The 42283-nt window shown below is 67.2% G+C and carries 42 protein-coding genes; 28 read left to right on the top strand and 14 right to left on the bottom strand.

Going from position 1 to position 42283, the window contains the following annotated elements; genetic code table 11:
* Window positions 1–136 precede the first annotated feature (136 nt).
* Window positions 137–1837: a nitroreductase family deazaflavin-dependent oxidoreductase gene (locus AB0N05_RS23800; protein WP_364698014.1), complete on the bottom strand. Its 1701-nt coding sequence runs from the start codon at window positions 1835–1837 to the stop codon at window positions 137–139.
* Window positions 1838–2033: 196 nt separating this feature from the next.
* Between AB0N05_RS23800 and AB0N05_RS23795 the strand changes: the two genes are divergently transcribed.
* Window positions 2034–2609, top strand: a complete 576-nt coding sequence (locus AB0N05_RS23795; RefSeq protein WP_364698012.1) for a TetR/AcrR family transcriptional regulator — start codon at window positions 2034–2036, stop codon at window positions 2607–2609.
* Window position 2610: 1 nt separating this feature from the next.
* Here AB0N05_RS23795 and AB0N05_RS23790 read toward each other — a convergent pair whose 3' ends face one another.
* Complete coding sequence (locus AB0N05_RS23790; protein ID WP_364698010.1) at window positions 2611–3483, bottom strand: ribokinase; 873 nt, start codon at window positions 3481–3483, stop codon at window positions 2611–2613.
* A 9-nt stretch (window positions 3484–3492) separates the two neighbouring features.
* Window positions 3493–4674 carry an MFS transporter gene (locus AB0N05_RS23785; RefSeq protein WP_364698008.1) on the bottom strand — a complete coding sequence of 394 codons (1182 nt, stop codon included), beginning with the start codon at window positions 4672–4674 and terminating at the stop codon, window positions 3493–3495.
* Between the two features lie 78 nt (window positions 4675–4752).
* Here AB0N05_RS23785 and AB0N05_RS23780 point away from each other — a divergent pair, with 78 nt between their 5' ends.
* Window positions 4753–5502: a helix-turn-helix transcriptional regulator gene (locus AB0N05_RS23780; RefSeq protein ID WP_364698006.1), complete on the top strand. Its 750-nt coding sequence runs from the start codon at window positions 4753–4755 to the stop codon at window positions 5500–5502.
* A 17-nt stretch (window positions 5503–5519) separates the two neighbouring features.
* On the opposite strand, the gene AB0N05_RS23775 is transcribed toward AB0N05_RS23780, so the two are convergent.
* Complete coding sequence (locus AB0N05_RS23775) at window positions 5520–5879, bottom strand: GNAT family N-acetyltransferase (RefSeq protein ID WP_364698004.1); 360 nt, start codon at window positions 5877–5879, stop codon at window positions 5520–5522.
* Between the two features lie 46 nt (window positions 5880–5925).
* Window positions 5926–7449 carry an MFS transporter gene (locus AB0N05_RS23770; protein ID WP_364698002.1) on the bottom strand — a complete coding sequence of 508 codons (1524 nt, stop codon included), beginning with the start codon at window positions 7447–7449 and terminating at the stop codon, window positions 5926–5928.
* A 311-nt stretch (window positions 7450–7760) separates the two neighbouring features.
* On the opposite strand from AB0N05_RS23770, the gene AB0N05_RS23765 reads away from it, so the two are divergent.
* The 3 genes from AB0N05_RS23765 to AB0N05_RS23755 all read left to right on the top strand — a co-directional run bounded on the left by AB0N05_RS23765 (window position 7761) and on the right by AB0N05_RS23755 (window position 11563).
* Window positions 7761–9029 (top strand): glutamate-5-semialdehyde dehydrogenase, encoded by a 1269-nt coding sequence (locus tag AB0N05_RS23765; protein WP_364698000.1) that lies wholly within the window; start codon window positions 7761–7763, stop codon window positions 9027–9029.
* Between the two features lie 64 nt (window positions 9030–9093).
* Window positions 9094–10053, top strand: a complete 960-nt coding sequence (locus AB0N05_RS23760) for a MoxR family ATPase (RefSeq protein ID WP_364697998.1) — start codon at window positions 9094–9096, stop codon at window positions 10051–10053.
* 1 nt (window position 10054) lies between these two features.
* On the top strand, window positions 10055–11563 hold the full coding sequence (locus tag AB0N05_RS23755) for a VWA domain-containing protein (RefSeq protein WP_364697996.1): 1509 nt from the start codon (window positions 10055–10057) through the stop codon (window positions 11561–11563).
* A gap of 75 nt (window positions 11564–11638) precedes the next feature.
* On the opposite strand, the gene AB0N05_RS23750 is transcribed toward AB0N05_RS23755, so the two are convergent.
* Entirely contained in the window at window positions 11639–12091 is a 453-nt protein-coding gene (locus AB0N05_RS23750) for a VOC family protein (RefSeq protein WP_364697994.1), read from the bottom strand.
* A gap of 225 nt (window positions 12092–12316) precedes the next feature.
* On the opposite strand from AB0N05_RS23750, the gene AB0N05_RS23745 reads away from it, so the two are divergent.
* The 6 genes from AB0N05_RS23745 to AB0N05_RS23720 are packed head-to-tail and all read left to right on the top strand — an operon-like array spanning window position 12317 to window position 16120.
* A complete protein-coding gene (locus AB0N05_RS23745) occupies window positions 12317–12562 on the top strand; it encodes a hypothetical protein (protein WP_364697992.1) in 246 nt (81 codons plus the stop codon).
* Window positions 12563–12613: 51 nt separating this feature from the next.
* Entirely contained in the window at window positions 12614–13246 is a 633-nt protein-coding gene (nadD, locus tag AB0N05_RS23740) for a nicotinate-nucleotide adenylyltransferase (protein ID WP_364697991.1), read from the top strand.
* Window positions 13247–13271: 25 nt separating this feature from the next.
* Window positions 13272–13703: a ribosome silencing factor gene (rsfS, locus tag AB0N05_RS23735; RefSeq protein WP_364697989.1), complete on the top strand. Its 432-nt coding sequence runs from the start codon at window positions 13272–13274 to the stop codon at window positions 13701–13703.
* A 5-nt stretch (window positions 13704–13708) separates the two neighbouring features.
* On the top strand, window positions 13709–14359 hold the full coding sequence (locus AB0N05_RS23730; protein WP_364698392.1) for a histidine phosphatase family protein: 651 nt from the start codon (window positions 13709–13711) through the stop codon (window positions 14357–14359).
* Window positions 14349–15245, top strand: coding sequence for a diglucosylglycerate octanoyltransferase (octT, locus tag AB0N05_RS23725; RefSeq protein WP_364697987.1), 897 nt, complete (start codon window positions 14349–14351; stop codon window positions 15243–15245). Before AB0N05_RS23730 ends, octT begins: the two co-directional genes overlap by 11 nt.
* Window positions 15246–15277: 32 nt before the next feature.
* The gene (locus AB0N05_RS23720) at window positions 15278–16120 is read left to right on the top strand and encodes a DegV family protein (protein WP_364697985.1); all 843 of its coding nucleotides are present in this window, start codon (window positions 15278–15280) and stop codon (window positions 16118–16120) included.
* A 12-nt stretch (window positions 16121–16132) separates the two neighbouring features.
* Here AB0N05_RS23720 and AB0N05_RS23715 read toward each other — a convergent pair whose 3' ends face one another.
* Together AB0N05_RS23715 and AB0N05_RS23710 are read right to left on the bottom strand one after the other, a co-directional pair.
* On the bottom strand, window positions 16133–16546 hold the full coding sequence (locus AB0N05_RS23715; protein ID WP_364697983.1) for a hypothetical protein: 414 nt from the start codon (window positions 16544–16546) through the stop codon (window positions 16133–16135).
* Complete coding sequence (locus AB0N05_RS23710; RefSeq protein WP_364697981.1) at window positions 16509–16769, bottom strand: hypothetical protein; 261 nt, start codon at window positions 16767–16769, stop codon at window positions 16509–16511. Before AB0N05_RS23710 ends, AB0N05_RS23715 begins: the two co-directional genes overlap by 38 nt.
* Before the next feature lie 172 nt (window positions 16770–16941).
* On the opposite strand from AB0N05_RS23710, the gene AB0N05_RS23705 reads away from it, so the two are divergent.
* The 3 genes from AB0N05_RS23705 (at window position 16942) to holA (ending at window position 20616) form a co-directional block, all read left to right on the top strand.
* The gene (locus AB0N05_RS23705) at window positions 16942–17973 is read left to right on the top strand and encodes a helix-hairpin-helix domain-containing protein (protein ID WP_364697979.1); all 1032 of its coding nucleotides are present in this window, start codon (window positions 16942–16944) and stop codon (window positions 17971–17973) included.
* Window positions 17974–18217: 244 nt separating this feature from the next.
* On the top strand, window positions 18218–19561 hold the full coding sequence (locus AB0N05_RS23700; RefSeq protein WP_364697977.1) for a ComEC/Rec2 family competence protein: 1344 nt from the start codon (window positions 18218–18220) through the stop codon (window positions 19559–19561).
* Between the two features lie 83 nt (window positions 19562–19644).
* Window positions 19645–20616 carry a DNA polymerase III subunit delta gene (holA, locus tag AB0N05_RS23695; RefSeq protein ID WP_364697976.1) on the top strand — a complete coding sequence of 324 codons (972 nt, stop codon included), beginning with the start codon at window positions 19645–19647 and terminating at the stop codon, window positions 20614–20616.
* A 26-nt stretch (window positions 20617–20642) separates the two neighbouring features.
* Here holA and AB0N05_RS23690 read toward each other — a convergent pair whose 3' ends face one another.
* The 3 genes from AB0N05_RS23690 to rpsT all read right to left on the bottom strand — a co-directional run bounded on the left by AB0N05_RS23690 (window position 20643) and on the right by rpsT (window position 22398).
* Entirely contained in the window at window positions 20643–21017 is a 375-nt protein-coding gene (locus tag AB0N05_RS23690; protein ID WP_364697974.1) for a DUF427 domain-containing protein, read from the bottom strand.
* A 170-nt stretch (window positions 21018–21187) separates the two neighbouring features.
* Window positions 21188–21937 carry a hypothetical protein gene (locus tag AB0N05_RS23685; protein ID WP_364697973.1) on the bottom strand — a complete coding sequence of 250 codons (750 nt, stop codon included), beginning with the start codon at window positions 21935–21937 and terminating at the stop codon, window positions 21188–21190.
* A 197-nt stretch (window positions 21938–22134) separates the two neighbouring features.
* Window positions 22135–22398, bottom strand: a complete 264-nt coding sequence (rpsT, locus tag AB0N05_RS23680; protein ID WP_364697971.1) for a 30S ribosomal protein S20 — start codon at window positions 22396–22398, stop codon at window positions 22135–22137.
* Between the two features lie 392 nt (window positions 22399–22790).
* Between rpsT and AB0N05_RS23675 the strand changes: the two genes are divergently transcribed.
* From AB0N05_RS23675 to AB0N05_RS23660, 4 genes are all read left to right on the top strand, one after another.
* Window positions 22791–24293, top strand: a complete 1503-nt coding sequence (locus tag AB0N05_RS23675) for a circularly permuted type 2 ATP-grasp protein (protein WP_364698391.1) — start codon at window positions 22791–22793, stop codon at window positions 24291–24293.
* A gap of 62 nt (window positions 24294–24355) precedes the next feature.
* Window positions 24356–25324, top strand: a complete 969-nt coding sequence (locus AB0N05_RS23670; RefSeq protein ID WP_364697969.1) for an alpha-E domain-containing protein — start codon at window positions 24356–24358, stop codon at window positions 25322–25324.
* Window positions 25321–26163, top strand: a complete 843-nt coding sequence (locus AB0N05_RS23665) for a transglutaminase family protein (protein ID WP_364697967.1) — start codon at window positions 25321–25323, stop codon at window positions 26161–26163. The genes AB0N05_RS23670 and AB0N05_RS23665 overlap by 4 nt, the downstream gene beginning before the upstream one ends.
* 63 nt (window positions 26164–26226) lie before the next feature.
* Window positions 26227–27006: an aquaporin gene (locus AB0N05_RS23660; protein WP_364697965.1), complete on the top strand. Its 780-nt coding sequence runs from the start codon at window positions 26227–26229 to the stop codon at window positions 27004–27006.
* 60 nt (window positions 27007–27066) lie between these two features.
* Here the strand turns inward: AB0N05_RS23660 and AB0N05_RS23655 are convergent, their stop codons facing one another.
* The gene (locus AB0N05_RS23655; protein WP_364697963.1) at window positions 27067–27624 is read right to left on the bottom strand and encodes a type II toxin-antitoxin system PemK/MazF family toxin; all 558 of its coding nucleotides are present in this window, start codon (window positions 27622–27624) and stop codon (window positions 27067–27069) included.
* 157 nt (window positions 27625–27781) lie between these two features.
* Between AB0N05_RS23655 and lepA the strand changes: the two genes are divergently transcribed.
* The 3 genes from lepA to AB0N05_RS23640 all read left to right on the top strand — a co-directional run bounded on the left by lepA (window position 27782) and on the right by AB0N05_RS23640 (window position 34047).
* Window positions 27782–29632, top strand: a complete 1851-nt coding sequence (gene lepA / locus AB0N05_RS23650; protein ID WP_364697961.1) for a translation elongation factor 4 — start codon at window positions 27782–27784, stop codon at window positions 29630–29632.
* A 351-nt stretch (window positions 29633–29983) separates the two neighbouring features.
* Complete coding sequence (locus AB0N05_RS23645; protein WP_364697959.1) at window positions 29984–32248, top strand: hypothetical protein; 2265 nt, start codon at window positions 29984–29986, stop codon at window positions 32246–32248.
* On the top strand, window positions 32245–34047 hold the full coding sequence (locus AB0N05_RS23640) for a hypothetical protein (protein WP_364697957.1): 1803 nt from the start codon (window positions 32245–32247) through the stop codon (window positions 34045–34047). The genes AB0N05_RS23645 and AB0N05_RS23640 overlap by 4 nt, the downstream gene beginning before the upstream one ends.
* 55 nt (window positions 34048–34102) lie before the next feature.
* Here AB0N05_RS23640 and AB0N05_RS23635 read toward each other — a convergent pair whose 3' ends face one another.
* Window positions 34103–36037, bottom strand: a complete 1935-nt coding sequence (locus AB0N05_RS23635; protein WP_364698390.1) for a glycoside hydrolase family 15 protein — start codon at window positions 36035–36037, stop codon at window positions 34103–34105.
* Between the two features lie 182 nt (window positions 36038–36219).
* On the opposite strand from AB0N05_RS23635, the gene AB0N05_RS23630 reads away from it, so the two are divergent.
* Together AB0N05_RS23630 and AB0N05_RS23625 are read left to right on the top strand one after the other, a co-directional pair.
* Window positions 36220–36456: a hypothetical protein gene (locus tag AB0N05_RS23630; protein WP_364697955.1), complete on the top strand. Its 237-nt coding sequence runs from the start codon at window positions 36220–36222 to the stop codon at window positions 36454–36456.
* 126 nt (window positions 36457–36582) lie between these two features.
* Complete coding sequence (locus AB0N05_RS23625) at window positions 36583–36840, top strand: hypothetical protein (RefSeq protein ID WP_364697953.1); 258 nt, start codon at window positions 36583–36585, stop codon at window positions 36838–36840.
* A 51-nt stretch (window positions 36841–36891) separates the two neighbouring features.
* Here the strand turns inward: AB0N05_RS23625 and AB0N05_RS23620 are convergent, their stop codons facing one another.
* Window positions 36892–37959, bottom strand: a complete 1068-nt coding sequence (locus tag AB0N05_RS23620; RefSeq protein ID WP_364697951.1) for a M48 family metallopeptidase — start codon at window positions 37957–37959, stop codon at window positions 36892–36894.
* Between the two features lie 66 nt (window positions 37960–38025).
* On the opposite strand from AB0N05_RS23620, the gene AB0N05_RS23615 reads away from it, so the two are divergent.
* From AB0N05_RS23615 to AB0N05_RS23595, 5 genes are all read left to right on the top strand, one after another.
* Entirely contained in the window at window positions 38026–38115 is a 90-nt protein-coding gene (locus AB0N05_RS23615) for an Ms4533A family Cys-rich leader peptide (RefSeq protein WP_364697949.1), read from the top strand.
* Window positions 38116–38304: 189 nt separating this feature from the next.
* A complete protein-coding gene (locus AB0N05_RS23610) occupies window positions 38305–39345 on the top strand; it encodes a sulfate ABC transporter substrate-binding protein (RefSeq protein WP_364697947.1) in 1041 nt (346 codons plus the stop codon).
* A gap of 134 nt (window positions 39346–39479) precedes the next feature.
* Window positions 39480–40280, top strand: coding sequence for a sulfate ABC transporter permease subunit CysT (cysT, locus tag AB0N05_RS23605; RefSeq protein WP_364698389.1), 801 nt, complete (start codon window positions 39480–39482; stop codon window positions 40278–40280).
* Window positions 40277–41083, top strand: a complete 807-nt coding sequence (gene cysW / locus AB0N05_RS23600) for a sulfate ABC transporter permease subunit CysW (RefSeq protein WP_364697945.1) — start codon at window positions 40277–40279, stop codon at window positions 41081–41083. The genes cysT and cysW overlap by 4 nt, the downstream gene beginning before the upstream one ends.
* Window positions 41080–42075, top strand: coding sequence for a sulfate ABC transporter ATP-binding protein (locus AB0N05_RS23595; protein ID WP_364697943.1), 996 nt, complete (start codon window positions 41080–41082; stop codon window positions 42073–42075). Before cysW ends, AB0N05_RS23595 begins: the two co-directional genes overlap by 4 nt.
* The last annotated feature ends 208 nt before the right edge of the window (window positions 42076–42283 follow it).

Below are 42283 nucleotides of genomic sequence, written 5' to 3'. Positions count from 1 at the left end.
AACCGGCGGGGGGCCCCCCCCTAGCTCCCCCCCCCCCCGGGGGGGGGGCCCGTGGGGGGGGGGGCGTGCCCGGGGGGGGCCGGGGGGGGGGCCGGGCCCCGCCCCCCCCCCCCCACGTCTATTCCCCTGCCCGGATTCAGTTGTCGGTGAAGGTGATTCGCACCGTCACCGGCGCGGACTCCAATGCGGCGAACATGCCGCGGGCGACCGGTGCGAGCAGCGGATGCGGGGCGAAGGTCTTGGCGCGGGCCACCACATCGTCCTCGGGAAGCAGGACGGCGGTGGCGGTGCGCCACCGATCGCCCTGGCGGACACGGATATTCGGGTCGGCGGAAATATTGAGACCCCAGCCCGAGCGCAGGCCGTGCTGGCAGATGCCCCATGCGCCGTCCTGATCGAACAGCAGCGAGATCGGCACGCTGCGTGGCTGACCCGTCTTGCGGCCGATGGTCTCGATCTCGGTGGCCAGCGCCGTGCGAATGCCGACGCGGTCGAGCCCGCGAATGGCCGGATTCATGACGTATCGTCCGAAAGTGCGTTCCGCCTTGAACTTGCGGGCGGCACGCTGAGCGGCCGAGCGCGGCGCGGCGGTGCGCTTGCTGCGGAAGGCATCCGGGCCATTGCGGCGCAGCATGAGCGCGGCCGTGCGCCACGGGGAGCGCTGCGGATCCGGATCACCGCCCGCGCCGAGCAGATGCAGCTGATCGGTGTGCCATTGCAAGTCGAGCGCGCCATTGAAGGACTTCACAGCGCTGGCCGCCGCCAGACGCGACGGCAGGTCGACCGAGATGCGCGGGGGACGCAGCACCTCCGTGCGTTCGGTGAGCAGATCGGCTGCGGCGGTGGGGATCACGGCGGTCGGACGGCCGATGCCGACCACATCGCAGATGTCACCGGCGACCGCCTCGGACATGGCTGTGCGGGAACGGAATCCGCCGGTGACGGCGATCGGCACCTCGCCCGCGGCCTTGCGCGCGGTCTCGGCATAGTCGAGGAAGTAGGCCTCGCGTGCGCGGGTACTCGCCGACGCGGTGCGGGGACGGCCCAGCATGGCGGGGGATTCGTAACTGCCGCCGCTGATTTCGAACAGATCGACGCTCTCCGCCGAGAGCTGCTCGATGACGGACCGGGACTCGTCCTCGGTGAAGCCGCCGCGCTGGAAGTCGGCCGAGTTCAGCTTGATGCCCAAGCCGAATCCGGGGCTCACCGCCGTGCGAATGCTGCGCACCACCTCGAGCACGAAACGCCTGCGCCGCTCCGGATCGCCACCCCAGGCGTCGGTGCGCTGGTTGGACAACGGAGACAGGAACTGCGACACCAGGTATCCGTGCGCTCCGTGAATCTGCACGCCGTCGAATCCGGCGGCCTCCGCCACCTGCGCGGCCGTGCCGAAACGGCGGATGATGTCGAGGATCTCGTCCTCGGTCAGCGCACGCGGCGTGGGCACGCCGGGAATGCCGAGCGCAATGGCCGACGGCGCGACCGAGCGATTGCGGGTGACGATCGGATTGGCCTGCCGCCCAGGGTGATTCAGCTGCACCCAGACCTTGCTGCCGCCGTTCTTCCCGGCCTTGGCCCAGCGGGTGAGCGCGTCCAGGTCCCGCTCATCCTCCATGGCCACATTCCCCGGCTCGCCGCAGTGCCGCCGATCCACCATCACATTGCCGGTGACGATGAGCCCGTACCCGCCGTCGCTCCACCGCGCGTACAGGCGTTCCAGCCGCTGATCGGGGGCGTTGTCGACGGTGCCGAGGCCCTCGCTCAGGGCCGACTTCATGATTCGATTCGGGATTACCTGGCCCGAGGGCAAAGGCAGTGGATCGTGCAAAGTGGGCATCGCGTGACCTCGATTAGTCGTCGGGGTTAGTGGCGGCGGCCTGCCCGAGGGGTAGACCGATCGGTTCCATAAAACGCTAGTACACCGATCGGTATACGACAACCTGCGCCGGTCGGAGTCGGTCCTCCTCCCCTGGTCGGAGATATCCTGAGCTACACTGGCTAGACCGATCGGTGTACAGAAAGAGGTGCGTGTCATGGCTGCCCGTGATCGGCTGGTCGACAGCGCCATCGACCTCATGCGCCGCTACGGCATCGCCGGCACCGGAATCTCGCAACTCCTCGAGCAAAGCGGCATCTCCCGACGGTCCATCTACCTCAACTTCCCCGGCGGGAAATCCGAACTCGTCGCCGAGGCCACCCGCACCGCGGGCCAAGCCTCCAGCGCCCTCATTCGAACGATCACCGCGGGCGCGGACGTCGCCTCCTGCGTGGCCGCCTTCCCCGCCATGTGGCGCGAAGTCCTCGTCTCCAGCGACTTCGCCGCCGGATGCCCCATTGTCGCCGCCGCCCTCGGCCGCTCCGAATCCGCCGCGGCCGCCGACGTGGCAGGGGAGACCTTCACCGAATGGGAAGAAATCCTCGCCACCCGCCTCCAAGCCGAAAAAGTAGCCCCCGAAACCGCCCGCTCGCTCGCCACCACCATCGTCGCGGCAGTCGAAGGCGCAGTGGTCATGTCCCTCGCCACCCGCTCCACCGCCCCCCTCGAGCGCACCGGCAAACAACTCTCCGACCTCGTGGCCACCCACACGGGCAAAACCCCCGCCGCCTGACCTAGGCGGTCTCGCCGTTCTTTCGCAGCGCTGCCTCGATCTCCTCCCGCATCGGAATCGACGCGCTGGCACCGAGTTTCGTCGTAGCCAGTGCCCCGGCCGTGCACGCCCAGGCAAGCGCGATCTTCGGCCCCTCGTGCCAGTGCGCGGCAAGCGCACCGGTGAAACTGTCCCCAGCGCCGGTGGTGTCCACGACGGTGACCGCGACGCCCGGGTGAAAGAGCGTGTGCCCGTCACGATCGCGGTAGATCGCGCCCGCGCCGCCGAGTGTGGTGATCACGTGGGGGACTGGGTCGAGTGCCGCACCGAACTGCGCGGCCTCGCCCTCATTGACCACGGCCACATCGATCTCGGCCCACAGGTCCGCCGGAAGTTCCCGCACCGGTGAGGGATTGAGCAATACCGTCGTCCCGTTCGCGCGTGCATGGCGGGCAGCCGCGAGCACCGTTGGTAGCGGAATCTCCAACTGGCACATGAGGACATCGGCGGCCGCGATCGCATTCAGGTCCGCGGCATCGAGTTCCGTCATCCGCGAATTCGCGCCGCCCACGACGATGATGGTGTTCTCGCCGCCGCCGTCTACCACGATGGTGGCGATCCCGCTGGGTCCGTCAACGTGCCGCAATCGCGAAACCCCCACCGCCGCATCGCTCAACACCCCGCGCAGCGCGTCGGCGAACACATCGTCCCCCACCGCGCCGACGAACTCGACGTCCGCCCCGGCTCGGCGTGCCGCGATCGCTTGGTTCGACCCCTTCCCGCCGGGCACCAGGGCAAACCCGTCGCCACTCACGGTCTCCCCGGGCTCCGGCCGCCGTCCGACGGTCGTCACCAGATCCATATTGATGCTGCCCACCACCACAATCCGCGCCATACCCGGACCCTAAACGACAGACCCCCGTGGTTCCGGCAAGAACATCGCCAAGGCCACGGCCGCGACGGGGGCGACGCAGAGCGCGGTCAGCGCGGCCTGCGGTCCGTGGGCGTCGGCGATCGCACCAAGAATTGGCACGAATAGGCCGCCTGCACTGACCGCCAGGCCGAGGGTCACCCCTGCCGCGGTGCCGGGACGGCTGGGCAGGTAGTCCTGGCCCAGCTTCACCAGCACGGCGAACGGGATATTGGCGGTGAAGCCCGCCAGCGAGGCCAGCGCCAAGCCCCAGTGCGGATCCGGTGCGGCGCGAAGCGCGATCAATGCGGGAATGACTGCGAGACTGCCGATTTGGATGGTTCGCACCATGCCGAACCGATCGGCCAGTCGCCCGCCCGAGAGGGTTCCGGCCACGCCACCGACCAGGAAGGCGGTCAGCGCCGCACCGCCCAGGGCCCGGGATGCGCCGAGATGATTGATCCAGTACAGCGCGATGAAGGTGTTCACTCCGAAGAAGACGGTGGATCGGACGACCTCGACCAAGGTCAGGATGGCGAATGGCAGCCAGCGATCCCGGCCCGTGGCCACGGGCGCGGCCGCATTGCTCCGAGTGGATCGTTGCTGATGCCGCCACAGCACGAATCCCATCAGCACGGCGGGCGGCAGGAAGATCGCCGTCGCGCCGACCCCGAACGCATCGAGGGCGGGTGTGGCCAGTGCTGGTGCGAGGAAGAATCCGACGCTGCCGCCTGCGGCGAACCAGCTCATGGCTCCCGCACTGGCCCCGGCCGCCTGGCGGGCATCACGGCCGGCGGCGGGATGGAATGCGGCCACGCCGATTCCGGACAGCAGGAGCAGGATCCAGACGAGTGGATAGGTCGGTGCGAGACCGGCGGCTCCCGCGCCGATGCCCGCTAGCGCCAAACCCGCGGGCGCGAGCCACGGGAGTCGCCATCGATCCGCGATCACGCCCAGGATCGGTTGCGGTAGTGAGCTTCCCAGGGTGGCCGCGAGCGCGAGGCCGGAGGCGGCGACATAGCTGTAGTGCCGCTCCAGTACGAAGAACGGAATGCTCGCGGGCACCAGGCCTTGATAGAAATCGTCGACCGCGTGCGCGATCGCCCAGTGCCGCATGCGATTCCATGTGGAGCGGGTATCCGCTGCGGGTGTCGTGATCGCGTGTGTACTCACCATGGCGGGTCCGTCCTCTCTCCCTGTGAGATGAGAGTAGGGACCGGAGCCCGCGGCGGACTTCCGATAAAATGCCAATCCATGTCGGGAATCCGCCAAGATGAGGAAACCACGGCATCGCAGCAATTATCCGGCGGTGCCCGCATAGATCGGCATCGGCACGACCAGGATCAGATCGTGTATCCGAGTTCCGGTGCGGCGGAAGTGCGTACCGAGGCGGGGTGCTGGATCGCACCGGCCGACCGGGCCATTTGGATTCCGGCCGGGAGTTGGCACGAGCACAGCTTCTACGGGCCCACTCGATTCCACTGCGTCGGGTTCGCACCCGAGCAGTCGCCTCGTCGCCGGGTACCGGCCGTGATCGCGGTGGGTCCGCTCTTGCGGGAGCTGATCATCACCTGCTCGGAACCCGGTGACCTGCCTGGGGAAGAGTCGGATCGGATGCGCCGGGTGCTACTCGATCAGATCGGGCGTAGCCCGGATCAGCAGCTCTTGCTGCCTGCCGCACAAGATGATCGGCTGCGCACGGCCTGCCGACTGGTCGAACAGGACCTCACGGTGAATTGGGCGATCGCCGATCTCGGCCGCGCGGCGGGTGCGGGGGAACGGACGCTTACGCGGTTGTTCCGGACCGAATTCGCCATGACCTATCCGCAGTGGCGCACACAGCTTCGACTACATCGCGCGGTCCAGCTGCTTGCGGCGGGGGAGAACGTGACGGCTGTTGCGCACCAATGCGGTTGGGCTTCGGCGAGTGCGTTCATCGACGTGTATCGCCGGGTTCTCGGTCATACGCCGGGTGATCGTCGGGGCGGCGTTCGCGGCGGGTGATGTGCGCCGGAATGGGTTCAGCCCAGGGCGGATTCGACGGCGGCCTTGGACTCCGGGGTGACCGGGTCGAGGATGTCGTCGAAGTCGTGGTGCTTCTGGACGTAGGCGGCGACGAAGGGGCAGATGGGGACGATGCGCTTGCCTGCCGCGCGGGTTTCGGTCAGGGCGGCGGCGATGAGGCGACCGGCCAGGCCTCGGCCGGCGAAGCGGTCGTCGATTTCGGTGTGGAAGAAGATGCGCTGGTTGTTGTGGTCCACGTAGGAGGTGAGGCCCGCCCGTTCGCCGTCCACGCTGATCCGGAAGAAGCGGGGGACGGTGTCGGTCACCTCGGTGATGACCGGGTCCGATTGGGTGGCTGAGGGGTTCGCGTCGGTCATGGCTGCTCGCTTTCGGTCGTCACACTTTGTGGATATGGCAACCAAGCTAACTGGCGGTGCGTGAGCCGTATTCCCCGGCCCGACGGACCGGTTCCAGCGGAGGCGCGGCGACGGGGCAATTGAATTTGCACAGCGGTTCGGCCGAGGGGGGCGCGGTGCGCAGGGCGTCGTCGCGGACGGTGAAGACGGTGAGGATCGCGGCGGCGACCATGAGGACCACACAGATGATCAGGGCCATGCGGAAGCCGTTCGCGAAGTCGCCGGGGTTGGTGTACGCATCGCCGGTGAGTCCGACCAGGGGCGGAATCGCCGCTACCGCAAGGAGTCCGGCGGCGCGGGCGACCGCATTGTTGACGCCGCTGGCCACGCCCGCGTGCCGTTCGTCGGCGGTGGCCAGGACCGTGGCGGTGAGCGGGGCGACGGCCAGGGTGAGGCCCGCGCCGAAAACTATTGCGGCGGGGAGCACATCGAAGACGTAGGAGGTGTGGACACCGATCCGGGTCATCAGGAGCATGCCCGTGGCGGCCAGCAGCACGCCGATGGCGATCGGCCAGCGCGGGCCGATGCGCTGGGCCAGGGCTCCCGAGCGCGCCGAGAACAGAAACATCAGAACCGTCACCGGGATCATGGCGGTGCCCGAGGCGATGGGGCTGAAACCGGCCGCGACCTGGAGTGTCAGCACCAGCAGGAAGAAGACGACGCTCATCGCGCCGTACATGACGAACGTGACGACATTGATCGCGGTGAACTGTTTGGAGGCGAACACGTCGACCGGCAGCATCGGCTGCGGGCCGTCCGCGTGGGACGAACGCCGCCGCTCGATCAGCACGAAGGCAATACCCGCGAGCACACCCAGGACGGCACTGGCCACCACCAACGCCCGATTGGTGTCCTTCTCCGGAGCCATGGTGAGCGCGTACGTGATTCCGGCCAGGCACCCGGCCGCCAGCACCGCACCCAGCACATCGAATTTGCCGTGCGCCTCGGAATCCCGGGTCTCGGGCACATGCCGCAGCGTCACTAGCACCACGACCGCCGCGAGCGGGATATTCAGCAGGAACACCCACCGCCACCCGGCCGCCTCGACCAGCCAGCCCCCGAGGAAAGGCCCGAGCGCTCCCGCCACGCCACCGAATCCGGACCAAGCCCCCACGGCCCGAGCCCGATCCGAGGGCAGGAACGACGCCTGAATGATCGCCAGCGATCCGGGCGTCAGCAACGCCCCGCCCACACCTTGCAGCGCTCGCGCCGCGATCAACATCGAAATATCCTGCGCCGCACCGCACAGGGCCGATGCGATGGCGAACCACACCACCCCGATCAGGAATAGTCGCCGCCGCCCGAACCGATCGCCCAGCGACCCACCCAGCAGAATCAACCCCGCCAAGGTCAGCGTGTACGCATTGACGGTCCATTGCAGCCCCGCCATGGACGCGCCGAACTCGTCCCCGATCCTCGGCAGTGCCACATTGACGACGGTCGCGTCCAGCATCGCCATCCCCGAACCGAGGACGGTGGCCAGCAAAACCCAACGGCCTGGCGCGGACGACAGGCGGATGCTCGCGGTCATCAGGTCACCGTAGCCCCGAGCCTCACATTCCGGACCGATGTTCACTCTGGGGCGAGCCCCAACCCCACTTACACAACGAAACCGGCCGCCGAGGGAGCACTGGTGGTGGCGGATTGCCCCAATATCCGCCACCAGTGCTCCCTGATCTTGGTCGTGCCAGGGAGTCGGCTCCGGTGTTGAGGGAGCGATGGTGACGGCAACCTGGTTGATTCCTACCAGCAGTGCTCCCTGATCTGCTTCCGTTCAGGCGGGGCCGGGGCGGGGTCGGCTCCGGGAGTCGGGGTGAAGTGGCCGGTCAGTAGGCTGTAGCCATGACAGGTTCGACTGCCACCGAGGTGGACTCGGTGCGCGAAGTGGTGCATGAGGCGGCGCGCCGGGCTCGGGTCGCGTCGCGCACGCTGGCTCAACTCACCACCGCGGAGAAGGATGCCGCATTGCATGCCGCGGCGGATGCGCTGCTGGGCGCGAAGGATCGGATTCTGGCCGCGAACGGCGAGGATATCGAGATCGCCAGAAGCGGCGGAACGGCTGAGGCGCAGCTGGATCGGCTGCGGTTGACCGACGCCCGGATCGATGGGATCGCCTCGGGGCTGCGGCAGGTGGCGGGGCTGCCGGATCCGGTGGGCGTCATCGTGCGCGGGTCGACCTTGCCGAATGGGCTGGAGATCAAGCAGGTCCGGGTGCCGCTCGGGGTGGTCGGCATGGTGTACGAGGCGCGGCCGAATGTCACGGTCGATGCCTTCGGGCTCACCTTGAAGTCGGGTAACGCCGCCCTGCTGCGCGGGTCCTCCTCGGCGGTGCGGTCCAATGCCGCGCTGGTCGCGGTGCTGCGCGAAGCGCTTGCGGCGCAGGGGCTTCCGGAAGACACCGTGCAGTTGCTGCCCGCCGAGGATCGGTCCAGCGTCACGCATCTGATTCAGGCGCGCGGGCTGGTCGATGTGGTGATCCCCCGCGGCGGCGCGGGCCTGATCAATGCCGTGGTGCGCGATGCGCTGGTGCCCACCATCGAGACCGGTACCGGCAACTGCCACGTCTATGTGCACGCCGACGCCGATCTGGAGATGGCCGAGTCCATCCTGATCAATGCCAAGACGCGTCGCCCGAGCGTCTGCAATACCGCCGAGACGGTGCTCATCGACAAGGCCATCGCCGATACGGCCGTCCCGCGGCTGATCAAGGCTCTCGAGGCCAATGGCGTCACCATCCACGGCGATCTGCCGGGCCTGGTGCCCGCCACCGACCAGGACTGGGCCGACGAGTACCTGTCCCTCGATATCGCGCTGAAGGTCGTCGACGACCTGGATGCCGCCATCGAGCACATCAATCATTGGGGCACCGGCCACACCGAGGCCATTGTGACCGCCGACCTGAAGTCGGCCCGCGAGTTCTCCAATCGCGTGGACGCCGCGGCCGTCATGGTGAACGCCTCCACCGCGTTCACCGATGGCGAGCAGTTCGGCTTCGGGGCCGAGATCGGCATCTCCACCCAGAAGCTGCACGCGCGCGGCCCCATGGGCCTGCCGGAGCTGACCTCCACCAAGTGGATCGTGTGGGGCGACGGTCAGATCCGGCCCGTCTAGGACCACCCCGGCAATCCTCCGATACCGGGCACCGGCCTGGAACGGGTACCCGAGTGACGGCACAATGCCGGAGATAGGCACAGTGGAGTGCGGGGGCCGCACGCAATGGCCCCCGCGCCCCGACGGAAGGACAGCACACGTGGCTCCTCAGACCGCCCCCGCCCAGGAGCCGATCTTCTCGTCGGTCGACGATGTGATCGAGCGTCTTTCGCACACCGGGTACCTGGCCGACAAGGCCACCGCCACTTCGGTTTTCCTCGCCGACCGGCTCGGCAAGCCGCTGCTCATCGAGGGCCCCGCCGGTGTCGGCAAGACCGAGCTGTCCAAGGCGGTCGCCGAGGTCGCGGGCGCGGAACTGGTGCGCCTGCAATGCTATGAGGGCGTCGACGAGGCCCGCGCGCTCTACGAGTGGAACCACGCCAAGCAGATCCTGCGCATCCAGGCCTCCTCCGAGAACGATTGGGCCGAAACCAAAGCCGACGTCTTCACCGAGGAATTCTTGCTGGAGCGCCCGCTGCTCACCGCCATCCGGCGCAGCGAACCCACCGTGCTGCTCATCGACGAAACCGATAAGGCCGACGTCGAGATCGAGGGCCTGCTGCTCGAGGTGCTCAGCGACTTCTCGGTCACGGTTCCCGAACTGGGTACCATTGCCGCCACCCGCAAGCCGTTCGTGGTGCTCACCTCCAATGCCACCCGCGAACTGTCCGAAGCGCTCAAGCGGCGCTGCCTCTACCTGCACATCGACTTCCCCGACGAGGAGCTCGAGCGCCGCATCCTGGCCAGCCGCGTCCCCGAGCTGAAGCCCGCCGTGGCCGCCCAGCTGGTGCGAATCGTGCACGTGCTGCGCGGCATGCAGTTGAAGAAGCTGCCCTCGGTCGCGGAATCCATCGACTGGGCGCGCACCCTGCTTGCCTTGGGCGCGAAGGACATCGACGACAAGACCGTGCGTGCCACCCTCGGCGTGGTGCTCAAGCATCAGTCCGACCATGTGCGCGCGCTCGCCGAGCTGAAGCTGGCCTGAGATGTCCGGCGGACCGAACAACCCCCGCGGCCTGGTCTCGGCCGCCGTGCGGGCGGTGACCGGTGGCACGCCCGCCTCCTCGAAGAAGTCCGCGCAGATTGGGCCGACGGCCGAGCACGGCATCCCCGGGCATCTGGTCGGCTTCGTGGAGGCCTTGCGCGGCAGGGGAATTCCGGTCGGACCGTCCGAAACCGTCGATGCCGGACAGGTTCTCACCGTCCTCGACCTGATGGACCGCGAGGCCCTGCGCGAGGGCTTGGCCTGTGCCCTGCTGCGCCGCACCACCCAGCGCAGCACCTTCGACGGCATGTTCGACCTGTGGTTCCCGGCCGCGCTCGGTGAGCGCAGTGGGGCCGACGACATCGAGATCCCGCACCGCCCCGATGGTTCCGTGGACATTATCGAACTGCGGAAGATGCTGGCGGAGTTGCTGACTCAGGACCCGTCCGGCGAGCAATCGCAGCAGTTGCAGGCCCTAGCAGCGCAAATGGTCGAGCAGATGGGGCAGTACCAGGCGGCAGGCGGACCGTCCTTCTCCGCCTACCAGACCCTCAAGGATCTCCAGCCCGAGATTCTGGTCAGCCGCATCCTGGCCGGACTGGCCGCGGGCATGGACACCTCCGCGGCGTCCGAATTCGATGACGAGGTCGCTCGTCGCGCCGCCCGCCAGCGCATCAAGAACTTCCGCGGCACGGTCGAAGCCGAAACCCGCCGCCGCGTCGCCGAACGCATCGGCCGCGAACGCGTCGCCACCTACGGCGTCGCCCGCCAGGCCGAGGACGCCGACTTCCTGCGCATCTCCCAGAACGAGCTCGACGAACTGCGCCGCAGCAGCCAGCGCCTGGCCCGAGTCCTGGCCTCCCGCTTGGCGGCTCGCCGCCGCCGTGCCCGTCGCGGCGAGATCGACCTGCGCAAGACCATGCGCAAATCCATGTCCACCGGCGGCGTCCCGGTCAACCTGGTGACCCGTAAACCACGCCCCGGCCGCCCCGATCTCGTTCTGCTGTGCGATATCTCGGGTTCGGTGGCCGGGTTTTCCAGCTTCACCATGCTCATGGTGAACGCCCTGCGCGAACAGTTCTCCCGCGTCCGCATCTTCGCCTTCGTGGACCGCGCCGACGAGGTCACCCAGCTCTTCGACTCCGCGACTCCGCTCGATCAGATCACCCGCCGTATCTTCACCGAATCCAAGGTCGTCGGCATCGAAGGCCACTCCGATTACGGCTCCGCCCTGGAAGGTTTCGCCGAGAACTGGCCCGACGCCGTCACCAGCCGCACCTCCCTGCTCATCCTCGGCGACGCCCGCACCAACTACCGCGACCCCGCCCTGGCCACCCTCCAAAAACTGGTCGCCACAGCCAAACACGCCTACTGGCTCAACCCCGAAGCCGAAAAGGTGTGGGGCACCGGCGATTCCGCCGCCAAGAAGTACGCCGAAATCATCGAGATGCACGAATGCCGCTCGGCCCGCCAGCTCACCACGGTCGTCGGCCGCCTGCTCCCGGTCTGAGACTGCCGAAATTCAAGCGCCCCAACGCTTGATCCGCCCGCGCCCGGGGAGGCGCGGACGGATCGTGAGACGTGCTCAGGCGTGGGCGTGGGCGTCCTGCAACACCTTCAGGTCGATCTTGCTCATGGTTTGCAGCGCGGTGCTGACGGCGGCGGTCTTGGCGGGGTTCTCGCCGGACATCAGGTCCATGATCTGTGAGGGGGCGACCTGCCAGCTGATGCCGTAGCGGTCCTGCAGCCAGCCGCACGGGCCGGGCTGCCCGCCCTCGACGAGACCGGCCCAGAGTTGGTCGATCTCCTCCTGGGTGTCGACGACGATCTGAATCGATGCGGCGTCGGTCGGCGGGTGGCCGGGGCCGCCGTTCATGAGTGTGAGTGCATGACCCTGCAATTCCAGGGTGACTACGAAGGCCGAACCGTCGGGGTTGCGGGTGATGCCGGTGATCCGCGAGTCCGGGATCACCTGGGTGTACTGGGTGGCGGCCGCTTCGGCCTCGGTGTCGAACCAGAAGAAGGTGCTGATGGACATGGTGTGCTCCTCGGGAGTTGAGCTCGGCTTGCTGTCACCCTTTGGTCGGAGCCGGTTTCACGGTCTCGACCTATCTCTCCGGAAATCTCGAAAATTCTTTGAACCCGGTCCCGTTAGTCGGTTGTTAGCGGAGCGTTGGTGGGTTTCCGCACTGTCTAGGCATGCAGCGACGTCCTCTCGCCCATCTGCTCGCTCTCGGACCTGTTCACCAATCTCGACAGCGGCGTGCAGACGCTGTCGAACTACTCCCAGACGGAGCTGACGCTCAGGTTCGGGGCCGACGGCTACTACCGGAACGGGGCCTCGGCCGATGCCGTGAACTTCCGGGACTGGGCGGTCGGGTGGGACGGCCTGCGTCTCTACTTCGGCACCATCGCCTCGGAAGCCCGCGGCAATATCATGCTGACCCTGCCCTGGTCCGCACTTCAGGGTGTGCTCAACCCGAATATCAAGAGCGTCGTCGGCGCCTGACCGGCCGCCGCTGCGCACCACCGCCGATTGTCCCCGGTAAGCTCGCTTTTCGTGCAAACGAACGGGCGCCGCAAGCTGGGGGTGATGGGCGGTACTTTCGATCCCATCCACCACGGCCACCTGGTCGCCGCCAGCGAGGTCGCGAACCGCTTCGACCTCGACGAGGTCATTTTCGTGCCGACCGGTGAGCCCTGGCAGAAGGCGGATCGGCATGTGAGCCCCGCCGAGGACCGCTATCTCATGACGGTCATCGCCACGGCGTCCAATCCGCGGTTCTCCGTCAGCCGCACCGATGTAGACCGCGGCAAGGACACCTACACCGTCGACACCCTGCGTGACCTGCGCGATCAGCATCCCGACGCGGATCTGTACTTCATCACCGGAGCGGACGCACTGGCCAGCATCCTGACATGGCAGGATTGGTCCGAACTGTTCGAGCTGGCGAAATTCGTCGGAGTGAGTCGTCCGGGGTACGAATTGAATATCGACCACCTGGCCGATTACCTCCGCGACTACCCCGCCGACACCGTCACCACGATCGAGATCCCGGCATTGGCGATCTCGTCCAGCGAATGCCGGCGGCGGGCGGGCGAAGGCCGGCCGGTGTGGTACCTCGTCCCGGACGGGGTCGTGCAGTACATATCGAAGCGGCACCTCTACGTGCCGGCAGACCGCACTACATGAAGTGCAATAGGAAGGTAGCAACAGCGTGAGCGCATCGGTCGAAGCGGTGAAGATGGCGACGGTGGCCGCATTGGCGGCCGATGAGAAGCTGGCAGCGGAAGTGGTCGTGCTCGACGTCTCCGAGCAGCTGGTCATCACCGACTGTTTCGTCATCGCCTCCGCGCCCAACGAACGCCAGGTCAACGCGATCGTCGACAATGTCGAGGACAAGCTGCGCGAGGCCGGATACAAGCCGGTGCGCCGCGAGGGCACCCGCGAAGGCCGTTGGGCGCTGCTGGATTACGTCGAGATCGTCATCCATATCCAGCACAATGACGAGCGCGACTTCTACGGCCTGGAACGGCTGTGGAAGGACTGCCCGCAGGTGCCGATCGAAGGCCTGGGCACCACCCGGCCCGCAGCAGACACCGACGAGGCCGATGCGGCCGGAAGCACCGAGGCCGAGGCGCACGAGTGAGCAAGATGGCCGGTGTACGCCGGTTGATTCTCCTGCGGCACGGGCAGACCGAATGGAATGCCACCGACCGCATGCAAGGCCAGATCGACACCGAACTCAGCGAGGTCGGGCGACGGCAGGCCAAGGACTGCGCACCCGAGATGGCAGTCGGCGATCTCATCGCCATCGTGTCCTCGGACCTGCGGCGCGCCCATGACACCGCGCTCGCCGTGGCCGATTGCGCGGCCCTGCAGGTCGTCACCGATACCCGGCTGCGCGAAACCGACCTCGGCCAATGGGAAGGCCTGACCCACCTCGAGGTCGACGCCATGAGCCCCGGCGCCCGCAAGGCCTGGCGGCTCGACCCCACCTTCACCCCGCCCGGCGGCGAATCCAAGCTCCAGGTCGGCGCTCGCGCGCTGCCCGTGGTGCGGGAACTGTTCGCCGAGCGGGAGGACTGGCCCGGCCGTACCATCATGCTGGTTGCGCACGGCGGCTTGATCGCTGCGCTGACCGCGGCATTGCTCGAACTCCCGCCCGAGAATTGGCCGGCCCTCGGCGGGCTCGCCAATACCAGCTGGGTGCAGTTGACCAGCCACGGTCCGAGCAGCGAGCGACCCGGCTGGCGCCTCGATGTGTGGAACGCGCTCGCGAAGGTAGCCCCCGATGTCCTCTGACGTACCCGGTGAACGGCAAGTCTCCGACGAACTGCTGCGGCAGGCCTCGGAGGTGAAGGCGGTCCGGCATCTGCCGGATGCGCTCTTCGGCGCGCCCGTCGACGAGCCGAAAGCCGAACCGGCAGCCTCCGATTCGGGGGAGCGGCCGGTGCTGGTGGTCATCGCGGACTCGCTGTCCTACTTCGGGCCCAAGGGCGGGCTGCCCGCCGACCATCCCCGGATCTGGCCGAATCTCGTTGCGGCCGAACTCGACTGGGATGTAGAGCTGGTTGCGCGGATCGGCTGGACCTGCCGGGACGCCTACTGGGCGCTGATCGGTGATCCGCGCATCTGGGCGGCCGTGCCGCGTGCCGGTGCGGTGGTATTCGCGACCGGCGGCATGGATTCGCTGCCCTCGCCGCTGCCGACCGCGCTGCGTGAGCTGATCCGTTATGTGCGACCGCCTTTCGCGCGGAGGTACGTGCGCAATACGTACAACTGGTTGCAGCCGCGGCTGTCGCACCTGGGCTTCCCGGTGGCGCTGCCGCCCGCGGTGAGCGTCGATTATCTCGAGCAGTCGCGGAACTCGCTGGTGCAGTTGCGGCCCGAGCTGCCGGTGATCGGCGTGCTGCCGTCCGTGCATCAGTGCGATGCCTACGGGCGGGTGCACAAGGGGCGCGAACCCATGGTGCGGGCCGTGACGAAGTGGGCCGCGGACAAGTCCGTTCCGCTGGTCGACCTCGGAGAAGCCGTGCGCGACAACGTCTTCAACGGTCCCGCCAATCCCGATGGCATCCACTGGGGCTGGGACGCCCACACCGCCGTCGCCCGCGCCATGGTCAAGGTGCTGACCGAGGCGACCACCCGGGACATCCGCACCGCGACCCCCGAGGTTCACACTGCATGAACGGCTTTGCCCGCGGAGAGGTCCGCTAGCCGATGCCCGTGGTGGTTGTCACCGACTCGTCGGCCAGTCTGCCCGCCGACCTCACCGCCGACCTCGGCGTGCTCGCGGTACCGCTGCACGTCCTGGTCGACGACCGCGAAATCCGCGAGGGCGTGGACGATTGCGATATCGACTACGGCTCGTCGACGGTCACCACCTCCTCGGCGTCCCCCGGTGACCTGCGTGCGGCGTACGAACGCGCCCTCGAACTGAGCAATGGCGACGGCGTTGTCGCCGTGCACATCTCGCGCCAGCTCTCCGGAACCTGGGAAGCGGGCCGCCAAGCCGTCCGCGATATGGATGCCTCCGACCGAGTCCGCCTGGTCGACTCCCTCAGCGCGGGCCTCGGCACCGGCCTTCCGGTCCTGGCCGCCGCCCGCCGCGCCCGCACCGGCGCGGAACTCGACATCGTCTACGACGCCGCGGTGGCCGCGGCCAGTCGCGGCCGGGCCTTCATAGTGGTCAACCGCACCGAACAACTCCGTCGCGGCGGACGCCTCAGCAGCGCCGCCGCCTTCTTCGGCACCGAGTTGGTCACCAAGCCCATCCTCCAAATAGTCGAAGGCCGCCTCGAACTCCGCGAAAAGGCCCGCACCCGCTCCAAGGCCTTCACCAAACTGGTTGCCGCGGCAGTGGACGCCGCGGGCGAAGACGGTGCGGCCATAGCCGTCCAGCACCTCGGCGCGGAAGAGGCCGCCAACACCATCGCCTCCCAACTTCGCGACCTGGTTCCCGGCATCCGAGAACTCATAATCACCGAATTCGGCCCCACCCTCGGCGTCCACCTCGGCATGGGCGCAGTCGGCGCTTTGGTCGTCCCCGGCGGCTGCGGCTAGCCCGGCCGAGACCTAGTCGTCGGTGAACTCGACGATGTTCACGGGGAACGGTAGGCATCTTTCAGTGGCTGCCCACCGCGACCGGTCTGTCGTGATGATTTCCCAGTCCAGATAGCGTGCCACCGAAACCGTGTGGGCGGCAGGCAGATCGATCGGTTCGTTGGCGGCGGCCTGCACGTCCGCTAGTTCGTTGGCATCGTCGGTGTTGGCGAGCGCGGCGATCTGGATCGAGTCGAGGTTGTCGATCACGCCGTTGACCTTGGCACGCTGGTCTTCGGACAACCCGACCAGGCTGGCTGACAGCGCCAGAAACGGTACGGCGATGCGGATATCGCGGCTGTGCAGGACTGCGATCAGGTTGGATACGTTGGGGTCACCGAGCGCGCGCTCATTCCTGTGCCGCCCGTCGTTGAGCGAGCCGGTCAACCAGGACGTCAGCTTGTCGTTCGGCCCACGCGACCGCCGCCGCGTTCTTGCGATCGGCCGCGATGCGGTTCTCCCAAGCCAGTCGGTTGCGGGTCTGGGTCGAGCGGTAATGGGTGATCAGGCGGTTGATCACCGCGTCGAGGGATTCATTGGGTTTGGCCAGCGCCTGTAGTTCGTCGCGAGTTGCGGGACGAGTCGTGATCGTTGCCTTATTGTCGACCATGCATGAAGCGTATTGGTCATGCTTTGAGCATTTCAGGCAATCGGCCTGCGATCGGCCGGTCTGCTTGCCGGTGGAATCTGGTTGTTCACAATTGCTTCCGGTATCCACAGGGTTTCTGAAAGCCCAGGTCGCTGAGACTGAGCTGGGTGGCTTGCGGCCTAGCGTGGCCCTCATGCCACGAATCGACGAACGTGCCGAGGTCCGCCGTCGTCTCGACGCGCGCAACGACCCCGAAGCCCCGACCGCCCGAACGGATTTCGCCCCGAGTCCACCGCATCCCCCGCGGTGGGACGAGGAATCCATCGACCCGCCCACGCCCGAGCGAGATAAGAACGACGGCCGTGAGCGGGCCGGATCACCTACGCCCGCTTGGCTGTCCGAGCCATGCGGCAGTGTGTCGCTGTGGCATGAGCGGCTGGTGCCGGAGCGTTTCCGCGGCACCCGATGGGATCCCGGCCCGCGCGGCGTCCTGGTACTCGCTGCCGTGGGCGTCGCGGCGGTGATCCTTGCCGGTCTGGTGTCCTTCCGTGAAAGGCCGGTGGCACAGGCAGTCCCGCCGATCACCTCGGCTGCGATCGCAGAAATCGCCGTCGCCGATCCCGCCGATCCGGAGGCCCCACCGACCTCGCAAGCCACCGCCCCTGCTGTAGGCGCGCCGACTACGAGCCGCACTCCGCTGACGACCACCGCCACCGGTGCGACCGGCAGTGCATCTCCGGCCGCGGAGCTGGTCATCAGCGTGATCGGCTTGGTCGAACACGGCGGCATCCGTCGCTTCCCACCCGGTGCCCGGATCGCCGATGCCCTGCGGGCCGCCACTCCACGCCCCGAGGCGGACTTGTCCGGACTGAACCTCGCCCAGCACCTGTGCGATGGCGACCAAATCATTATCGGCCGAACCAATCCCCGGCCCGGCCCCCAACAGGTCGGCAGCACCATCATCAATTCGGCTCGCGGTGCCACCGCCGACAACACCGCTCCTACCGGAGCCGCGCGCACGTCCGGCACCCCTGTCAGGATCAATCTCAATACCGCGACCGAAGCCGAACTCGACGGACTTCCCGGTGTCGGTCCCATCACCGCCCGCGCAATCCTCGCCTGGCGCACTCGTCACGGCCGGTTCACCTCCGTAGACCAACTCACCGAGATAGACGGCATCGGCCCCTCCCGCCTCGCCAAACTCCGTGCGGTGGTGACCATATGACCGGCATCGTCGGGTCGCGCGGGGTGGTTGCGCAATGAGTGGGGCGGAGCGGGAGCAGGTGGTGGGGGAGGATCGGGGGCCGGTCGAGCTGCCTCAGGTGCTGGATGCGCGGTTGGTTCCGGCGGCGGTGTGTTGTTGGGGGGCGACGATTGTGGCGCTGGTGGCTGGGTGGCGCGCTGGGGTGGGACTGGCGGTGGGGTGTTGCCTTGTTGCTATTGGATTGTGGGGGTTGGTAATTCGGGGGATGGGTGCGGGACGGGGGAAGGGGTTGGGGTTTGTGGTGTTGGCGGCGCTGGTGATTGGGGCGGGGTTCGCGGGGGCGGGGGCCTGGCGGGAATTCCGGGCCGAGGAGCATCCATTGCGGAAGGTGGAAAGCGGGCGCAAAGTGTGGGCGGTTGTGGTGGTGGATGACGATCCGAAGGCGGTGGCGGGGAAGGGGTTCGGTGGACGGAAGGTGATTGTGCGAGGGGAGTTGGTCGAGTTTCGGGAGGGTGGGGGGACGGTTCGGGGTGGGGGAGCAGTGGTGGTGCTGGGGCCGGAGGCTGGGTGGCGGGGGTTGTTGCCGGGGCAGCGGGTGGGGTTCCGGGGGCGGGTGGATCGGCCTTGGCGGTCGGATTTGACGGTGGCCGTGCTGCGGGCGGAGGGGGCGCCGGCGGTTGTCGAGGAAGCGCCTTGGTGGCAGCGGGGTGCGGGGAAGGTGCGCGGGCATTTCGCGGAGGCGGCGGGGCGGGCGCTGCCCGAGGATGCGGCCGGGCTGTTGCCGGGGTTGGTGATCGGGGATACGTCGCGGTTGCCGGAGGGGGTGCGGGAGGACTTTCGGGAGGTCGACTTGGCGCATTTGACGGCGGTCAGCGGGGCGAATGTGACGATTCTGCTGGGGGCCGTGCTGCTTTCGATGCGGGTACTGACGGTGGACCCGCGAGTGGGCGCGATGGCCGCCGGAGCCGCGCTGGTCATGTTCGTGGTGCTGGCGCGGCCCTCGCCGAGCGTGCTGCGCGCAGCGGTCATGGGTGCGGTGGCCCTGCTGGCGCTGTGCACCGGACGGCGTAAGCAGGCGCTACCCGCATTGTGTGCGGCGATCATCGGATTACTGGGCTGGTCACCGGAATTGGCGGTGGATGCCGGGTTCGCCTTGTCGGTGCTGGCCACGGCGGGGCTGATCGTGCTCGCACCGGGATGGTCGGATCGGCTTCGGGCGCATGGCTGGTGGCGGGTGCCCGCCGATGCGCTCGCGGTCTCGGCTGCTGCCTTCGTGGTAACGACGCCGGTCGTCATCGCCATGACCGGCCACCTCAGCCTGGTCGCCATAGCGGTGAATGTCCTGGTGGAGCCGGTGATCGCGCCTATCACCATCCTTGGTGCGCTGGGTGCGGTCCTCGCGTGCCTGTGGTCCCCGGCGGCCGAGCTTCTCCTACATTGCACCTCGCCGCCGCTGTGGTGGCTGCTGACGGTCTCCGATCATGCCGCCGCACTCGGTGCTTCGGTCGCGCTACCCACCGGCGTCCGTTCCGGCCTCATCGCCGCGGTGCTCTGCGTGCTGGTGATCGTCGCCTTGCGGCCGAGACACGCGGAGTCGCCGGAGCCCTGACCCGGCACCATGATGGCGAGCAATTCGGGTGGGTGCGGGATGGCCTGGCGGGGATGTCGGAGGGGGCTCGTAGGATCTTGGGCGTGAGCCAACGACCCGCACCTCTGCATCTCGTGCTCGGCGAAGAAGAACTGCTGATCGAGCGGGCGGTGTCGGCCATTACCGCCCAGGGCCGGGCCGTCTCCGACGATCCGGATGCCATGCCGGTGGATCGGCTGCGCGCGGGGGATGCCAGTACGCCGGAGTTGGCGGAGTTGCTGAGCCCGTCGCTGTTCGCCGAGGACCGGGTGATCGTGCTGGAGGCGGCCGCTGAGGCCGGTAAGGATGCCGTCGCGGTCTTGACCGACGCGGCGGCCTCCCCGCCCGATGGCGTGGTGCTCGTGGTTCTGCACACCGGTGGTGGCCGGGCCAAGGCGTTGGTTCCGGCCCTGCAGAAGCTCGGGGCGGTCGTGCACGAGTGCGCCAAGCTGAGCAAGGCGGGCGAGCGGGTCGAGTTCGTGCGCAATGAGTTTCGCGCGGCGAATGTGCGGGTGTCCGCCGATGTGGTGCAGGCCCTGATCGAATCGGTCGGCTCCGATCTGCGCGAATTGGCCGCGGCCAGTTCACAATTGGTCGCCGACACCGGCGGCAAGATCGATGTCGCCGCCGTGCACCGCTACTACTCCGGCAAGGCCGAGGTCTCCGGCTTCGATGTCGCCGATCTCGCCGTCTCCGGTGACCGCGCCGCCGCCATGGAAGCCCTGCGCTGGGCCACCGATCGCGGCGTCCCGGCCGTCCTGCTGGCCGATGCCCTCGCCGATTCGGTGCACACCATCGCCCGCGTCGGTTCCGCCGGACGCGGCGACCCCTTCAAGCTGGCGGGCGATCTCGGCATGCCGCCCTGGAAGGTGAAGAAGGCCCAGGCCCAGTCCCGAGGCTGGACCGGAGCCACCATTGGCGAGGCCCTACAGGTGGTCGCCGCCCTCAATGCCGACGTCAAGGGCGGCGCGGCCGACACCAACTACGCCCTCGAACACGCCCTGGCCCGCATCCTGGACCTCCGCCAACCGGCCTGATCTCTCGGACAACCTCAGCCGACCGGCTACTGCTCGACGATCTCATCCACCCGGCTGGGATAGAACGCAATATGGTTCTTGATCTCGGCGACCGCGGGATGCGGCAACTCATACACCCAAATCGCATCGACGCTGCGTTCCCCGCCGATCGGAATGGAGTAGTAGCTCGCATCGCCCTTGTAGGGGCAATAGCTGGTGGTGGCCGTCCGCTCCAAGAGCGACTCGTCCGCGTCCTCGATCGGGATATATTGCACGGCAGGATAATTCGACTCCTGCAAGGTGAGCGACCGCCGCGTATCCGCCACGATCTCACCGTTCAATCGCACAATCACCCGCTTAGGATTGGCCGTAATGGTGATGGGGTGATCGGGCCCAGGCTCACGAATGGGTTTGCTGCTCATGATTCGCCTTCTCTGCTCAATCGATTGGTTGCCAGTCGGTCTGAATCGGCGGTGACCAAAGCTCGCTTGACGTGCAACGGCATATTCATGATTTCGATTCCTCGCAGAACCTACGCATCGAGCCCCGTTCCGGAAATGGAACGGGGCTCGAGAGAGGTCGGAAGGTCAAGTCAGCTTGACGGCTCCCAGGTGATTTTGCCGCCCTGGAAGTCTTGGGCCTTGCCGCCCTTGTAGTCGTATTCATCGCTGGTCGGGTAGCCGTAGCGGCCGTTCTCCGAACCATTGCGGACCCATTCGTCCCGGATGGAACCCCAGATCACGTGGGTGCCGTTCTTCGTGGTGGAGAAGATCGCGCCACCCTCGAAGAGGGCGTAGGTGCCGTCGCCCTTATTGGTCTTGGCGACATCGCTGATGGGGAAGGCGAGGGGGCTGTTCTCCCAGCCGACCTGACCGTACTTGTCGAGCACGGTCCCGCTGAGCTGATGCGCGGCGGTGCCCAGCGACCAGTACACCGATCCGCCCTGGAATTGCTGGAAGCGCCCGGGTTTGGCGGTCGCGCCCTCCTCGGCCATGGGGTACTTGAGCGCCCCGGATTCGGAGTTCAGATTGCGCCACTTCTCGCGGATCGCGCCGCCCACGGCATGCGCGTCGGTCGCGGGCGTCCAGTAGATGGACAGATTATTGGCGAAGTCCTGCTTCTTGCCCCCGGCCGCGGCATCGGCTTCCGGCCCCAGCGGATCACCGAAGAAGTCCGGCCCACCGGCCCGGTCGTACTCGACCTCGATAGCCCCGCCGACCTCGAACGGCCCGATCGGACGGGCCGCAGCCGTGCCGATTCCCGTGGTCAGCGCGATGGCGACCACCCCGGCGGCCAGCGCGCCTCTGCTCCAGGCCGAACGATTTCTACGTACCGATGTCAAGACAGCTCCCAACGCAGGTGATATCCAAGTCCCCCGACTGCTCGCAGCCATCCTGCTGTGAACCCTTCGATCCGGCAAGTCACACCGTCGATATCGGAGCGAATTCACAGGCGGCACAGCACGACAAAAACCGCCGCGGTCATCGTGGCCACGGCGGTTGTGCGAAGCATTGGTTCCGGTAAGAGGTACCGGGAAAATCAGCCGAGCTTGTTGAAGACCAGCGACAGCGCCGACTTCTTGTTGGCGGCCTGGTTGGCGTGGATGACGCCCTTCGAGGCGGCCTTGTCCAGGCTCTTGCTCGCCGTACGCATCAGCTCGAGCGCCTTGTCCTTCTCGCCCGTCGCAGCGGCCTCGCGGAACTTCCGGATCGAGGTGCGCAGCGCGGACTTGACCGACTGGTTGCGCTGACGCGCAAGCTCGTTGGTGCGGATCCGCTTCATCTGGGACTTGATGTTGGCCACGCCTGTTTCCTCGTGTTCCTTCGTTTGGTGGTGTATGCGGGATACAAAGTCTTCGGGCGCGCACCACGGCTCTGTCCTGAATGACAGATGCATGTAGCAGCAGCACCGACGATCGAGGTTACCAGGCAACACGCCGGGGTATGAAATCGGGTTCCACCGCGACCTGGCCGAAACCAGAAATTTATCCCGGTCCCACCGCGTGTTGCTCCTGCGTGATGGACGATTTTTGCATGACTCCCGCCGCCGCCGCGCAGGGTCCTTCCAGAGGACTCAAAGCGGCCGCGGCCGCTCCCGCAGTGAACGGCCGTGGCGAACTCACCGCTGCCGTCGAGGTGCCGACCGGAGTCTTCACCGGATACAAACCCGGCCGCTACGCCGAAGCCTATGACGAGATGTTCGATCCCGCAGGGCGGGCGCGCCCCGCCTACCGGGGGATATTCGCCGCCCTCGCCGATATCGACGCCGCCGATCTGGCCGCCCGCGCCGAGGCCCTGGCCCGTGCGTTCGTGGATCAGGGCATCACCTTCTCGCTCTCCGGGCAGGAAAGGCCGTTCCCGCTCGACCTGGTGCCGCGGCTCATCGCCGCCACCGAATGGACGAAACTCGAGCGCGGCATCAAACAGCGCGTGCGGGCGCTGGAGGCCTTCCTCGCCGACGTGTACGGCGAGCAGACCATCCTGCGCGATGGGGTCATTCCGAAACGCCTGGTGACCTCGTGCGCGCATTTCCATCGCGAAGCCACCGGCCTGATCCCACCCAATGGCGTCCGCATTCACGTGGCGGGAATCGATGTGATCCGCGACGAGCACGGCGACTTCCGGGTGCTGGAAGACAATCTGCGCTCCCCGTCCGGCGTCTCCTATGTGATGGAGAACCGCCGGACCATGGCCCGTGTCTTCCCGGACCTGTTCGCCTCGCACCGGGTGCGTGCGGTCGGCGACTATCCGAGTCATCTGCTCAGGGCCCTGTGCGCGGCCGCCGCACCCAATGAGGCCGACCCCACCGTGGTGGTGCTCACGCCCGGCGTCTACAACTCCGCCTACTTCGAGCATTCGCTGCTGGCCAGGCAGATGGGCGTCGAACTCGTGGAGGGCCGCGACCTGTTCTGCCGCGACAGTGTCGTCTATATGCGGACCACGGCGGGGGAGCGGCAGGTGGATGTCATCTACCGCCGCATAGACGACGACTTCCTCGATCCCATGCAGTTCCGGCCGGATTCGATGCTCGGCGTCGCGGGCATTCTGAACGCTGCCCGCGCGGGCAGCGTGGTGCTGGCGAACGCGGTCGGCAATGGCGTCGGTGACGACAAGCTCGTCTATACCTATGTGCCCGCGTTCATCGAGTACTACCTGGGCGAGAAACCGATCCTGCCCAATGTCGACTCCTACCGCTGCTGGGACCGCGGTGACCGCGATGAGGTGCTCGATCGAGTGGCAGAATTGGTGGTGAAACCGGTCGAGGGTTCCGGCGGCTACGGCATCGTGATCGGCCCCGACGCGAATCCCAAAGAGCTGGAGGCGATCCGGCGCAAGGTGCGCGCCAATCCGCGCGGCTGGATCGCGCAGCCGGTGGTGCAGCTGTCCACGGTGCCCAGCAAGATCGGCGGCGGGCTGCTGCCCCGGCATGTGGACCTGCGTCCGTTCGCGGTCAATGACGGCGACGATATTTGGGTTCTGCCAGGCGGTTTGACCCGAGTCGCCCTCCCCGACGGCTCGCTCGTGGTGAACTCGAGTCAGGGCGGCGGCAGCAAGGACACCTGGGTCCTGGCCCCGAGAACCTCGGTCGCGGAACGGGAATTATCCGGCGAGCAGCTGGTGAGCGAACAGCACATCGCCCACGATCGCGACCAGTCCAGAGAGCCCCCATCGACGCGGGCCAGTCAACAACAGCAGTAAGAGCAAGACAAGGGCAGACGCAGCGCGGCGGAGGCAATCGAGTACATCGCGAGGGGTCAATCATGTTGGCGCGGAATGCCGAATCCCTATTCTGGATCGGCCGCTATGTCGAGCGCGCCGAGTACACGGCACGCATCCTGGACGTCACGGTGCATCAATTGCTCGAGGACGCCACCGTGGATCCGGATCGAACGTCGCGGGTCCTGCTCCGCGTGCTCGGCATCGACCCACCCGAGCACGAGCTGGACGTCTGGTCGGTCACCGAGCTGGTCGCCTTCGACCGTGACAATGACGGATCCATCGTCGACTCGGTCAGCCGGGCCCGCGAGAATGCCCGGGGCGCACGGGAAGTCACCTCCACCGAAATGTGGGAGTGCCTGAACGCCACCTATAACGGCCTGGCCGCCGCCGAGCGCGCCGCCCGGGCGCTCGGCCCGCACGAGTTCTGCCACTACATCACCGACCGGGCCGCCATGTTCGCCGGACTGTCCGATTCCACGCTGAGCCGCGACGACGGCTACCGCTTCCTACTATTGGGCCGCTCCATCGAACGCGTGGATATGACTGTGCGACTGCTGCTTTCACGGGCGGGTGATCGCACCTCGTCCCCGGCCTGGGTGACGGTGCTGCGCTCGGCCGGTGCGCACGACCCGTATCTGCGCACTCATCGAGGTGTGCTCGATGCCAATCAGATCGCCGAATTCATCCTGCTGGACCGGCTTTTCCCGCGTTCGGTCTTCCATTCGCTGCGGGTGGCCGAGGCCTGTCTGCAGGAGCTCGATCAGCGCCCCAACAGCCGCTTCGCCGCCCGGCACGAGGCGCATCGCCTCCTCGGCCGGGCGCGCAGCGAGCTCGAATTCCTGCCCTCGGTGGAGCTGCTCGAGGATCTGCCGAGCCGCCTGGTGTGGATGCAGCAGACCTGCCACGAGATCGGGGAAGCGGTGGCATTGCAGTATTTCCACGCCGAATCCTGGGTGGCCTGGACCGGTTTGCACGGCCGCGTCGAATTGCGGGAGAAGGAAACAGCATGAGCTGGCGGATGCGGGTGGTGCACACCACGGGATATGTCTACGACGCGCCGGTCACGCGGTCGTTCAACGAGGCTCGGCTCACCCCGCGCGCCGACCGCAGGCAGAACGTCATTCTGAATCGGGTCGAGACCGTGCCCTCCACCAGGTCGTTCCGGTACACCGACTATTGGGGCACCACGGTCACCGCCTTCGATCTGCATGCCCCGCACACCGAATTGGAGGTCACCAGCGCGTCGGTGGTGGAGACCGAACCCTCCGCCGGGCCCGCCGAGGAACTGTCCTGGGAGGAATTGCGCGGCGATGCCGTCGTGGACCGCTTCGACGAACTGCTCACGCCGACCGGCTATGTGCCGCGCGAACGCCGCCTCGCCCCGATCGCCCGGCAGCTGGCGCGCGGCGTCGCACCCGCGAAAGCCGTTGTGCGCGGCGCGGAATGGGTGCATCGCGAAATGACCTATCTGGCCGGATCCACCTCGGTGCACACCTCGGCGGTGGAGGCCTTCGCCGAACGCCAGGGTGTCTGCCAGGACTACGCGCACCTCACCCTGTTGCTGTTGCGCGGCATGGGAATTCCGAGCCGATATGTCTCGGGTTACCTGCACCCCGAACCGGCCGCCGAGGTCGGGCGCACCGTCGCCGGGCAGATGCATGCCTGGATCGAGGCCTGGACCGGGGAATGGTGGGGCTACGACCCGACGAACAATATCGCCGTCAATGAGCAACACGTATCCGTCGGAGTCGGACGTGATTACGCCGATGTGCCGCCCCTCAAAGGTATCTTCAGCGGAAGCGGCTCGACCGATCTCGAAGTGGTAGTCGAGATCACTCGGCTCGCCTGAAGCGTGATTCAGCAGAACACACGTGCTCTCCGCCCAACGCGGGACGATCCGGGAAGGTAGCTGATGTCTCCCACAGCGCAGGAAGTCGTCGAGGAATTATCGGAGCTGGAGCCGATCTCCCTGGGCAGGAAACTGTTCGCGGAGGCGCTCGGCACTTTCGTGCTGGTGCTCGGCGGTGTCGGCACCACCGTGCTGGCCGGGGACCGGGTGGGTGGACTCGGCATCGCGCTGGCCTTCGGTCTCACGCTGATGTTCCTGGTGTACGCGATCGGGCCGATCTCCGGATGCCATGTGAATCCGGCGGTCACCGTGGGGCAGTTCCTGCTCGGTCGCATCGACGCCCTGAGCGCGGCCGCGTACATGGTGGCGCAGATCATCGGCGGTCTGGCCGCGGGCGCGGCGGTCTACGCCGTCGCGCAGAACCTGCCCTCGTATGACCGCGCCAAGGACGGGCTCGGTGCCAATGGCTGGGGCGCGCACAGTCCCGCGAAGGTCGAACTCGGGGGTGTGACCACCAATGGATACGGATTGGCGGCGGCCATCACGGTCGAGGTGCTGCTGACCGCGCTGCTCGTGTTCGTGGTGCTGGCGTCCACCGATCAGCTGTCGGATGTGCCGCTGGCGGGTCTGTCGATCGGCGCGACCCTGGCGGTCATCTACCTGATCTCGATCCCGGTGGACAACACGTCGGTCAACCCGGCGCGCAGCCTCGCGGTCGCGCCCTATCAGGACGGTGCACTCGCACAGGTCTGGGTATTCATTGTGTTCCCGCTGGTCGGCGGCGTTCTCGGGTCCCTCGTCTACGGCATGATGTTCGGCCGTTCCCGGAATATGGCCAGCTGACAACGATGTAGATGACTGTGCCCCGTTCCAACCGGAACGGGGCACAGTCGCGTATCAAGCTCAGTACCAGTGGTATTCGGCGCACAACCGGTGCGCCACCCGATCGAAGATCTTGCGTTCGAGGATCGCCCCCTCACGGCGGATGCCCATCTCGGGGACATCGAGCACGCGATCCAGGCGCACCCAGCTGGCGCGCCCCGCGTGATCCCACGGCCCGGTCCCGATGCCGACCCAGTTCGGATGGTGCGCGTGCTCCTCATTGGAGGACAGCATGAGCCCGAGCAGGGTGCCCCGCTCGCGCCCGACGACCAGCACCGGCCGGTCCTTGCCATTGCTCGGGTCCTCTTCATACGGAACCCAGGTCCACACCACTTCGCCCGGATCGGCGCGCCCGTCGAGCTGCGGGCTGTAGACGATCTGCCGCGCGCGTTCCCGCGCCGGAACCCCCGCCGAGGCGGTCGGCCGAATCGTCGGCGCCGCCGCCTTGCGGGGTGTCGTCACCGCGCGCACCGCGCGATCCCACAGGGACGAGCGCTGTACCCGACCGATCAACTTCGGCGCCTGCCCCTTGACGAGCTCTGACCCCTGCTTACCGAGAGCGTTCCACCTGCCGGCCATGTCCGGCAGCTTAACGGCGGGGGGCCGACTTCTCATCCGGGCCGGATTCGCCTGTGCGGATGCGCTGTTCAGCGGTCGGGCGCTCCGGTGCGAAAGCATGGTGCAACCGCACCGTAGACTTCGGGGTTGACATGCCGCTGTTTCGCCATGCCGAGGAGTGACTCCGATTAGCAGCTTCGCCGACACGACGTTCACTGATCCTGCCAAGATCAGGAACTTTTGCATCATTGCGCACATCGACCACGGGAAGTCGACCCTGGCCGATCGCATGCTGCAACTCACCGGTGTGGTCGAGGCGCGCGCCATGCGCGCCCAGTACCTGGACCGCATGGATATCGAGCGTGAGCGCGGTATCACCATCAAGGCCCAGAATGTGCGGCTGCCCTGGCAGGTCGACGGTGAGGACTACGTCCTGCACCTCATCGACACGCCCGGCCACGTCGACTTCACCTATGAGGTGTCCCGTGCGCTCGAGGCCTGTGAGGGCGCGATCCTGCTGGTCGACGCCGCGCAGGGCATCGAGGCGCAGACCCTCGCCAATCTGTATCTGGCGATGGACAAGGACCTCACCATCATTCCGGTCCTGAACAAGATCGACCTCCCGGCCGCCGACCCGGACCGGTACGCCGCCGAGCTCGCCCACATCGTGGGCTGCGAGCCCGAGGACGTGCTGCGGGTCTCCGGTAAGACCGGCGTGGGCGTCACCGAACTGCTGAATGAGGCCGTCCGCGTGGTCCCGCCGCCGGTCGGTGACGCTGACGCGCCCGCCCGCGCCATGATCTTCGACTCGGTCTACGACACCTACCGCGGCGTCGTCACCTATGTGCGTGTGGTGGACGGCAAGCTCACCCCGCGCCAGAAGATCAAGATGATGTCCACCGGCGCGACCCACGAACTGCTGGAGATCGGCATCGTCTCGCCCGAACCCAAGCCCACCCAGGGGCTCGGCGTCGGCGAGGTCGGCTACCTCATCACCGGTGTGAAGGATGTCCGTCAGTCCAAGGTCGGTGACACCATCACCAGCGCCCGCGACGGCGCGACCCAGGCGCTCACCGGATACCGCGAACCGCGGCCCATGGTCTACTCGGGCCTCTACCCGGTCGACGGCTCGGACTACCCGAACCTGCGTGACGCGCTGGACAAGTTGCAGCTCAACGATGCCGCGCTGACCTACGTGCCGGAAACCTCGGTGGCGCTGGGCTTCGGCTTCCGCTGCGGCTTCCTCGGCCTGCTGCACATGGAGATCACCCGCGAGCGCCTCGAGCGCGAGTTCGGCCTCGACCTGATCTCCACCGCGCCCAATGTGATCTACCGCGTGGTCATGGAGGACGACACCGAACACGTCGTCACCAACCCTTCGTACTGGCCCGAGGGCAAGGTGAAGGACATCTTCGAGCCGATCACGCGATGCACCGTGATCGCGCCGAGCGAATTCATCGGCACCATCATGGAGCTGTGCCAATCGCGCCGCGGTGAACTGCTCGGCATGGACTACCTGTCCGAGACCCGCGTCGAGATGCGCTACACGCTCCCCATGGCGGAGATCATCTTCGACTTCTTCGACTCGCTGAAGTCGCGCACCCGCGGCTATGCCTCGCTCGATTACGAGGAGGTCGGCGAGCAGACCGCCGCGCTGGTCAAGGTCGACATCCTGCTGCAGGGCGAGGCCGTGGACGCGTTCTCCGCCATCGTGCACAAGGACGCCGCCCAGGCGTACGGCAACAAGATGACCACCAAGCTGCGCGAGCTCATCCCGCGTCAGCAGTTCGAGGTGCCGATCCAGGCCGCCATCGGCTCCAGAGTCATTGCGCGCGAGAACATTCGGGCCATCCGCAAGGACGTGCTCGCCAAGTGCTACGGCGGTGACATCTCGCGTAAGCGCAAGCTGCTGGAGAAGCAGAAGGAAGGCAAGAAGCGGATGAAGACCATCGGCCGCGTCGAGGTCCCGCAGGAAGCCTTCGTGGCGGCGCTGTCCACCGAGTCGGCCTCGGACAAGCCGAAGAAGTGAATCCCGGCTCTCGGTAGACCGACTTCCGTGCCCCGCTGCCCTGTAGGCAGCGGGGCACGGCCGTTCGATGGGTCCGGTTTGTCTCTTGACCGAGGGGAAGTGTTCGGTCAGAGTTCTCCTACCGAGCCGGGACCGGCTGGACGGTTTCGAATGCCCGGTCGGGTAGGCAGGTAAAAACTGGGGCTTCCGTCCTGATATGCAGGGTGACAAGCTATGTCTCTCACCACTGTGCACGCCGCCGCTGACCTGGTGGATGTGACAGACCGGATATCCGGAAATAGGGTGTGAAACGAGTTTGAAAACGGCGGTCCGCCCCGGTGGGCCGCCGCAGCCCTGAGATGCGGAGCTTGCATGCCACGTGATCTGCCCTTCGACGATGAATCCGATACCGGTGAGGACGCGGACACCGCGTACCGCATTGCCAACGGTGTCGCACGGGTATCGAGGGCAGGCGCGTATGTGACCGGCGGTGCCCTCATCGCGGCCAGCGGCGCCCGCGCCGGCAATTCGCCCGCGATCGACAATGACAGCCGCAATGTCGGCTGGTCGCCGGTGAACGACCCGAAGCCGGACGTGCCCAGCCCAACCCTCACCTTCCCCGACCTCACCCCCAACTCGGTCGGGCAGCCGTCCCACGGCACGCCCGGGATCTCGCCGGTCAATTCCCCGCAGAGCCAGTTCGGCGACCACCACGGCACCGACGCCGGACTCCCCCCGGGCTTCTTCGGTAATCAGCAGGCGACCGCGGACCCGGCCCTGACCGGATTCCATGGCATGGGCCTGCCCGACAATGACGCGAACGCCTTCGGGCTGTCCGGCTACCAGCCGGGCATGAACGGCGTGCCCTCGCTCGAGAATGCCCAGGCGCAGAACGCTTTCGGCCTGCCCCACGTGGGCGCGGACACCACTCCGGGGCTCACCAATCCGTTGGACGCGGCGCAGCCGAACTACTGGCAGAACCTGACCGGCATGAAGCTGCCGGGCACCGATGGCCTGCACGTACCCGGAATGAGCCAGCCCGCCAATGGCATCGGCGGCGATCACAATCCGTTCGACGGCATCGGCGAGCACGGCATCGGCGTCGTCGTCGACACCAACTGGAATGTGGACATGCACGCCGGACTCGACGGCGTGTGGTTCCACTCGAACATGAAGGTCGACGTCTCGGTCGGCGACGTGTACGACCAGTACGTCGACTTCGGTCACCGTGCGACCCAGGGTCTTTCGAATCCCGCCGGATATCAGGGTCAGCCCGCCGTCGACCAGCACGCCCCGAATGCCGGTGCGGCGGTTCCGGCTTCGCCCGGACAGCCGGTCGGTGCGGCCACCGTGCCGACCGCTCCCGGTCAGGCACCCGTCGGTGCGAACGGTCCCGCGACGCCCGGTTCGACTGTGGGCGGCCCCAATTCGACCATCAGCGGTGCGGGCGCGCCCGGATCCGCCGTGCCCGGCGTGGGTGCGCCCGCGGCCGCCGTGCCCGGTGCCGGTACGCCCGGTGCGAGCCTGCCCGGTGCCGCCGCGCCGTCCTTCTCCGCCCCGGTCGCTCCCGCCGCGCCGGTCGCCGTGAATCCCATTGCGCCCGTGTCAGTCGCGCCGCCCGCGCCGATGCCGATCGTGGTGGCCGCCCCGGTGGTGCCCGTCGCGGTCGCGCCGGTGGCTGTCGCGCCGGTCGCCGTGGCACAGCCGGTGGTGCAGACGCCTTTGCAGACCACGATTCAGCCGGATGCCGCCACGCATCCGATCGCGAATCTGCTGGCCATGCCCGCCGGTCCGTCGCCGCTGACCGCGCCGGTGGCCAATGCCCCGACGCTGTTCGATCTCAATAAGCAGCCCGCCGTGATCGCCTCCGGGCAGCCCGGATCGCCCGATCATCCGGCGACCCTGGCCGCCAAGCCGCTGCCGGTCACCGACGCACCCGGCAAGACCGCGCCGACGGTCAGCGTGCCCACCCATACCGATCCGGGTCTGACCACCGCGCCCACCGTGCCCACCATCAAGGTGCCGCCCGCGACCGATCCCGCGTCGACCAAGATTCCGGTCACGACCGCGCCCGCGACGCTCGCGCCGGTGACCACCGGGCCGCAGATCACCACCGATCCGGATGCCGGGACCACCCGCCCGACCCACCCGTCCGACGATGACGCCACGCACACCCGTCCGACCATCACGGTGCCTACCGATGACGACACCGACACCCACGGCGGTCGCCCGACCATCACGGTGCCGACCGATTCCGATTCGGTGCCCACCACGCATCAGCCGACGGTCAGCAACCCGGCCCATTCGGATCCGACGGTCCCGACCGTCGCGCCGACCGTCGACGTGCCGACGACCCATGCGCAGCCGACCCTGAACCCGCCCACCACCCAGGCGCCCATCCCGACCCAGGCCCCGCTGACCAACGCGCCGACGGTCGATGTGAAACCGGTGAAACCCGTCTCCGCTCAACTGGATTCGGATCATCACGTCATGCCGGTCGCCGCCATCACCGACGACTCCGGCCTGTACCCGACGCTGCACGACGGCGGCCTGAGCACGAATCTCATGCATGACGGCGGATTCGCCGATTCCCACTACGCCGCGCACGGGGGCCTTGATCACACCATGCTGCTGTGAGTGGCGCTGAACGCCTTGCTGTGGTGAAGAGTCCCGACGCGATGGGTCCCCTGCTCGAGCTGCTCGATGAGCTGCTCGAGCAGACCCATGCCGCGGGCCGTGCCGATCTGGCCGGCCGCCTGGGTATTTCGCGTGCCCGGATCGCCGATCCGCGGGTGCGCCTGGTCGTGGTGGGCGAATCCAAGAGCGGTATGAGCACGCTGGTGAACAGCCTGGTCGGTTCGCCGGTGAGCGCCACCGACGGGCAGGTCAGCGTGCCGGTGATCGCCGAGTACGGGCCGGAATCGACTGCCACCCTGGTGAAGTCGCTCTCGGGTGGCCGCGCCGAACGCCAGCAGGTCGACCCGCGTATCGCGGTCGCCGAGCTGGACGCCGAGGTGGTGCTGCGCGCCGAATTCACCCAGCCCAGCCCGCTGCTGGCCGAGGGCTTCGTGGTGCTGGACGCGCCCGGCTCGCCCGCCGACACCCCTGCCACCTGGTCGCTGCTGGCCGCCGCGGACGCCGTGCTCTATGTCGCGGATGCCGCCGCGCCCTTCACCAAGGCGCAGATCGACCAATTGCAGCGCATTCAGCAGGTGTGCCCGACGGTGATCTGCGTGCTCAATAAGATCGACCAGTTCCCGCAGTGGCCGCAGGTGCAGCAGCATGACCGGCAGCTCCTGGACGATGCCGGGCTGGCCTTCGCCGTCGCGCCCGCCTCGGCGCAGCTGCACGAGCAGGCCACCGCCACCGGCGATCCGCAGCTGGACCTGGAATCCGGTGTGCCGCAATTGCTGGACCACCTGCGCGCCTATGTGCTGGCCCGCGCCGATCTGGTGGCCGCCGACGCCGCCGTGCGCGATATCCGGCTCATTACCGATCACCTCGCGCTGGCCTTGCGCAGCGAGGCCGAGACGCTGCGCGATCCGCGCCGCTACTCCGTCATTACCGAACAGCTGCGCCGCACCCGCGAGGAAGCCGAGCAGCTGCGCCAGCGCACCGCCAACTGGCAGGTGACCCTCGCAGACGGTGCGGGCGAACTCATGGCCGATACCGAACACGATCTGCGGCACCGCCTGCGCAGCCTGATCCGCGATGCCGAAGCCGACATCATGAAGCGCGATCCGGCCCGCCGCTGGTCCGATATCGGCGCGGAGCTGGACGCCAAGATCTGCGAGGCGGTGGAGGAGAACTTCGTCATCGCCCACTACCGCTCGGTCGAACTCTCCGAGCAGGTGGCCGCCAAGTTCCCCGACAGCGGCATCCCCAGCCCCGACCTGCGCCTGGACAGCCCCGGCGATGTCGGTGAGGTCCTCGAACCCGTCGCCGCGCTCGACTCCCTGGTGAGCGCGAAACCCGGTGTCACCCAACAGGTTCTGACCGCCCTGCGCGGGTCCTACGGCGGCGTCCTGATGGTCGGCCTCGCCACCAGCCTGCTGGGCATGTCCCTGGTCAACTGGTACTCGGCGGGCGCGGGCATCCTGCTCGGCGTCAATGCCCTCTGGGATGACCGCAAGGCCCGCACCCAGCGCCGCCAGGCCGAGGCCAAGATGGCGGTCGCCCGCCTGATGGACGACGTCATCTTCCAGGTGAGCAAGGAATCGCGCTACCGCCTGCGCGCCGTACAGCGCGCTCTCCGTGACCATTTCACCGAAATAGCCACCGAGACCCTCCGCTCGGTGGACGCGTCCCTGCGTGCCGCTGAAGAGGCCGCGGCCGTGCACTCCGGCACCCGCCGGGAACAGCGCCTCACCGAGATCGAAACCAGCCTCGTCCGCCTGCGCGATCTCCGTGAACGTGCCGACGCCGTCGTCGAATAGCCGAGTCGAACAGCCGAATCCCCCGTCATTCTTCGATGACGGGGGATTCGTGCGTTCAGCGGCCGGGGTGCGCCGGGTGGAATTGCCCTGCGCGGTGAGATTCCTCGGCCCGGATCACGTGCATGACCGCATTGATCAGAGCCAGATGGGTGAAGGCCTGCGGGAAGTTGCCCAGATGCCTGCCGGTATGCGAATCGATCTCCTCGGCATAGAGCTTGAGCGGGCTGGCATAGCCGAGCAGGCGCTCGCAGAGTTGGCGTGCGCGTTGCAGTTCGCCGATTTCGACCAGGGCGGACACCAGCCAGAACGAGCAGATGGTGAAGGAGCCCTCCGCGCCCATGAGACCGTCATCGGTGGTGTCCGTGCGATACCGCAGCACCAGGCCGTTCTCGGTGAGATCGTCGGCAATGGCCAGCACGGTGGCGCGAATGCGATGGTCGTCGGGCGGAAGGAAGCGCAGCAGGACCGCGAGCAGCAGTGAGGCATCGAGGGTTTCGCCGCCGTACGTCTGCGTGAACACACCCTCGGACGTGACGCCATTGTCGAGGATGTCGGCGCGGATCTCGTCCGCGATGTCATGCCACTTCTTGGCGTAGTCGAGTTCGCTGTGCCATTCGGCGAGTTTCGCGCCGCGATCCAGCGCCACCCAGCACATGATCTTGGACGAGGTGAAGTGCTGCGGCTCCCCGCGCACCTCCCAGATGCCGCGATCCGGATTGCGCCAGTTCTCGATCGCCGCCTGCACTTGGCGTTCCAGCATGGGCCACAAGGTTTCCGGCACCTGCTGACGCGACTTCACATGCAGGTAAACGGAATCCAGGATGGTGCCCCAGATATCGTGCTGGTCCTGGTTGTACGCGCCATTGCCGATGCGCACCGGTCGCGCACCGTCGTAGCCGGACAGGTGCGGCAGCTCGGATTCGGTGATTTCCCTCTCACCCCCGACGCCGTAGAGCACTTGCAGCGGAACGGTTTTCCCGTCGTCGTCGGTGGTGACGTCGTGCAGGAAGGCGAAGAAATCATCGGCCTCGCGATCCAGGCCCAGCGTGTACAGGCCCCACAGCGCGAAGGTCGAGTCGCGCACCCAGGTGTAGCGGTAGTCCCAATTGCGTTCGCCGCCCGGGGTTTCCGGCAGTGAGGTGGTGGCGGCGGCCATCAGCGCACCGGTCGGCGCGTAGGTGAGGCCCTTCAAAGTCAGCGCGCTGCGCTGTAGGTACCCGCGCCACGGGTGATCGGGGAAGCGTCCCGTGGTGACCCACTGCCGCCAGTATTCGGTGGTGGCCCACATCTTCTCCGCGGCCTCTTCGAAATTGCTGGGGGCCGGCAGATCGGACCAGGACAGGGCCACGAACGCCTGGTCGCCCTCCTTCATGCGGGTGCGGGCGCGTGCCTCGCGGCCCTCGATGCCGATGCGCAGATCGGTGGCCAGGGTCAGCGTCGGGCATCCGGCGATCTCACAGGTGGCGGTCGCCTGCTCGTATACGTTCCCGCTGTACTGCCATTGGGCCGGGCCATTGTGATAGTCGAAGGCGGGTTCGCAGCTCATTTCCACCTCGACCACGCCGTTCACGCATTTGATGGTGCGCAGCAGCATGTGCTCGGCGTCCCAGTCCATGGGTGTGCGACGGTGGGTACGGCTGCGGGACATGTTGTTGTGCCAGGGGCCGAGCACCAGGGCGTCGCGCACGATGAGCCAGCCGGTATCGGTCTGCCAGGTGGTCTCGACGATCAGTCCGCCGGGCAGATAGCGCCGTGCGGCGGGCACATTGCGCCCGTACGGGCCGATCCGGAAGTGCCCGGCACTGCGGTCCAGCATGGCCCCGAAAATGCTGGGGGAGTCCGGTCGCGGAATGCACATCCATTCGACCGAGCCATTGCGGGCGATCAGGCAGGTGGTTTCGCAGTCGGACAGGAAGGCGTAGTCGTCGATGGGCGGAAACACCGAGTGATGGGTGGTCCCGTACGGCGTGGGGAGGAACCCTCCCGCCATCTCGGCATCGGGTCTGTCGATGCCGTCCCGTGGTGGGTCGAGGGGTTCGGCGTCGAAATCTCCGGTTTCGCTACCGAGTGGTCTGTCGTTTGACTCCGGCTCGTCGTAGGACTCCATAGGAACATGATCGGTCCGAACGGCCCGAATCGTCCACCATCGATACTTCGGCTTAGGCTGATGTCGTGCATCGGATTGCAGGATGGTGGGACGGCGTCGAGTTGTGGGTTGCCGGTCTACCCTTCGTTCCCCAGTTCGCCGTGGTGCTGGCCGCCATGGTGCCGGTCAGTTTCGCCATCGCCTTCGTGCTCGATCGGGTGCTGCGCACGGCGCTGCATGCCCTGGGCCGTGATCGGATTGCCGCCCAGGAGGCCGCGGCGCCCGCCGCGCAGCCGCGTCGCATTCACAAGAAAGCCGCCTGATGCCCCGCTCGCGTGTCCAGCTTGCCCTGATCGCACTGCTTGTTCTCGTAGTCGTCGCCTGGTTGTTCACTCGCTGATCGACTTTCGGTACCTATCCGGCGAACTCTCGGCGTACTGTGCTGCACCATGTCAACCGATGAAGGTCTCGAACTCGACGTGCTGCTCTCCGATGAGGATTTCGAGGATGATGAGCCGCGCCTGATCGCAACGCACCTGTGCGGGCCGGAGGAGGCCCTGGACATGGTCAAGGCGGCGCAGCTACTCGGCCTCGGCGTGCGGCTCAGTAACCGCATCCGTCCCGATGAGGAGGATGCGGAAACCGCCACCGAGGAGTGGATCCTCGACATCCTGGAAACCCCGCCGGTCGTCGAAGCCGACGAATAGGCAGGCAGTGTCAGTGGTCCTTGCCTGACCGTCCCGAGGGGCTCGGAGAACTCAGTTCTCCGAGCCTTCTCCGTTCTCCGCGCCGCCCTGCCGGAACCGCTTGCCGAGCTTCGAAATGGTGTCGCTGACTTCCTGTCCGACCGTGCCGACCGTGGCCCCGACGTCGCGGCCCAGATTGCGCACGGTGCGAATGAGCGGATCCTCGGACTGATCGAAGTTCTGGCGGTACGTGCGCGCCGCCTCCTTGATCTCTTCACTGATCCGAGTGTTCTTGTCGTGCTCGCGAAGCGGGTACTGGCCGTTCAGCACCCGGTCGTAGTCGCCGCTGGCGATCCAGCGCCGCAGCTCGGCCGCCCGCAGCACCGAGAACGGGTGGGTCTGCAATTCCAGATTGAGCAGCTTCAGCACGCCGTCGCGCAGATCCCCGGCGCGGTCGTAGGCGTCGGCCTGGTCCAGGAACGCCGCGTGATTCATCTGCTCGACGCGGGAGCCGCCCGCCAGCTTCATATGCACCCGCACCGAAGCCTCCACGTCCTGCCCGACCAGCAATCCCGCACGGTCGCCGGACAATTCGGATTTGCGGCTCCATTCCATGAGCGCCGCCACGATCGCGCGCAGCGCCCAGCCGCCCACCGGCATCCAGCCGATATTCGCGGCCAGCCGCATCAGATGCATGAGCATGGTCCGGTAGACCGCATGCCCGGACAGGGCGTGCCCGAGCTCATGGCCGACCACGAAGCGCAGTTCCTCGGGGTCGAGCAGGTCCAGCAGGCCGGTGGTCACCACGATGAACGGCCGCTCCATGCCGATCGTGAAGGAATTGACCTCCGGGGCCTGCAACACGAACATCTCCGGCGTGGTGGGCGCGTCCAGAATGCGCACCGCGTCCTCGCGCAGGTGATGCAGGTTCTTGAACTGCCGCTCGTCCACCCGGACCGCCGTCGCCAGGTACAGCAGCCGATGTTGCCGCTCGGCCAGCAGTCCGGACAGCGTGCGCAGGATGGTGTCGAAGCCGCTCAGGGAGCGCAGCGTCACCAGGGCGGTGCGGTCGGCGGGATGCTCCCAGGTGCGGGTCGAGATGCCGGGAAACTCCCGGCGGAGGCGGGCTGGGCTGGTCATGTGGTCCCCCATATCGGCTTTCGTGCAATTCGCGGCGTCGTCATCGCCTCTGATACAGTCTGCCGCGTGTCGTCGAGTGCTGTGCCCCAGGTCCGCCATGAATTGGCGTTGATCGCTGTGGGAAGCCTCGCCGTTGCGGACATCCTCTGTCGCTGATTGCCGACCGAGCTTAGCTGCACGTCCCCCTTTGTAGACTGGCGCCAGTCCTTTCGCAGCTCCGCTCGATCCCCGGCGGCCTTAGGGCCGAAAGCGCCACCGCCGCATCCCTGTGCGGCGGGTCTACGGCAGTCCCCAGCTTTCCCGTCGGCCGCGTGTGTGTCGGCGGGTGCCAGAAAGGTCCACCCGATGTCTCGCAAGTCCCAGATCTCGCGTCGCTATCTCGCGGTCGCGCTGACCGCCGTCGCCGCCACCGTGCTGACCGCGTGCAGCGGCGGTTCCAGCGATGTGGTCGGAGGCCAGGGCTCCGACGGTAAGGCGGGCAAGCTCAACCTGTACGCCTACTCGGTGCCCAAGCCCGGCTTCGACAAGGTGGTTCCGGCGTTCAATCAGACCGAAGCGGGCAAGGGCGTCGAGGTGCTGGCCTCCTACGGTGCGTCCGGCGACCAGTCCCGCAAGGTCAAGGACGGTGCGGAAGCCGACGTCGTGAGCTTCTCGGTCGAGCCCGACATCACCCGCCTGGTCGATGCCGGTCTGGTCGATCCGAGCTGGAATGCGGACGCCAACAAGGGAATTCCCTTCAGCTCCGTGGTCACGCTGGTGGTCCGCAAGGGCAATCCCAAGGGCATCAAGGACTGGGACGACCTGATCAAGCCGGGCGTCGAGGTGGTCACCCCCAACCCGTTCAGCTCCGGTTCGGCCAAGTGGAATCTGCTCGCGCCGTACGCCGCCAAGAGCGACGGCGGCAAGAACCCGCAGGCGGGCCTGGATTACCTGAGCCAGCTGGTGTCGCCCGCTCATGTGAAGGTGCAGCCCAAGTCGGGTCGTGAGGCCACCGACACCTTCCTGCAGGGCGTCGGCGATGTGCTGATCAGCTACGAGAACGAGGCCATCTTCTCCGAGCGCAAGGGCGATCCGATCGAGCACGTGACCCCGCCGACCACGTTCAAGATCGAGAATCCGGTCGCGGTGCTCAAGAACGCCAAGAACTCGGCCAAGGCCATCGCCTTCAAGGACTTCCTGTACACCCTCCCCGCGCAGCAGGCATGGGCGGAAGCCGGATTCCGTCCGGTCGACCCGAAGGTGGCCGCCGTGTACGCCGACAGCTTCCCCAAGCCGCAGCAGCTGTGGACCATCGCCGACCTGGGCGGCTGGAAGTCCGTGGACAAGGAACTCTTCGCGCAGGGCACCGGCACCGTCGCCCAGATCTATGACAAGGCGACCAAGTAGTCGGGTGAGCTGAACCACACGGAATACTGACGACTGTGAATGACAGCGTGGGGGGTGGCGGCACCGGGCAGGCTCTCGAGAGAGACGCAGGTGACGCCCCCAAGGAGAAGACCCCGGGACGCAACTGGTCCTGGCTGCGGGTGACGGGCTCGGTGGGCCCGCTCGGCATCGGCGTTTCGGTGCTGTGGCTGGGCATTATCGTGCTGCTGCCGCTGGCGGCATTGACGGTCGCCTCGTTCGACAATGGCTGGTCGGGCTTCTGGGATGCGATCACCGCGCCCGCCGCGCTGGATTCGCTGCGGGTGACGGTCTTCGTCTCGGTGATCGTGGCCGTGATCAATGTGATCATGGGGACGCTCATCGCCTGGGTGCTGGTGCGCGACGACTTCCCCGGCAAGGGCATTGTCAACGCGCTCATCGATCTGCCGTTCGCGCTGCCGACCATTGTCGCCAGTATCGTGCTGCTGTCGCTGTACGGGCCGAACAGTCCGATCGATATTCAGCTCAATGCGACCCAGCCGGGTCTGGTGGTCGCCCTCGCCTTCGTGACGCTGCCGTTCGTGGTTCGCTCGGTGCAGCCGGTGCTGATCGAGGTCGACCGGGAGGTCGAGCAGGCCGCGGCCTCGCTCGGCGCGGACAATCTGACCACCTTCCGGCGCATCGTGCTGCCGACCCTGGCCCCGTCCATCATCGGCGGCGGCGGGCTCGCCTTCGCCCGCGCGCTCGGTGAATACGGCTCGGTGGTGTTGATCGGCGGCAATATTCCGAAGCAGACGCAGATGGCGTCGCAGTACATCCAGCAGCAGATCGAGGTGGACCGGCCGGTCAATGCCGCGGCGGTTTCGGTTGCGCTGCTGGTCATCTCGTTCGTGACGCTGCTCGCGCTGCGGGTGTTCGCCCAGCGCGCGCAGCGCAAGGAGCAGGAGGCGCAGTGAGACTCTCTCCGCTGACCCGGATTTCGCTGCGCACCGTGGCGCTCGGGTATCTGTTCCTACTGCTGGTGCTGCCGCTGGGAATCATCTTCTGGCGCACCTTCGAAAACGGCGTCGGGAGTTTCATCGACTGGATCTCCACGCCCGCGGCGATTTCCGCGTTCAACCTGTCGATGACCATCGTGGCCATCGTGGTGCCGGTGAATGTGGTGTTCGGTGTCATCGTGGCGATCGCGCTGGTGCGCGGGCGATTCCCGGGACGGGGGCTGCTGCAGGGGCTGGTGGACCTGCCGTTCGCGGTATCGCCGGTCGTGGTGGGTGTTTCGCTGATCCTGCTGTGGGGTGCGGGTGGCTGGTTCGGGGGGATCGAGGATCACGGGTTGAAGGTGATCTTCAATCTGCCGGGCATGGTGCTGGCCACCATCTTCGTGACATTGCCGTACGTGGTGCGCGAGGTGGAGCCCGTGCTGCACGAGATCGGCGACGATCAGGAGCAGGCCGCCGCCACGCTGGGTGCGTCGGGGTGGCAGACGTTCTGGCGGATCACGCTGCCCGCGATCCGGTGGGGCCTTACCTACGGTGTGGTGCTGACGGTGGCGCGTTCGCTCGGTGAATTCGGTGCGGTGATCATGGTGTCCTCGGCGTTGCCCGGCAAGTCGCAGACGCTGACGCTGCTGGTGAACGCCCGCTACAACGACCACAACACCTTCGGCGCGTATGCCGCGGCGACCTTGCTCATGGGTCTCGCCATCATTGTTCTTCTGTTCATGACCCTCCTCGAACGTAAGCGGGACTCTGCCAAATGATTACCGTGACCAATGCGAACAAGCATTATGGGACGTTCGCCGCGCTCGACAATGTCAGCCTCGACATTCCTTCCGGGCAGCTGACCGCGCTGCTGGGTCCGTCCGGATCGGGGAAGTCGACGCTGCTGCGGTCGATCGCGGGGCTGGAGTCGCTGGACTCGGGTGTCGTCGTGATCGCCGGGAAGGACGTGACCCGGGTGTCGCCGCAGAAGCGCGATATCGGGTTCGTGTTCCAGCATTACGCCGCGTTCAAACACATGACCGTGCGCGACAATGTGGCCTTCGGGCTGCAAATCCGCAAGCGGCCCAAGCCCGAGATCAAGAAGCGGGTGGACGACCTCCTCGAGATCGTCGGCCTCGACGGCTTCCAGCACCGCTACCCCGCCCAGCTCTCCGGCGGCCAGCGCCAGCGCATGGCATTGGCTCGCGCCCTCGCCGTGGATCCGCAGGTGCTCCTGCTGGACGAGCCCTTCGGCGCGCTGGACGCGAAAGTCCGTACGGACCTGCGGAAGTGGCTGCGCCGCCTGCATGATGAGGTTCACGTCACCACCGTCCTGGTCACCCACGACCAGGAGGAAGCCCTCGACGTGGCCGACCGCATCGCCGTCATGAACCGCGGCCGCATCGAACAGGTCGGCACCCCGGACGAGGTCTACGACAGCCCCGCCAACGGATTCGTCATGTCCTTCCTGGGCGACGTGGCCAAGCTGAACGGCCACCTGGTCCGCCCGCACGACATTCGCGTCGGCCGCGACCCCAGCATGGCCCTCGCTGCCCACGAGGGCACCGCCCAATCGGCGGGCGTCACGCGTGCGACCGTCGAGCGGATCGTCCACCTGGGCTTCGAGGTTCGCGTAGAACTCCGAAACGCCGCCACCGGCGACATTTTCACCGCCCAGGTAACCCGCGGCGACGCGTCGGCTCTGCATTTGGCCGAGGGCGAGACCGTCTACGCCCGGGCGACTCGAATTCCGGAACTCCCGACTTCGTAGGCGCTCCGCGCCCAAAGAAGAAGAGACAAAAGATAAAAGCGCCCGGACGAGATAGAGCCAAGACAAGAGAACAAGACCAACTCCGCGCACCGACGAGGTGAGGGAGCGCTGGTGGCGGGAATCGGGTCTGATTCCCGCCCCCCGCGCGGCCCCGGGGGGTTTGGGGGGGGGTTGGGGGGGGGGGGGGGGGGGTTGAGCGGGGGGGGCG

This window comes from Nocardia sp. NPDC051030 (assembly GCF_040683015.1).
In the GTDB taxonomy this organism is placed as follows: Bacteria; Actinomycetota; Actinomycetes; order Mycobacteriales; family Mycobacteriaceae; genus Nocardia.
The sequence above is the reverse complement of the archived record's forward strand: the minus strand, read 5'-3'. Positions and strand labels throughout refer to the sequence as shown.

Coding starts and splice junctions, on each gene's coding strand:
- AB0N05_RS23730 (WP_364698392.1), top strand. CDS start 13,709: ATGGCCGGTGTACGCCGGTTGATTCTCCTGCGGCACGGGCAGACCGAA.
- AB0N05_RS23660 (WP_364697965.1), top strand. CDS start 26,227: ATGTCTCCCACAGCGCAGGAAGTCGTCGAGGAATTATCGGAGCTGGAG.
- AB0N05_RS23665 (WP_364697967.1), top strand. CDS start 25,321: ATGAGCTGGCGGATGCGGGTGGTGCACACCACGGGATATGTCTACGAC.
- AB0N05_RS23595 (WP_364697943.1), top strand. CDS start 41,080: ATGATTACCGTGACCAATGCGAACAAGCATTATGGGACGTTCGCCGCG.
- AB0N05_RS23690 (WP_364697974.1), bottom strand. CDS start 21,017: ATGAGCAGCAAACCCATTCGTGAGCCTGGGCCCGATCACCCCATCACC.
- AB0N05_RS23655 (WP_364697963.1), bottom strand. CDS start 27,624: ATGGCCGGCAGGTGGAACGCTCTCGGTAAGCAGGGGTCAGAGCTCGTC.
- AB0N05_RS23610 (WP_364697947.1), top strand. CDS start 38,305: ATGTCTCGCAAGTCCCAGATCTCGCGTCGCTATCTCGCGGTCGCGCTG.
- AB0N05_RS23635 (WP_364698390.1), bottom strand. CDS start 36,037: ATGGCGGGAGGGTTCCTCCCCACGCCGTACGGGACCACCCATCACTCG.
- AB0N05_RS23775 (WP_364698004.1), bottom strand. CDS start 5,879: ATGACCGACGCGAACCCCTCAGCCACCCAATCGGACCCGGTCATCACC.
- AB0N05_RS23720 (WP_364697985.1), top strand. CDS start 15,278: ATGCCCGTGGTGGTTGTCACCGACTCGTCGGCCAGTCTGCCCGCCGAC.
- AB0N05_RS23675 (WP_364698391.1), top strand. CDS start 22,791: ATGTTCGATCCCGCAGGGCGGGCGCGCCCCGCCTACCGGGGGATATTC.
- AB0N05_RS23620 (WP_364697951.1), bottom strand. CDS start 37,959: ATGACCAGCCCAGCCCGCCTCCGCCGGGAGTTTCCCGGCATCTCGACC.
- AB0N05_RS23625 (WP_364697953.1), top strand. CDS start 36,583: ATGTCAACCGATGAAGGTCTCGAACTCGACGTGCTGCTCTCCGATGAG.
- AB0N05_RS23645 (WP_364697959.1), top strand. CDS start 29,984: ATGCCACGTGATCTGCCCTTCGACGATGAATCCGATACCGGTGAGGAC.
- AB0N05_RS23790 (WP_364698010.1), bottom strand. CDS start 3,483: ATGGCGCGGATTGTGGTGGTGGGCAGCATCAATATGGATCTGGTGACG.
- AB0N05_RS23670 (WP_364697969.1), top strand. CDS start 24,356: ATGTTGGCGCGGAATGCCGAATCCCTATTCTGGATCGGCCGCTATGTC.
- AB0N05_RS23800 (WP_364698014.1), bottom strand. CDS start 1,837: ATGCCCACTTTGCACGATCCACTGCCTTTGCCCTCGGGCCAGGTAATC.
- AB0N05_RS23705 (WP_364697979.1), top strand. CDS start 16,942: ATGCCACGAATCGACGAACGTGCCGAGGTCCGCCGTCGTCTCGACGCG.
- octT (WP_364697987.1), top strand. CDS start 14,349: ATGTCCTCTGACGTACCCGGTGAACGGCAAGTCTCCGACGAACTGCTG.
- AB0N05_RS23795 (WP_364698012.1), top strand. CDS start 2,034: ATGGCTGCCCGTGATCGGCTGGTCGACAGCGCCATCGACCTCATGCGC.
- AB0N05_RS23755 (WP_364697996.1), top strand. CDS start 10,055: ATGTCCGGCGGACCGAACAACCCCCGCGGCCTGGTCTCGGCCGCCGTG.
- AB0N05_RS23750 (WP_364697994.1), bottom strand. CDS start 12,091: ATGTCCATCAGCACCTTCTTCTGGTTCGACACCGAGGCCGAAGCGGCC.
- AB0N05_RS23770 (WP_364698002.1), bottom strand. CDS start 7,449: ATGACCGCGAGCATCCGCCTGTCGTCCGCGCCAGGCCGTTGGGTTTTG.
- AB0N05_RS23760 (WP_364697998.1), top strand. CDS start 9,094: ATGCCGGAGATAGGCACAGTGGAGTGCGGGGGCCGCACGCAATGGCCC.
- AB0N05_RS23780 (WP_364698006.1), top strand. CDS start 4,753: ATGTCGGGAATCCGCCAAGATGAGGAAACCACGGCATCGCAGCAATTA.
- AB0N05_RS23785 (WP_364698008.1), bottom strand. CDS start 4,674: ATGGTGAGTACACACGCGATCACGACACCCGCAGCGGATACCCGCTCC.
- AB0N05_RS23765 (WP_364698000.1), top strand. CDS start 7,761: ATGACAGGTTCGACTGCCACCGAGGTGGACTCGGTGCGCGAAGTGGTG.
- AB0N05_RS23700 (WP_364697977.1), top strand. CDS start 18,218: ATGGGTGCGGGACGGGGGAAGGGGTTGGGGTTTGTGGTGTTGGCGGCG.
- AB0N05_RS23710 (WP_364697981.1), bottom strand. CDS start 16,769: ATGGTCGACAATAAGGCAACGATCACGACTCGTCCCGCAACTCGCGAC.